At 76.4% G+C, this 52,116-nt stretch carries 51 protein-coding genes, 1 pseudogene and 2 riboswitches; of the genes and pseudogenes, 16 read left to right on the plus strand and 36 right to left on the minus strand.

Features of this window, described 5'->3' with window-relative positions:
• On the minus strand, positions 1–599 hold a 599-nt coding region (locus IE170_RS27100), incomplete at its 3' end, for a hypothetical protein (protein ID WP_189812087.1).
• 353 nt (positions 600–952) lie between these two features.
• Between IE170_RS27100 and IE170_RS27105 the strand changes: the two genes are divergently transcribed.
• On the plus strand, positions 953–2,014 hold the full coding sequence (locus tag IE170_RS27105; protein ID WP_189812088.1) for an AMP-binding protein: 1,062 nt from the start codon (positions 953–955) through the stop codon (positions 2,012–2,014).
• 79 nt (positions 2,015–2,093) lie between these two features.
• On the opposite strand, the gene IE170_RS27110 is transcribed toward IE170_RS27105, so the two are convergent.
• Positions 2,094–2,723, minus strand: a complete 630-nt coding sequence (locus IE170_RS27110; protein ID WP_189812089.1) for a class I SAM-dependent methyltransferase — start codon at positions 2,721–2,723, stop codon at positions 2,094–2,096.
• A gap of 92 nt (positions 2,724–2,815) precedes the next feature.
• Positions 2,816–3,970: a DUF7847 domain-containing protein gene (locus tag IE170_RS27115; RefSeq protein WP_189812090.1), complete on the minus strand. Its 1,155-nt coding sequence runs from the start codon at positions 3,968–3,970 to the stop codon at positions 2,816–2,818.
• 233 nt (positions 3,971–4,203) lie between these two features.
• Between IE170_RS27115 and IE170_RS27120 the strand changes: the two genes are divergently transcribed.
• Entirely contained in the window at positions 4,204–5,433 is a 1,230-nt protein-coding gene (locus IE170_RS27120; protein ID WP_189812091.1) for an FAD-dependent oxidoreductase, read from the plus strand.
• Positions 5,434–5,472: 39 nt separating this feature from the next.
• On the opposite strand, the gene IE170_RS27125 is transcribed toward IE170_RS27120, so the two are convergent.
• The 6 genes from IE170_RS27125 to IE170_RS27150 form a co-directional block, all read right to left on the minus strand.
• Complete coding sequence (locus tag IE170_RS27125) at positions 5,473–6,519, minus strand: DUF6083 domain-containing protein (RefSeq protein ID WP_189812092.1); 1,047 nt, start codon at positions 6,517–6,519, stop codon at positions 5,473–5,475.
• A gap of 97 nt (positions 6,520–6,616) precedes the next feature.
• Positions 6,617–7,060: a DUF2267 domain-containing protein gene (locus IE170_RS27130; protein WP_373299064.1), complete on the minus strand. Its 444-nt coding sequence runs from the start codon at positions 7,058–7,060 to the stop codon at positions 6,617–6,619.
• A gap of 103 nt (positions 7,061–7,163) precedes the next feature.
• Entirely contained in the window at positions 7,164–7,592 is a 429-nt protein-coding gene (locus tag IE170_RS27135; protein ID WP_189812093.1) for an Hsp20/alpha crystallin family protein, read from the minus strand.
• 232 nt (positions 7,593–7,824) lie between these two features.
• Positions 7,825–8,004: a CsbD family protein gene (locus IE170_RS27140; protein ID WP_189812094.1), complete on the minus strand. Its 180-nt coding sequence runs from the start codon at positions 8,002–8,004 to the stop codon at positions 7,825–7,827.
• Between the two features lie 29 nt (positions 8,005–8,033).
• The gene (locus tag IE170_RS27145; protein WP_229885205.1) at positions 8,034–9,710 is read right to left on the minus strand and encodes an ABC-F family ATP-binding cassette domain-containing protein; all 1,677 of its coding nucleotides are present in this window, start codon (positions 9,708–9,710) and stop codon (positions 8,034–8,036) included.
• A 232-nt stretch (positions 9,711–9,942) separates the two neighbouring features.
• Positions 9,943–10,722 (minus strand): hypothetical protein, encoded by a 780-nt coding sequence (locus IE170_RS27150; RefSeq protein ID WP_189812095.1) that lies wholly within the window; start codon positions 10,720–10,722, stop codon positions 9,943–9,945.
• 404 nt (positions 10,723–11,126) lie between these two features.
• On the opposite strand from IE170_RS27150, the gene IE170_RS27155 reads away from it, so the two are divergent.
• Positions 11,127–11,969 carry a ferric reductase-like transmembrane domain-containing protein gene (locus IE170_RS27155; protein ID WP_223856840.1) on the plus strand — a complete coding sequence of 281 codons (843 nt, stop codon included), beginning with the start codon at positions 11,127–11,129 and terminating at the stop codon, positions 11,967–11,969.
• Here IE170_RS27155 and IE170_RS27160 read toward each other — a convergent pair.
• The 7 genes from IE170_RS27160 to IE170_RS27190 form a co-directional block, all read right to left on the minus strand.
• Positions 11,954–12,739 (minus strand): ABC transporter ATP-binding protein, encoded by a 786-nt coding sequence (locus IE170_RS27160; RefSeq protein ID WP_189812096.1) that lies wholly within the window; start codon positions 12,737–12,739, stop codon positions 11,954–11,956. The two genes, IE170_RS27155 and IE170_RS27160, sit on opposite strands and share 16 nt — an antisense overlap.
• Positions 12,736–13,866 carry a FecCD family ABC transporter permease gene (locus IE170_RS27165; protein ID WP_189812097.1) on the minus strand — a complete coding sequence of 377 codons (1,131 nt, stop codon included), beginning with the start codon at positions 13,864–13,866 and terminating at the stop codon, positions 12,736–12,738. The genes IE170_RS27160 and IE170_RS27165 overlap by 4 nt, the downstream gene beginning before the upstream one ends.
• A complete protein-coding gene (locus IE170_RS27170; protein WP_189812183.1) occupies positions 13,863–14,900 on the minus strand; it encodes an ABC transporter substrate-binding protein in 1,038 nt (345 codons plus the stop codon). Before IE170_RS27170 ends, IE170_RS27165 begins: the two co-directional genes overlap by 4 nt.
• Before the next feature lie 42 nt (positions 14,901–14,942).
• Positions 14,943–15,125: riboswitch (cobalamin riboswitch) on the minus strand.
• Between the two features lie 99 nt (positions 15,126–15,224).
• Positions 15,225–15,974 carry a class I SAM-dependent methyltransferase gene (locus IE170_RS27175; RefSeq protein ID WP_189812098.1) on the minus strand — a complete coding sequence of 250 codons (750 nt, stop codon included), beginning with the start codon at positions 15,972–15,974 and terminating at the stop codon, positions 15,225–15,227.
• A gap of 85 nt (positions 15,975–16,059) precedes the next feature.
• The gene (locus IE170_RS27180) at positions 16,060–17,322 is read right to left on the minus strand and encodes an ATP-grasp domain-containing protein (RefSeq protein ID WP_189812099.1); all 1,263 of its coding nucleotides are present in this window, start codon (positions 17,320–17,322) and stop codon (positions 16,060–16,062) included.
• Positions 17,319–18,347, minus strand: a complete 1,029-nt coding sequence (locus IE170_RS27185) for a cysteine synthase family protein (protein ID WP_189812100.1) — start codon at positions 18,345–18,347, stop codon at positions 17,319–17,321. The genes IE170_RS27180 and IE170_RS27185 overlap by 4 nt, the downstream gene beginning before the upstream one ends.
• The gene (locus IE170_RS27190; protein ID WP_189812101.1) at positions 18,344–19,216 is read right to left on the minus strand and encodes a GHMP family kinase ATP-binding protein; all 873 of its coding nucleotides are present in this window, start codon (positions 19,214–19,216) and stop codon (positions 18,344–18,346) included. The genes IE170_RS27185 and IE170_RS27190 overlap by 4 nt, the downstream gene beginning before the upstream one ends.
• A gap of 131 nt (positions 19,217–19,347) precedes the next feature.
• Positions 19,348–19,565: riboswitch (cobalamin riboswitch) on the minus strand.
• A 559-nt stretch (positions 19,566–20,124) separates the two neighbouring features.
• On the opposite strand from IE170_RS27190, the gene IE170_RS27195 reads away from it, so the two are divergent.
• Both IE170_RS27195 and IE170_RS27200 read left to right on the plus strand, forming a co-directional pair.
• On the plus strand, positions 20,125–20,328 hold the full coding sequence (locus tag IE170_RS27195; protein ID WP_189812102.1) for a cold-shock protein: 204 nt from the start codon (positions 20,125–20,127) through the stop codon (positions 20,326–20,328).
• A 77-nt stretch (positions 20,329–20,405) separates the two neighbouring features.
• Positions 20,406–20,630, plus strand: a complete 225-nt coding sequence (locus IE170_RS27200) for a hypothetical protein (protein ID WP_189812103.1) — start codon at positions 20,406–20,408, stop codon at positions 20,628–20,630.
• A 33-nt stretch (positions 20,631–20,663) separates the two neighbouring features.
• Here IE170_RS27200 and IE170_RS27205 read toward each other — a convergent pair whose 3' ends face one another.
• Positions 20,664–22,169 carry an alpha/beta hydrolase gene (locus IE170_RS27205; protein WP_189812104.1) on the minus strand — a complete coding sequence of 502 codons (1,506 nt, stop codon included), beginning with the start codon at positions 22,167–22,169 and terminating at the stop codon, positions 20,664–20,666.
• Between the two features lie 196 nt (positions 22,170–22,365).
• On the opposite strand from IE170_RS27205, the gene IE170_RS27210 reads away from it, so the two are divergent.
• Entirely contained in the window at positions 22,366–22,926 is a 561-nt protein-coding gene (locus IE170_RS27210; RefSeq protein WP_189812105.1) for a hemerythrin domain-containing protein, read from the plus strand.
• On the opposite strand, the gene IE170_RS27215 is transcribed toward IE170_RS27210, so the two are convergent.
• The 5 genes from IE170_RS27215 to IE170_RS27235 form a co-directional block, all read right to left on the minus strand.
• The gene (locus IE170_RS27215) at positions 22,901–23,617 is read right to left on the minus strand and encodes an STAS domain-containing protein (protein WP_189812106.1); all 717 of its coding nucleotides are present in this window, start codon (positions 23,615–23,617) and stop codon (positions 22,901–22,903) included. The genes IE170_RS27210 and IE170_RS27215 overlap by 26 nt on opposite strands.
• A gap of 212 nt (positions 23,618–23,829) precedes the next feature.
• The gene (locus IE170_RS27220; RefSeq protein ID WP_223856833.1) at positions 23,830–26,055 is read right to left on the minus strand and encodes a catalase; all 2,226 of its coding nucleotides are present in this window, start codon (positions 26,053–26,055) and stop codon (positions 23,830–23,832) included.
• A 115-nt stretch (positions 26,056–26,170) separates the two neighbouring features.
• Positions 26,171–27,964, minus strand: a complete 1,794-nt coding sequence (locus IE170_RS27225) for a thiamine pyrophosphate-requiring protein (RefSeq protein ID WP_189812108.1) — start codon at positions 27,962–27,964, stop codon at positions 26,171–26,173.
• Between the two features lie 103 nt (positions 27,965–28,067).
• Complete coding sequence (locus tag IE170_RS27230) at positions 28,068–28,772, minus strand: DUF6766 family protein (protein WP_189812109.1); 705 nt, start codon at positions 28,770–28,772, stop codon at positions 28,068–28,070.
• A gap of 82 nt (positions 28,773–28,854) precedes the next feature.
• Positions 28,855–29,307 carry a hypothetical protein gene (locus tag IE170_RS27235; protein ID WP_223856834.1) on the minus strand — a complete coding sequence of 151 codons (453 nt, stop codon included), beginning with the start codon at positions 29,305–29,307 and terminating at the stop codon, positions 28,855–28,857.
• Positions 29,308–29,626: 319 nt separating this feature from the next.
• Here IE170_RS27235 and IE170_RS27240 point away from each other — a divergent pair, with 319 nt between their 5' ends.
• From IE170_RS27240 to IE170_RS27255, 4 genes are read left to right on the plus strand one after another with little or no spacing between them, the layout of a single operon-like run.
• Complete coding sequence (locus tag IE170_RS27240; RefSeq protein WP_223856835.1) at positions 29,627–30,793, plus strand: polyprenyl synthetase family protein; 1,167 nt, start codon at positions 29,627–29,629, stop codon at positions 30,791–30,793.
• Complete coding sequence (gene crtI, locus IE170_RS27245) at positions 30,790–32,289, plus strand: phytoene desaturase family protein (protein WP_189812110.1); 1,500 nt, start codon at positions 30,790–30,792, stop codon at positions 32,287–32,289. The genes IE170_RS27240 and crtI overlap by 4 nt, the downstream gene beginning before the upstream one ends.
• Positions 32,286–33,275, plus strand: a complete 990-nt coding sequence (locus tag IE170_RS27250; RefSeq protein ID WP_189812111.1) for a phytoene/squalene synthase family protein — start codon at positions 32,286–32,288, stop codon at positions 33,273–33,275. The genes crtI and IE170_RS27250 overlap by 4 nt, the downstream gene beginning before the upstream one ends.
• Positions 33,272–34,288 carry a DUF5914 domain-containing protein gene (locus IE170_RS27255; protein WP_189812112.1) on the plus strand — a complete coding sequence of 339 codons (1,017 nt, stop codon included), beginning with the start codon at positions 33,272–33,274 and terminating at the stop codon, positions 34,286–34,288. The genes IE170_RS27250 and IE170_RS27255 overlap by 4 nt, the downstream gene beginning before the upstream one ends.
• A gap of 17 nt (positions 34,289–34,305) precedes the next feature.
• Here the strand turns inward: IE170_RS27255 and IE170_RS27260 are convergent, their stop codons facing one another.
• From IE170_RS27260 to IE170_RS27275, 4 genes are read right to left on the minus strand one after another with little or no spacing between them, the layout of a single operon-like run.
• Positions 34,306–34,782 carry a hypothetical protein gene (locus tag IE170_RS27260; protein WP_189812113.1) on the minus strand — a complete coding sequence of 159 codons (477 nt, stop codon included), beginning with the start codon at positions 34,780–34,782 and terminating at the stop codon, positions 34,306–34,308.
• A 42-nt stretch (positions 34,783–34,824) separates the two neighbouring features.
• Positions 34,825–36,423: an FAD-dependent oxidoreductase gene (locus IE170_RS27265; RefSeq protein ID WP_223856836.1), complete on the minus strand. Its 1,599-nt coding sequence runs from the start codon at positions 36,421–36,423 to the stop codon at positions 34,825–34,827.
• Entirely contained in the window at positions 36,420–37,166 is a 747-nt protein-coding gene (locus tag IE170_RS27270; protein WP_189812114.1) for a class I SAM-dependent methyltransferase, read from the minus strand. The genes IE170_RS27265 and IE170_RS27270 overlap by 4 nt, the downstream gene beginning before the upstream one ends.
• The gene (locus IE170_RS27275; protein WP_189812115.1) at positions 37,132–38,388 is read right to left on the minus strand and encodes a lycopene cyclase family protein; all 1,257 of its coding nucleotides are present in this window, start codon (positions 38,386–38,388) and stop codon (positions 37,132–37,134) included. The genes IE170_RS27270 and IE170_RS27275 overlap by 35 nt, the downstream gene beginning before the upstream one ends.
• A 267-nt stretch (positions 38,389–38,655) precedes the next feature.
• Here IE170_RS27275 and IE170_RS27280 point away from each other — a divergent pair, with 267 nt between their 5' ends.
• The 3 genes from IE170_RS27280 to IE170_RS27290 all read left to right on the plus strand — a co-directional run bounded on the left by IE170_RS27280 (position 38,656) and on the right by IE170_RS27290 (position 41,799).
• Positions 38,656–39,651: an SDR family NAD(P)-dependent oxidoreductase gene (locus IE170_RS27280; protein ID WP_189812116.1), complete on the plus strand. Its 996-nt coding sequence runs from the start codon at positions 38,656–38,658 to the stop codon at positions 39,649–39,651.
• A 74-nt stretch (positions 39,652–39,725) separates the two neighbouring features.
• On the plus strand, positions 39,726–40,208 hold the full coding sequence (locus tag IE170_RS27285) for an SRPBCC family protein (protein WP_189812117.1): 483 nt from the start codon (positions 39,726–39,728) through the stop codon (positions 40,206–40,208).
• Positions 40,201–41,799, plus strand: a complete 1,599-nt coding sequence (locus IE170_RS27290; protein WP_189812118.1) for a phytoene desaturase family protein — start codon at positions 40,201–40,203, stop codon at positions 41,797–41,799. Before IE170_RS27285 ends, IE170_RS27290 begins: the two co-directional genes overlap by 8 nt.
• Positions 41,800–41,838: 39 nt before the next feature.
• Here the strand turns inward: IE170_RS27290 and IE170_RS27295 are convergent, their stop codons facing one another.
• On the minus strand, positions 41,839–43,389 hold the full coding sequence (locus IE170_RS27295; RefSeq protein WP_189812119.1) for an FAD-dependent oxidoreductase: 1,551 nt from the start codon (positions 43,387–43,389) through the stop codon (positions 41,839–41,841).
• Between the two features lie 90 nt (positions 43,390–43,479).
• Here IE170_RS27295 and IE170_RS27300 point away from each other — a divergent pair, with 90 nt between their 5' ends.
• Complete coding sequence (locus tag IE170_RS27300; protein ID WP_189812120.1) at positions 43,480–44,889, plus strand: M20/M25/M40 family metallo-hydrolase; 1,410 nt, start codon at positions 43,480–43,482, stop codon at positions 44,887–44,889.
• 140 nt (positions 44,890–45,029) lie between these two features.
• Here the strand turns inward: IE170_RS27300 and IE170_RS27305 are convergent, their stop codons facing one another.
• Positions 45,030–46,298: a preATP grasp domain-containing protein gene (locus IE170_RS27305; RefSeq protein WP_189812121.1), complete on the minus strand. Its 1,269-nt coding sequence runs from the start codon at positions 46,296–46,298 to the stop codon at positions 45,030–45,032.
• Between the two features lie 61 nt (positions 46,299–46,359).
• Complete coding sequence (locus tag IE170_RS27310; protein ID WP_189812122.1) at positions 46,360–47,169, minus strand: SDR family NAD(P)-dependent oxidoreductase; 810 nt, start codon at positions 47,167–47,169, stop codon at positions 46,360–46,362.
• A gap of 155 nt (positions 47,170–47,324) precedes the next feature.
• Between IE170_RS27310 and IE170_RS27315 the strand changes: the two genes are divergently transcribed.
• Entirely contained in the window at positions 47,325–47,957 is a 633-nt protein-coding gene (locus IE170_RS27315) for a 2'-5' RNA ligase family protein (RefSeq protein WP_229885211.1), read from the plus strand.
• 11 nt (positions 47,958–47,968) lie between these two features.
• Here IE170_RS27315 and IE170_RS27320 read toward each other — a convergent pair whose 3' ends face one another.
• Positions 47,969–48,541, minus strand: coding sequence for a GNAT family N-acetyltransferase (locus tag IE170_RS27320; protein ID WP_189812124.1), 573 nt, complete (start codon positions 48,539–48,541; stop codon positions 47,969–47,971).
• 125 nt (positions 48,542–48,666) lie between these two features.
• Between IE170_RS27320 and IE170_RS27325 the strand changes: the two genes are divergently transcribed.
• The gene (locus IE170_RS27325; protein WP_189812125.1) at positions 48,667–49,338 is read left to right on the plus strand and encodes a lipoprotein; all 672 of its coding nucleotides are present in this window, start codon (positions 48,667–48,669) and stop codon (positions 49,336–49,338) included.
• 30 nt (positions 49,339–49,368) lie between these two features.
• On the opposite strand, the gene IE170_RS32960 is transcribed toward IE170_RS27325, so the two are convergent.
• The 6 genes and pseudogenes from IE170_RS32960 to IE170_RS27350 form a co-directional block, all read right to left on the minus strand.
• The gene (locus IE170_RS32960) at positions 49,369–49,980 is read right to left on the minus strand and encodes a hypothetical protein (RefSeq protein WP_229885213.1); all 612 of its coding nucleotides are present in this window, start codon (positions 49,978–49,980) and stop codon (positions 49,369–49,371) included.
• A gap of 89 nt (positions 49,981–50,069) precedes the next feature.
• Positions 50,070–50,252 (minus strand): annotated as a pseudogene (locus IE170_RS33520) (protein kinase domain-containing protein); the annotation flags it as partial.
• Positions 50,237–50,413: a hypothetical protein gene (locus tag IE170_RS32965; protein WP_229885214.1), complete on the minus strand. Its 177-nt coding sequence runs from the start codon at positions 50,411–50,413 to the stop codon at positions 50,237–50,239. The pseudogene IE170_RS33520 and the gene IE170_RS32965, both read right to left, overlap by 16 nt.
• An 84-nt stretch (positions 50,414–50,497) precedes the next feature.
• Positions 50,498–50,692: a hypothetical protein gene (locus IE170_RS27340; RefSeq protein ID WP_189812128.1), complete on the minus strand. Its 195-nt coding sequence runs from the start codon at positions 50,690–50,692 to the stop codon at positions 50,498–50,500.
• Positions 50,693–50,698: 6 nt separating this feature from the next.
• A complete protein-coding gene (locus IE170_RS27345) occupies positions 50,699–51,109 on the minus strand; it encodes a DUF7144 family membrane protein (RefSeq protein ID WP_189812129.1) in 411 nt (136 codons plus the stop codon).
• Between the two features lie 91 nt (positions 51,110–51,200).
• Positions 51,201–51,989, minus strand: coding sequence for a ribonuclease BN (locus IE170_RS27350; protein WP_189812130.1), 789 nt, complete (start codon positions 51,987–51,989; stop codon positions 51,201–51,203).
• Between the last annotated feature and the right edge of the window lie 127 nt (positions 51,990–52,116).

Genomic DNA, 52,116 nt, shown 5'->3' on the forward strand with positions numbered 1-52,116 from the left:
ATGCTGCCGCCTCCCTTGCCGCCGGCGCCGCCGAGGCCGCCGAAGATGCCGAAGCCTCCGGAACCGCCCTTGCCGCCCTTGCCGCCCTGGAAGATGCCGAAGCCGCCGCTGCCGCCCTTGCCGCCGTCGCCGCCCTTGAGGACGCCGTCGCCGCCGCCGCCACCGCCGCCGCCGTTGCCGCCGACGGCTCCGGAGCCGCCGTTGCCGCCGTTGCCGCCCTTGCCGCCGATGACGCCTTCGCCACCGCCGCCACCGCCGCCGCCACCGCCGCCGGAGAGGACGCCGTTGCCGCCGTCGCCGCCGTTGCCGCCCGCGCCGCCGACGCCGGTCACGCTGCCGCCGCCGGAGCCGCCGGAGCCGCCCCCGCCGCCGACCAGGCCGCCGCCGCCGGCGCCGCCGTCGCCTCCGGCGCCTCCGGCGGCCGGGAGCGCGGTCGCCACCTGGGCGGGCATCGGGGCGGCCGAGGCGGCGGCCGCGGGCAGGAGCACCCCGCCGGTGACGACCGCGGCCGAGGCGACCAGCGTCGCGAAGCGGATGCTGCGCCGCTTGGGGCGCGTGCTGCTGGTGGGAGTGGTGTTGTTCTGCGTGGTGCGGTTCATGGGAGTCTCCTGCTGCTTGATCCGAACATCGGATGGAATGGGTTTCTCTTCTCGGTGCGGCCCTTGCGGTGATGGGGGTGGGTCCCGGTCTTGCGGGGTTTCCCCTGCTCCGGTGGGGGGCGCACAACCAGTAGGCCCGAGACGGCCCAGCCCGGACACGTTCCGGAAACTCGGGGCTTGACACCGCTGCGATGCCGGGCAAAAATCCCGCCGCCCCCTCGCCCGGCGCCTTCGGCTTCCTGGGGCGTCCACCGAGCCGACGCGGCGGCCTTGCCGGGTAACACCCCCTGGGACGTGGCCCGTTGACGAGTGACCTGCCCGGGTCAGGAGGTCGGCAAGGACGGCGGAAGCGGATGCGGCCGATGCTCGACGGCCTGTTGCGGGACCGGGCTCTGGAGCACGGCCCGGGGACCGCGCTCGTGCACGGCGACACCCGCCTCACGTACGCCGCCCTCGACCGGCCCGCGTCCCGCATGGCCGCCGGGGTGCGGCTGCCCGGCCTGCGGCCCGGCCGGCGGCTCCTCGTCCACCTGCCGAACGTCCCCGAGTACGTGATCATCCTGTTCGCCCTGCTGCGGGCCGGCGCCGTGCCCGTGATCTGCCCGCTCGCGTACCGCGAGCCGCAGGTTGCGCGCGTCGTCCAGGCCGATCAGCCGGGCTACGTCGGCCCCGCCGTCCACCAAGGCTTCGACCACACGGCGACGGCCGCCCGCATCGCTGCCCGGGCGCCCTTCCTGCGCCGCGTCCTCACCCTGGAGGCGGCGCCGGGGCGGCGAACCCGTACGGCGGGGCCGCCACCGACCCGTCGGGATGCCAATGCTTCCCCCCTGGGCGCCGTCGACGCCCCCCGAGCAGGGGCCGCCCGGGCCGCCGGCCCGGTGGCATTCCTGCTGCCCGCCCCCTGCGGCGGCGACGCCGCCGAGCCCCTCCTCGGCAGGCACGCCCACGACGGCTGCGCCGTCCGCCTGCGGGCCGCCGCCGAAGCGGCGGAGCTCTCCGCGGCCGACGTGTACCCGGCCGCGCTGCCCGCAGGCTCCGGCGCGGCTCGCGGCGGCCCGGGGATCCTCGGCAGGCTCTCCGCGGGCGGCACGGCCGTCCTGCCCGACGACCCGGGCCCGGCCGTCTGCCTGTGGGCCGCCGCCCGGGAACGCGTCGCCGTCGCGGCACTGCCGCCGGACACCGCCCGCCGCCGGCTCGGCGCACCCCCGCCGCCCGGACCGGTGCCGGCAGCCTGCGGCTCCTCCGGGCCGGCGGGGGACCCCTGGACCCGGCGGCCGCGGAGTGGCTCGGGCGGGAGCCGCGGTTCCGCCTCCGGCAGATCCCCGACATCCCGGAAGGGCTGCTCGCCCCCTTCCCTGCCCGATGCCTGCCAGGCACCGGCCGGGAGGCCGGTCCCGGGGCGCGTGCATCCTTGACCGCCGGTCCGGCCACGGGCGGGCGGCGGGTCCGCACAGTGCAGGGGGCGGACGCGTGGCGGATCGCCGCGCGGCGCGGTCAGGCGGTGGGGGCGGTGGCCGTGCCCAGGGAGTCCGCGGCCAGGAACTTCGGGCCGCCCTCCTCGTAGAAGACGTCGACCGGCCCGAGTGCGAACCCGGCCGCCGCGACCATCTCCGCCGGGCGGCGGGTCAGGTGGCAGCCGCCGAACAGGCGCTGCTGGAGCGGGTCGAGCCGGCGCTGGCGGCGCCGTACGTGCTCGTCCGCCGCGGGTGCCAGGCCGTGCTCCAGGAAGTGGAGGGTGCCGCCGGGCTTCAGGACGCGCAGCACCTCGCGCAGGGCGGCGCCGGCGTCCGGGATCGTGCACAGCGTCCACGTCGACAGGGCGGAGTCGAAGGTGTCGTCGTCGAAGGGCAGCGACTGCCCGTCCAGGCCCGCCCGCCGCACCGCCACCCGGGAGTTCCCGACGCGTTTGCGGGCCAGCCGCCAGGCGGTGTCCGACGGCTCGACGGCCGCCACCTCGGTCACGGACGGGGGATAGAACGGCACGTTGTGGCCGCTGCCGAAGCCGATCTCCAGTACGCGGCCCGTCAGCCCCTCGCACACGCGGCTGCGCAGCGGCCGCGACGTCTTCATCCCGCACACCGCGTTGACGATGTGCGGCAGTACGTGGCCGGTGTAGAACCCCATGGCAACCTCCGCTCCCGCCCCAGGATGGCACCGCGGCGGGGCCGCCGCCGCCGCGACACGGCGGTGCGGCGGCCGGGCCGCGGCTCCTGCTGCTACCGGCCGTCCTGCGGGTCGTCGTGCTGCGGCTGCGGCTGCGGCTGCGGCTGCGGCGGCTGCGGTGCGGCGGCCGGCGCGGCCGGAGGTGCCGCGCGGCCGGCGAGGAGGGCCTCTGCGAGGCCTTCGCGGCGGATCCGCTGGTCCGCGTACAGCAGGCCCGCGACCAGCTGCATGAAGCCGACCTGGAACAGCTGCCCGGCGATCGCGCCGGCCAGCGTCAGCAGGAAGGCGACGACGAGCAGGGTGATCGCACCCGCCGGGGTGACGCCGTCCTCGGCGAAGGCGGCGGCCGGCACGATCGCGAACGTCCCGATGAGGTTGAACGGCAGCTGGATCGCGTAGCCGATGGCGCCCGCCAGCAGGGCGCCGACGAGCGTGGTGCCGAAGACCCGCCACCAGTCGCCGCGGACCAGAGCGGCCGAGCGGCGCAGCGCGGCGACCGGACCGGCGTCCTCCATGACGACGGCGGCCGGTGCCATCCCGAACCGGACGCTGAGCCAGACGGCCACCGGGAACGCGGCGAGCAGCCCCAGGACGAGGGGCACCAGCAGGGCTCCCGGGCCGGCCTCCGAGGCCGTGGCGACCGCCAGGGGCGCCCACACCGCCAGGACGGCGAACACCGGGAGGCCGGCGACCAGGGAGCCGAGGAACATCGCGCCCGCCACCGCCGGGGCCCGCCGGAACGCGACCCGGCGCACCGCCCCGAACGTCGTGGGACTGCCGGACACCGCCTCCTTCAGGACGGCCAGGCAGGCGGCGGAGATCACGGCCATGCCCAGCATGCCCAGCACGACGAGCGCCACCAGCAGGACGGCGGCGGACACGAGCAGCGGCACCACGTGCTCACGCGCCGGAGTCTCGCCGAACGGCGGGTCGAAGACGGGCTCCAGGTGCGGGTACACGGCGGCCACTGCGGCGGCCACGGCGAGGCCCGTCAGGAGGACGAGCGCCGCCTGGACGAGCAGCGCGACGCCGGCCATCCGCTTCCAGTGGAGGCGGAAGGTGGAGAAAGACCCGGTGACGATGTCCCCGAGGGAGAGCGGCCGCAGGGGTATGACCCCCGGCTGCGGCGGCGGGGGCGGCCCCCAGCCTCCCCAGTGCGGGGCGCCCCCGCCGCCGCCGTGCGCTCCCGGCCAACCGCTCTGCGTCATGCACATGCTCCGTAGCTCGTCCCCGTTGTCAGTGAGGACAACCTATCCCGCAGGTCAGGAGCATGACACGCGGATTCGGGCGGGGGCGGGCGCACCGGCGGCGCGGGCGGCCCGAACGGCGCGGGTGCCGCGGCCGCGCCCGTCCGGCTCCGGCCGCCGCGGCCCCGCGTGCGGTATACGTCCTGTGGGCGTGCGGGATCCGCCCGCGACGCCCTCGGAGGGAGTGGTGGCCCGTGGAGCGGACGACCTGCTGCGTGGTGGGCGGCGGCCCGGCCGGGATGGTGCTGGCCCTGCTGCTGGCCCGGGCCGGGGTGGAGGTGACGGTGCTGGAGAAGCACGGCGACTTCCTCAGGGACTTCCGCGGCGACACCGTGCACCCGACGACGCTGTCCCTGCTGGAGGAGATCGGCCTCGCCGAGCGGTTCGCCCGGCTCCCGCAGCGCCGCGTGACGACCGTCCAGCTGCCTCTCGGACCGGACCGCACGCTCGTCACCGTCGGCAACATCGGGGCGCTGCACGGAAAGTACAACTACATCGCGATGGTGCCGCAGTGGGACCTGCTCGACCTCCTCGCGGACGAGGCCCGCAAGGAGCCGTCGTTCCGCCTGTGGACGGACACGGAGGCGGAGTCCTTCCTCGTCGAGGACGGCCGGGTCACGGGCGTGCGCTACCGCACCGCGGACGGCACGGCCGGTGAACTGCGCGCCCACCTGACGGTGGCCTGCGACGGCCGCGGTTCGCTGGCCCGGTCCCTGCCGGAGCTCGGCCTGCGGGGCTTCCCCTGCCCCATGGACGCCTGGTGGTTCCGGCTGCCCCGCCGCGAGGACGACCCCAGCGGACTCGTCGGCGGGCTGGGGGAGCGGTTCTTCAGCGCGCTCATCGACCGCGGCGACTACTGGCAGTGCGCGGCCCTCATCCCGAAGGGCTCGGATGCCCGGCTGCGCGCCGAGGGCCTGGAGCCGTTCATGGAGCGGTTCACGGGGGCGGTGCCCTGGCTCGCGGACCGGGCGCACGCGGTCGCCTCCTGGGACGACGTCAAACTCCTCGACGTCCGCCTCGACCGGCTGCGCCGCTGGCACCGCCCCGGGCTGCTGTGCATCGGGGACGCCGCCCACGCCATGTCGCCCGTGTTCGGCATCGGCATCAACCTCGCCGTGCAGGACGCCGTGGCCGCGGCCCGGTACCTGGTGGGCCCGCTGCGCGAGCACCGGGTGGGCCTGCACGACGTGCGCCGGGTGCAGCAGCGCCGCTGGCCCACCACCGTGGCCACGCAGGGCCTCCAGCGCGCTGCCCACGCCAAGGTCATCGGGCCGCTGCTGGCCGGCCGGTCCGCGTTCGACGACCCGCAGCGCGCGGCCCGGCTGGCCTCGCTGCTCACCGAGAGCCGGCTGAACCGGCTCCCGGCCTACTTCCTCGCCTACGGGGCCCTGCGCGAGCGGCCCCCGCGGGAGGCGCTCCGCTGAACGGCACGCGCCGGACCCGTGCCGTTCCCCGCCGGGCGGTCAGGGGCTCCGCCGGCGGCGGTGCGTCCGCTCGCGCCGCGCGTGCCGCGGCCGGCACTGCCAGCACAACCAGCCCACCCCGTCCACGAGTTCGTGCTCCGCGACGGCGCCCTCCTTGCCGTTGACGCATCCCCGGCCCGCGCAGCGGGTGCGCGGAACCACCGGCGGCCGGTCGTCGCCGCCGTGCCGCGCCGTCCTCGGCCGGTGGGTGAGGATGTGCCGCTCGTCGCGGAACGGGGAGAAGCGGACCCATTCCGCGGGCACCGCGTCCGGGTCGGTGCTCACGGTGCTGCCGTGCCCCGGGCACCGCTGGTTCTTCCACCGCATCCGCTCGACGTGGTCGAGCCCTTCCAGGACGTACACCCACATCATCCGGCCCGCCCACACGGTCTGCTGCCCGGCGCGGTCGGACGGTACGGGGATCTCGGTCTCCACCCACACGCCCTGGTAGGGGGCGTCCGGGTCGTGGACCGTGGCGTCGCACCGGCCGCCGTCGCCGTCGGAGGCGACGCAGCGGATCCGGTCGATCCCGGCCGGCCCGAGGAGCAGGGCTCCCGCGTACGCGAGGATGTGCCGCTCTCCCGGGTCCGCGGCCCGGGCGGCGCCCCGTTCGCCCCCGCCGGCCTCGTCCGGGGAGACCGGCAGGGGGGCGGTGAAGCGCCCTTCGGCGACCGCCTTGCGCGTGCGCCAGGCCAGCGCCCGGCGGGCTCCGGCCAGCCCGTCGCCGTCCGCGCCGTCGTGTGCGATGCCGGGGCAGACCGCGGGGTGGGCGATCCAGCAGCGGCTGCGGCCCATGTCGCCGGGCCGGGCGATGCCGCCGTCCACGCTCCAGCGCGCCCGCGGCGGCACGGCGCCGGCCGGGAACTCGCGCGGGACGAGCGGGATCCGGCCGCCGTCGTACCGGTCGAAGTACCAGACGTGGTGGCCGCAGAAGGTGCAGGTGTCCGTGTTGGGGCGGCGGAGTGCCTTTGAGGGGCTGTGCGGGTTGAGCCGGAGGCCGGGCAGGCCGCCCGGCGGCTCGTCCCAGGGGGCCGGTGCCGATGTCACGGATCCGTTGTACGCCCGCCGGCCCCGGCGGCGGCTGCCGTCCACTCCGACGGGTGAACCGGCACCGCCGATCGGGTGGGGCGCGGCCGCCGGCCGGTCATGCGGTGCGGCCGACGTTGAGGTCGATCTGGCCGAAGAGGAGGGCGTACCCGGCGGGCAGGCTCCGCAGGATGCGGGCGAGGAGGTCCGGGCCGGCGAGGCGGGCGACGACGGACAGGACGGCGCCGGTGTCCCAGCGGGCGGTGGCAGGGCTGGTGCCGGAGCGGGTGGCGAGGTCCTTGACGAAGCCCCAGCCGGTCAGCTCCTCGTGCGAGGGGGCCTGCGCGGTGAAGGCCAGTGCGGCCTGGAGGGGCAGGCGGGCGGCGAGGTCAGCCCGTTCCCCGCCGGTCAGCCGGCGGCCGAGCGCGGCCAGCACGCGCTCGACGGTTTCGGCGGCGCGCTCGGTGTCGGCGTAGGCACCCTCGTAGCGCACGGCTTCCAGCATCTGATCGTAGGTCATGTCCGGGGCCGGCCGGCGGAGGACTGCGGGCTGGTCGAACACGGTGTCTGCCTTCCTTTCGGGTCGTGGTGGTTGCGGTCCGCAAAAGCCGGCCGGCGGCGCGGGGAGGGCCGGCCGGCGGAGGAGGGGGACGGCGCCGCCGGGTTCAGCTGCTCAGCTGCTTGTGCTCGCCGCCGCCGATCGCGATCTTCCGCGGCTTGGCGCGTTCGGCGATCGGGATGCGCAGGGTGAGGACGCCGGCCTCGTACTCGGCCTCGATGCGTTCGGTGTCGAGGGTGTCCGCCAGCATGATCTGCCGGGTGAAGACACCGAGGGGCCGCTCGGAGAGCTCCATCTGGGCCCGGTCCGACCGCGGTGCGGGCCGCCGCTCGGCCTTGACCGTCAGCATGTTCCGCTCGACGTCGATGTCGATCGCGTCCTTGGCGACGCCCGGGATGTCGAAGGCGACCACGTACGCGTCGCCGTCGCGGTAGGCGTCCATCGGCATCGCTGCCGGCTTCGACCACGTGCCCGGGCCCGCGAGCTGCTGGGCGAGGCGGTCGATCTCACGGAAGGGGTCGGTGCGCATCAGCATGGGGACCTCCTGGTTGCTCGGTAACGGCTGCCAGTGCGCTTCGGCCCCTTTTTTAGCATGTCGTCGAAACGATGACAACACGCTGATTCGCCGAAAGGACGACATCAGTGATGTCAGCGGGTGGGTGACTGACGGGCTGGTGCCGCAGGGGTGGCGAGGGCGCGCCGCGGACGGGCACGCGGCCGGCGGTGTCCGGCGGCCGCGTGCCCGTCCGAGCTGCGCAGTGGCCCGGTCAGTGCCGGTGCCTGAGGGCGTCCTTCCCCTTCTCCTTCGCCAGCCGGGCCTTCCCCCGGAGCTGCAGGGCGCCGCCCTTCATGGTGGTGGACCTGTCACCGAGTGCGTGCCCGACCTTCCGCATGGTCTTGCCGACGACCTGCTCGGTCTTCGCCTTCATCTTCTCGCGGGCGCTCATGCCGGCCCCCTTCTCCTCGGGTCCCGTGCTCATCGCCGGGCCGGCCCGCCGTCCCGGCCGGCTTCCAGGCGGGGCCAGTCCGCGAGGTCCCGGAGCAGCTGCCGGTCGTGCGTGGCGGCGACGACCGCGGCGCCCGTGGTGCGGATCGCCTCGGTGAGCTCTTCGACCAGTGTTGCCGACAGGTGGTTCGTCGGCTCGTCGAGCAGCAGTACGTGCGGCCGCCCGGCCAGTGCCAGAGCGAGGTCGAGGCGCCGCTGCTGCCCCTGCGACAGCCGCCCGGCCGGGGTGCGCGCCGCGTCGGCGTCCAGCAGTCCGAGCGCGGCGAGGGGGACGGCGTCGGCGTCGCGGAGGATCCCGCCCGCCACCAGCCGGCCCACACGGCGCGCGTACAGCTCGCGGGCGGTGAGCCCCGGGTCCGCTCCGTCGGTCTCCTGTGCGACCAGGGCGGTCCGGGTGCCCGCGGCCGTCACCACGCGCCCCCGCGTCGGCTCGACCCCGCCGGCCAGGACGGCCAGCAGCGTCGACTTCCCGGCGCCGTTCGGCCCGGTGACGAGCAGCCGGTCCCCGCCGTCGAGGACGAGGTCGACCGGGCCGGCCAGGCGTCCGGCGACGGCCACGCCGTGCGCCCGCAGCCGCGGCGCCCCCGCCCGGCCGCCGAGCCGCGGCCAGCGCAGCACCGGCGGAGGCGGCGGCACGTCCACGCGGTGCGCGTCGAGCGCCTCCTGCTGCCGGTTCAGGGCCTGGACGACGCCAGGGGCGCGGGACTGGCGCTGGTGCCGGCCCGTGCCCTTGTCCGGGCGCCAGCCGGTGGACAGCCGGTCGCGGGCCCGGGAGACGGCGTCCTGGAGCCTGCGGTGCTCGGCCTGCTGCTCCTCGTGGTCCTCCTCCCACCGCTGCCGTTCCCGGCCGCGGGCCTCCTGCCAGGCGTCGTACCCGCCGGCGTACAGGCGGGGCCTGCCGTCGCGCGTCGGGTCGAGGTCGAGGAACCGGTCGGCGACGTCCCGCAGCAGCGCCCGGTCGTGGGTGACGAGCGCGAGGGCGCCGTCGTGCTCGCGCAGCCTGCGGGTCAGGAAGTCCAGCCCGTCGGCGTCGAGGTGGTTCGTCGGCTCGTCGAGGAGGAGCACGTCGTACCGGGCCCCGAGCAGGCAGGCGAGGCGTACCCGGTAGCGCTGCCCGACCGACAGCGCCGCCAGCGGCCGTTCGCGGTCGGTGCACGCGCCGAGGGCCTCCAGGGCGGTGTCGACGCGGCGTTCGGCGTCCCAGGCGTCGAGCCGGGTCGCCGCGTCGAGCGCGGCGGCGTACCGGTCCTCGGCACCGGGGGCGCCGGCGCCGAGGGCGAGGGCCGCCGCGTCCAGGACCGCGAGCGCGGCGAGGGGCGCGGCCAGCGCCTCGGCGGTCAGCGTCCCGACCGTCTCGCCACTGCGTGCGGTGAGCTCCTGGCGGGCCAGGCCGATCGCGCCGGCGCGGTGCACGGTCCCCGCGTCGGGCGGGAGCAGTCCGGCCAGGACATGCAGCAGAGTGGTCTTGCCGCGGCCGTTCTCGCCGACGACGGCGATCCGCGACCGGGCGGAGACGGTGACCGAGACGCCGTCCAGCACGCGGCGGTGCCCGCGCATGACGGTGACGCCCTCGGCACGGACGTGCGCCCGGCCGTCGGAGCCGGCGGGCAGGGAGAGGGTATGGGGCAGGGGGGTGGGGTGGTTCACGGGATGCTCCGCGGCTCGCGAGGTGGAGCCGGGCAGCGGGCTGCGGCCGCCCGGCGGGAACCGGTACGGCGAGCGCGGGGGTCCGAAGGGATCAGGGCGCCGCCGTCAGCGGGCGGATCGCACCTTCTGGGACCAGATGCCTGAAGCCATGCGGACACGGTAGCAACGTCCTGCACCCGATGCCCACGCGTTTTCCGTCGAGCCGACGGGCCCGGCAGCCGGCGGCCGAGGGTCAGTGCACCCGGCGGCCGAGGGCACCGCGCAGCGTGGTCCCGTACCGGGTGCGCAGCCGGCGCAGCTCCCACGCCGACAGGGCGGTGACCGAGAGCGGCGCGCCCGCGAGGAACGCGAACCAGACGGTCTGCGGGGCGTTGACCGGAGGTCCGTCGAAGGCCTGGAGCACGGACATCACCAGGACGACCACGGGGGAGAGCAGCGGCGGCAGCACCTCGTGGACGTCGGCGGTCCGGAAGGCGTGGTGAACGCACAGCACCGAGGAGGCGAGGAGGAACGGCAGCAGGAAGAGGCTGCCCACCTGGAACAGCAGGCCGAGGACGAAGCCGATGTCGCCGGCGCCGCCGAAGAAGGCGCCGCGCAGGTCGGGGCGGAGCGCGAACCACTGGAGGCCGGCCGCGGCGATCAGGCAGCCCCACGCGGTGAGCGGGCCGCGGAGCCGCCGGCGGTACCGGGAGCGCAGCGTCGGGCGGGCGGCCGCCAGGAAGGCCGCCACGGCGAGCGGGCCCACCACGGCCAGCACCGCCGCACTGATCAGCAGGTCGGTGAGCCTGTCGTCGACGACGGCCTTGGCCTCCTCGCGCAGGGTGAACGCGTAGAACAGCCAGGCGGTGGCGGCGAGTCCGACGCCGGTCCGGGCGAGCGCGACCCGGCGGATCACCGGGTCGGCGAGCCGGTCCGGCCGTCCGGGGCGGTGTACGCGGGCCGCGAGGGCGAAGGGCGCCGCCAGGACGGTCACGCAGCCGTGGCGGCGGTCGCCCGGCCGGCCGGAGGGCATCCCGGGCCCCGTACCCGTCCACCGGCCTGCCCCCGGCCCCGCGTCCGTCCGCTGTCCGTACCCGCCCTGCCGTGCCACGGCCTTCTCCCGCCCCCGCCACCATCAAGATCAACAGCAGCAGACTGTACCTCCCCCTGCCGAACAGCGGCTCGAAAGGACGTGAGACGTACGGGAATCGGAGGCGGCGCGCGGTGACCGGTTTCGCTGCTGTGGGCGGGCGGCCCCGTCCGCAACACTGGTCGCGGAAGACTCGGACACCCCGCAGGCCCCGTGGCGGCCGGCGGGCGGACGGCGGGGAGCGCTGCGTGCGGCCTTCACTCAGGAGCGACGTGCGGGCGGCCGTCCCGGATGCCGCGGCCGCCTTCGGCGTCACGTCCGCCGTGTTCGCCCTCCTGTGGCTCAGGATGCGTTCCGGCACCTCCGCCACCACCGCCGTCATGCCGTTCATGGCCGATCCCGGGACCTTCTGGATGTACCTGCTCAGCCAGGCGTTCGGCTGGTCCGCGCTCCTGTGGTCCTGGGGCACGGTCATGCTCGGGCTGCTGCTGTCCGGGCCCGGACCGGGCCGGCTGCCGGTGCCCCGCCGGGCGCTGGAGCGGTGGCACCGGACGACCAGCCTCACCACCATGGCGCTCATGGCGGCGCACGCGCTGCTGTTCGCCGCCGAACTCGTCCGCTACGAAGCCCGGCTCGGCTGGGCGGCCCGCCTGTGGTCGGCCTTCGCCGACACCTTCGTCCCCGGCTGGTACGACTCGGGGACCGGCCGCACCGCCATCCCGATCGGGCAGGGCGCGCTCTACCTCGCCGTCCCGCTGGGCCTGCTCTTCTATGTGCGGCACCGCTTCGGCCCGACCGCCTGGCGGCGCCTGCACCGCCTGACCGTCGCCGTGTACGCGCTGGGCGTCTGGCACACCCTGCTGTACGGGACGAACGTCTGGTACGGGGAGTGGCCGCGGACGGTGCTCTGGCTGCTGCAACTGCCCGTGGCCGTCCTGCTGGCGGTCCGGCTGCTGCGCCCGGCGCGCCGCGGCGAGCGCCTCGCGCCGTCCGGCCCGGGGCGCCCGGGGCCGGGCCGCACGGCACGGAGGGCGGTGCGGGCAGGGGGGCTGGCCGCGGCCGCCGCGGCGGTGGCCGGGATCCTCGCCGCCGCGGCCACCGGCCACGACGGCGGGCGGGCCCGGCCGCCCGTGCCGCCGGCCGGGCCGCAGCCCGGGCCGACGGCGCCGCACGTTCACGAACCGGGCTGAGCCGGCAGGTAGGTGACCTGCGGCGCGCCCGTCCGCGGGTGGACGGCGACCTCGCCCGCCACCCCGTACACCGCGGCCAGCATCTCCGCGGTGAGCACCTCCGCGGGCGGGCCCGAGGCGGTCACCTCGCCGCCGCACAGCACGTACAGCCGGTCGCAGTGGTAGGCGGCGAGGTTCAGGTCGTGCAGGGCGACGAGCACGGTCGCCGGCAGCCGCCGCAGCAGCCCGAGCACCTCCAACTGGTGCCGGATGTCCAGGTGGTTGGTCGGCTCGTCCATGACCAGCAGGGACGGCTGCTGGGTCAGCGCCCGCGCGATGAGCACGCGTTGCCGCTCGCCCCCCGACAACTGCGTGAACGGGCGTTCCGCCAGCCCGACGGCGTCCACCGCCTCCAGCGACCGGGCGATCAGGCGGGCGTCATCGGCGGTGTCCCCGTCCAGCAGCCGCTTGTGCGGGGTGCGGCCCATGGCGACCACCTCCCGCACCGTCATGTCGAAGTCGCCCCCCGGCTCCTGGACGACCGCGGCGGTGGTGCGGGCCAGTTCCCGCACCGGCAGCGCCCAGGCGTCGGCCCCGTCCACCAGGACCTGCCCGGACTGCGGGCGCAGCACCCGGTAGACGGCGCGCAGCAGGCTCGACTTGCCGCTGCCGTTCGGCCCGACCAGGCCGACCACCTCGCCGGGCCGGGCCGTGAGGGACACCTCCCGTACCAGCCGGTGGGCGCCGGCGGTGAGGGTGAGCCGCTCGACGGCCAGATCGGTCGCGCTCACGCCGCCCCCCGGTCGCCCCGGCGGCGGGCGTCCCGCCGCATCAGCCACAGGAAGAACGGGCCCCCGCACAGGGCCGTCAGCACCCCGACGGGGATCTCCATCGGCGCCGCGACGGTACGGGCGGCGATGTCCGCCCACACCAGGAACACCGCCCCGGCCAGCGCCGCCGTCGGCAGGACCCTGCGGTGGTCGCTGCCGACGAACAGCCGCACCGTGTGCGGCAGGATCAGCCCGACGAACCCGATCGGGCCGGCGGCCGCCACCAGCACGCCGGTGACCAGCGAGAGCAGGACGAACATGCGGGCCCGGAAGCGGGCCACGTCCAGCCCCATGGTGGTCGCCGACTCCTCGCCGGCCAGCAGCAGGTTCAGCGGCCTGGCCTGGACGAGGAGCACGGCGGTGCCGAGCAGCAGGGCGGCGGCCGGCAGCCACAGGGTGCCCCACTGCACGCCGCCGAGCCCGCCGAGCGTCCAGGCGAGCACGGTACGGGCCTCGTTGCCGCGGTCGGCGGTCAGCAGCAGCAGGTCCAGCAGCGCGGTGAGCACCGAAGCGAAGGCCACGCCTGAGAGCACCAGCCGCAGCGGTGTGATCCGGCCGCCTGAGCGCGCCGTGGTGTAGACGAGCAGCAGCGTCACCAGAGCGCCGGCGAAGGCGGCCACCGACAGCGACACCGCCCCGAACAGGCTGAACCCGAACACGATGACGGCGACGGCGCCGAGGGAGGCCCCGGAGGACACGCCCAGCAGGTACGGCTCGGCCAGCGGGTTCCGTACGAGGGCCTGCAGCGCGGTGCCCACCACCGCCAGCCCGGCCCCGGTGACGGCGCCGAGCAGGACGCGCGGCGCGCGCACGTCCAGCACGATGTGTTCGCGGGCCCGCGACCACGTCGGCGCGGACCAGTCCGCGCCGAGGGCGCGGCCGACGATGCCCCAGACCTCGCCGGGCGGCACGTGCACCGAGCCGATGGCGAGCCCGGCGGTCAGGGACAGCAGCAGCAGGACGGCCAGGCCCGCGAGGACGAGCGGGAACCGGACCCGTCCGGTGCGCACTGCCGGGGCGCGGCCGCCCTCCCCGGCCCGGCCGGGCGGGGCTTGCTCCCGCGGCCGGGCCGCGGCGGCGGGCGTCACCGGAAGCGCTCGGGGTGCAGGCCGCGGGCCAGGTCCTCGACCGCGTACGGCGGGCGCACGCCGACGAGGGTGGCGGTCAGCGGCACCACCACGAAGCGCTTGTTCCGGATCGCGGGCACGTCGGCGAGGGCGGGCTGGGAGAGCAGGAAGTCCTTCTTCTGCTGCAGGCTGCCGGCACCGGCGTAGTCGTAGATGGCGATGACCTCGGGCCTGCGCTCGACGACCTGCTCCCAGGAGGCGTCGCCGAAGACCTCGTCGAGGTCGGCGAAGACGTTGCGCCCGCCGGCCAGCTTGATGATCTCGGTGCCGAGGCTTTTGCCGCCGGCGGTGAACGCCGCCTTGTCGCCGCTGTCGTAGACGAACACGGGCACGGCCGGGGCGCCCTCCACGGCCTTGCCGGTCTTCTCGACGCGGGCCCGCAGGTCCGCGACGAGGGCCTCGGCCCGGTCCCTCACGCCGAAGATGCCGCCGATGGTGCGGATCTCCTCGTAGGCGTCCTCCATGGACACCTGCTTCTTCCCGCAGTATTCGCGGTTGAGGTAGGTGTCGATGCCGGCGTCCGCGAACGCCTTGCGGGACCGGCCCTCCTTCTCGGCGAAGGCGCTGCCGTAGCCGCCGTAGACGAAGTCGGGCTCGGCGTTGACGACGGTCTCGAAGGAGGGCTCCTTCTGCGCGAGCTGCTTGACTGCCTTGAAGTCCTGCTCGTACTGGGGCAGGACCGGCGAGTCGGGGAAGGCGGTGCCCACCATGCGGTCCTTCAGGCCGAGCGCCAGCATCAGCTCGGCCGGGTGCTGGTGGATGGTGACCGCCCGGGCGGGCGGCCTGTCGTAGGTGGTGCGGGTGCCGCAGTTTTCGACGGTGAGCGGGAAGCCCGCCGCCGGCGCGGCCGCGGGCTTGCCGTCCTCCCCGGCCGGATCGGTGCCGCCGCCGCAGCCGGCGGCCAGCACCGAGACCAGGGCGGCGGCTGCGGCCGCGCGCAGGGCGCGGCGGCTCGACGGGCGGGGGGACGGGGGGAACTGCAGGGAGCCGGGCATGCCGACGTACACGTAGAGCCTCCTGGGGAGTCCGCGCTCCTCGGATCGGGCCCGCGACAGGCCAGTTTCCTGACTCCCGGATCGGCGTTCCCCCCGCCTTCCCACGCCGTGCGCGCAGTGGCTTCTCGAGGGGTCCGCTCCCCGGTCACAGTGGCGGGACCGTGCCGGATTCGCACCGGCTTCCTGTCTCCCGTCGCGGCGATGACCTGGCGATATTACATTCCGGTCACTTGGGCGTGAAAGGGCGCACGCCCCGGGGCTCGCGCCCTGGGCGTGCGCCCCCTGGTCGCCGCCCGTGTCCGTCCCGGGGCCCGTCCGGCCCGGTCAGAGCGGCCGGTACGCCCGTACGATGAGCCGGTCCGCGGCCTCGTCGTACGGGCGGCCGTCGAAGCCCCCGAACACCTCCACCCGTTCGAACCCCGCAGCCTCGGCCATCGCGCGCAACTCCACCGCGCTGTACACGAACCACACCAGGCTCGCCCGGGTCACGCGCTCGCCCCGCACCAGCACCCAGTCGCTGCGCAGCCGCGCCCAGTCGTCCAGCACGCCGTCCGTCTGGACCAGCAGGTCGCCGCCCCGCCGGACGACCTTCGGCGGCACCACCCGGGGTGCCAGGAGCTCCTTCCCGGCCACGTCCAGCAGCAGGCTGCCGCCCGGCCTCAGGCAGTCGTGCATGGTGCGCAGCGCCCGCGCGTTGTCGGCCGGGTCCTCGAAGTAGCCGAAGGACGTGAACATGTTGAGGACCGCGTCGAAGGCGCCCGGGGCCTCGTACTCCCGCACGTCGGCCCGTACGTACTCCGGCTGCACGCCCGCTTCGGCGGAGAGCTTCCGGGCCCGCTCCAGCATGGCCGGGCTGCGGTCCACGCCGGTCGTGCGGTGGCCGAGGCGGGCCAGCGGGACGGTGAACACCCCCGGCCCGCAGCACAGGTCGAGGACCCGCGCGCCCGGCGGGAAGGAGAGCAGGGGAGAGGTCGCCAGCAGTGCCTCGGCCTGCGAGAAGCGCTCCGGCGGGAACAGGAACTCGTAGAACTCGCTCCAGAAGTCGTCGTCCTGGAATCCACCCGTGTCGGCCATGGCGTGACGGTCTTCCTTCCTCGTGGGCGGGGTTCCCCGCCGGGGTTCGGGCGAACGGCGGAAAGCGCCGGGGAACGCCGGCCGGTCAGGCACCGCCGCCGCCCGCCGCGTCCTGCCGCCCGTCCGCGAACGGCCGGGTCACGACGCGCACGGTGTTGGCCGCGGCGACCGCGCAGTGCGTCGCGAGTTCCGCCGTCGGCGCCTCGGCGCAGACGATGCCGGCGTAGCCGCGGCTGTCGCCGAGGTGTTCGAGCCGGTCGCCCGGCCGTTTGACCGGGTACCACGCCGGCGCGCCGGGCAGGCCGGCCAGCCGCTCCAGCCCGTCGACACCCGCGAACACCCCGGGCTGCGCCGGGTAGGCCAGGACGAAGGCGAGAGCAGGGCCCGCCGGCGTCCCGAGGCCGGCGTCCATGAGCCGCGGCCGTCGGCCGAGCGCGGCCTCGACCAGGGCCTCGTACACGTTGGCGCCGAGGGCCCGGCACAGCGCCTCGCCGACGAGAGCACCGCCGATCCGCGGGTTGACCTCCACCACCTCGGGCCCCTCGGCCGTCAGCGCGAACTCCACGTGCGCGAACCGGTCGGTGTAGCCGAGGGCCGCGAGCACCTTCCCGACCAGGTCCTCCAACTGCCGGCTCTGCGCCGGGGGGAAGGCGACGGGGAAGGCGGTCACCTCCTCCCGGAAGTACGGCTCGGGGGACATCAGCCGGCTGGAGACGCCCAGGAGCCTGGTGCGGCCCGCCCAGGTGAGGGTTTCCGCACTGTAGACCGGCCCGGGGAAGAACGGTTCGGCGAACAGCCGCCCCGTCAGCGGGCGGTCCGCCGCCTCGCGGAGCGCCGCGTCCAGCCCCGGCTCGTCGCGGACCAGCCAGACGTTCCGGCTGCCGGTGCCCGCCGTGTCCTTGAGGATCGCGGGCAGTCCGGTCTCCTTCAGCACGGCCGACCGCAGCCCGTCCGCGTCCGGGGCCTCCGCGGCGGGTGCCCGCGTCAGTCCCGCTCGGTGCAGCAGGGTCCGTACGCGGGCCTTGTCGCGGGTGAGCCGCAGCACTTCGGGCGGCGCGCCGGGCAGGCCGAAGCGGGCCGTCAGTTCGGCGCCGGCCAGGGTCCACGTGTCCGTCGAGCTGATCAGCCCGCGCAGCCCCGGCAGCCGGTGCAGCTCGGCGGAAACGGCAGCGGTGTCGAAGGTGTCCACGGAGACGACGTCCAGCGCGCCGGGCTCCAACCGGCCCAGTTCGTGGGCGTACCAGCCGGCGTCCCGGGTGAGCAGCACGAGCCGCTCGCCGAGCGACTCGGCAGCCCGCACCAGGTGCCCCAGGCCGAAGGTGAGCGATTCCAGGCAGGCCACGGTCATGCCGCACGCCCCGTCCGCCCGCCGGGGGACTGCCTGCGGTCCCACGCCATCGTCGACCAGGGCATGGCCATCTCCTCCGGGGAACCGACCTCTAACGGTTTCAGGCAGGCGGGGTCGAGGGCCTCGGCGTGCCGGGCGTGCACGCGGTCCACGTACCGGTGCCCGGTGTCGGCCCCGACCACGAGGTGCAGGTCGTCCGGGTGGCGGCGCGCCTCGTGGACGGCGGCCAGATAGGCGGCGCCCGTGGACAGGCCCGCGAAGACGGCGTGTTCGCGCATCAGCGCCACCGTCCCGGCCATGGCGTGCGCGAAGTCCATCCAGTGCACGGTGTCGTACAGGCCGTGGCGGACGTTGGCGAAGTCGATCGAGGAGCCGATCCCCGCGATGATGGCATCCGGGTCGTGGTGGTCCTGGCTGCCGAAGGTCACGCTGCCGAAGGGCTGGACTCCCACCAGCCGCACGGCCGGATCGCGCCGCCGCAGCTGCTCCACCAGCCCGCCCGTCGAGGCGCCGGACCCGACCCCGCCGACGACGGCCAGCCGCCCCCGGCGGGCCGGGAGCGACTCCGCCACGAGGTCGGCGACCTCCCGGTAGCCCAGATAGTGGATGTCGTCGTGGTACTGCCGCATCCAGTGGACGTCCGGGCGCTCGGCGAGGATCTCCCGGACCCGGCGTACGCGCAGCTCCTGGTCCAGCCCGAGGTCCCGCGACGGCGCCACCTGCTCGACCGTGGCCCCCAGGATCTCCAACTGGGCGCGGGTGGTGGCGTCCACGGTCGTCGAGGCGACGATGTGGCAGCGCATGCCGTGGCGGTGGCACGCCAGGGCCAGGGCGTGGGCGTAGATGCCGCTGGAGCTGTCGACGAGGGTCTGCCCCGGCCGCACCCTGCCCTCCTCCAGCAGGCGGGCGACGGCGGCGAGCGCCGAGTAGACCTTCATGGACTCGAAGCGGATCAGGACGGCGCCCTCCGTCAGGGCGACGAGGGCGGGGGCCTTGAGGGCGTCCGCGATGTGGGGGTGAATCACCCGTATCCTCCTTGGGTGAAGGCGCAGCGGTGTCCGAGGGAGCGGAAGAAGGCGGAGAGCTCCTCGCGGGCGGGGAAGCCGATCCGGCGGGTGAAGAGGTAGCCGATCAGCGATCCGGTGTGGGCGACGAAGAGGCCGTCCGCCCCGAACTCCTCCCGGTGCGCGAGGACCGCGTCGAAGGAACGTTTCGGCAGAGCCTCCTGCGACAGGACGGCGCTGGTGGTCGACGCCCGGGCCACGGCCGCCGGGTCCCCGGCGGCGAAGCCCTTGAGGAGCTCGTCCAGGGACCGCCCGTACTCCTGCGCGCGCCTCCGGTACTGCCGCAGCAGCAGCGGCGTCACCGCCGAGGTGTCCACGGTGCCGGGCTCGACGGCGTACGCGGTGTGGAAGCCGATGCCGGTGCCGAGCCTGCGCACCAGCCGGTGGCGGGCGCTCAGGTACAGCGCGAACTCGTCGAGGAAGACGCTGTCCGACCGCTCGATCGCCGACAGGACGCCCGCAGCAGCCCGGGGGTCGAAGGGCAGCGAGAACACCCGGCACAGGCAGCGCAGCACGGCCACGATGTCCGCCGTCGAACTCGCCATCCCCACGCCCGCCGGCAGGTCGGTGTGCACGGTCCAGCGGCCCGCCGGCAGGCGCAGCCCGTACCGCTCGGCGAACAGGAGGGCCGCGCGGGCCGCCTTCGGGCCGAGCTGCGGCGCCCCGGGCACCGGCTCCGCCCCGGGGGTGAAGTACACGCGGGAGTACCGGGCCACGGGGAACGACACGAGGGCGATGTCCGGGTCGGGGGAGGGGCGCAGCGGGCCCTGCCAGAGTTCGCCGAGCGTTCCGTGGCACACGCCGGCGAACGTCCCGTCGGCCCTGGTCACGAACGGCTCCCTCCTCGTCGCCCGGCCCCGGGGAGGCGGGCGCGAAGAGGAGGGCCGCGCCGCACCGCGTGCGCGCCTGCCCGCTCGTCCCGCCGACCCGGCCCTCGAGGTCACCGTGAACAGCGCGTGCGTGCCGCACGCGCGCAGTGGCAGGTCTTCGGACTCGTGGGCGCGGGCCCGCAGGCCCTCTCCTACCGGCCGCCGCTTCCCGTGCCCCGTACGGAGCCCAGTGCCGATGACGGCTTTCGTTCCCACACACCGCTGCGGGTCAGTCCCGGAATCGCACCGGGTTCCCTCTTGCGACGCGCCACCGCAGCGGTGACGCGAACCGACTGCCCGACCAGCGTAGGCAGGCCCCGCGGGCCGCGACAGGGCGCCCGCGGGCGGCTGGCGCGATGTACGCCGTTCCCGTGCGGGGCGCCCGGGGACGGGGAGCGCGGGGCCGGTGCCGCAGCGCGCGCCCGCCCGCAGCGCCCGACCAGCACCGCCCCGGCCCGGCGGGCGCGGCGCCTCCGCGGCCCGGCCCGAGGGGTGCGGAATCCGCCCCGGCGGGGGAAGTTGTCCGGAACACCCCTGTCGCGGCCGGCGGGTCGGGACGGCTCCACGCCGCGGGGGCACCCACCGGTCCTGGGAGGCGGCGGCCCGGGGCGCCGGCGGTGCGGGTCCGGCCGCCACCGCTACCAGCGGCACCCCGATCGCGGCAAGCCGCTGCGCGAACTCCTCGTCGGGCGGCGTGCACACCCGCATCCCGGCCTCCGGCCCCTCGGACGGCGCGCGCTCCGCGCGAAAAGACGCCCGGAGCGTGTGACCTGTCGGTGTGGCAGCCGCGTTGCGGGCGCCGTGCGCGGTAGGTCTGGGGTCGCCGCCCGGAGCAGGGCGGCCGCCCGCAGTTCGCAGCAGGAGGCAAGATGGCCAAGGGCACGGTCAAGTGGTTCAGCGCGGAGAAGGGGTTCGGGTTCATCGCCCAGGACGGGGGAGGACCGGACGTCTTCGCCCACTACTCGGGGATCGCCGGAAGCGGCTACCGCGAGCTCATGGAGGGCGAGCAGGTCAGCTTCGACATCACCCAGTCGGACCGGGGCCTGCAGGCGGAGAACATCATCCGCCACTGACGGCCCGCCAGGCACCGGTCGGCCGACCTTCCAGGTCACAGCACTAGGAGGGTCGTTCCGTGGGTAGGGGGCCTGCCGTGGACAGCGAGCACCGTGCCCTGCAAGCGGCCCGCCTCATCGAGGAGATCCTCCAGGCGGCGCACCGCGGCGACGACCGCCGCATCGACACCCTCCTCGCCCGCCTGGCCCAGGTCGGCAAGATCCGGGACCTCTTCGCCCTGCGCGAGCGGCTCTACGGGCTCCGGCCCGGTCTGCCGCCCGCCCGGCCCCCGGCGGCCCGCGGCGCGCTCCCCGCGCGCTGAGCCGCCGGGGCGCCGGGCCGGCCGGCGCGCCGCTCAGGGGGCGCAGACCGTGTCGCGGGCGGGGAGCGTGCCGTCCCGCAGGTAGTCGTTCGCCGCCTGCCGGGCGCACGGACCGTGCGGCGACCCGAGGACGCCGTGCGTGCGGACGGGGACGGTCACCAGGCGGGAGCCGCGCATCCTGCGGTGCATGCCCAGCCCGCCCTCGTACGTGGTGCGGGTGTCGCCGGCGGCCTGGAGCTGGAGCGAGGGCACGTCGTTGCCGATCTCCGGGAACTCCTCGCGCGGCCGCTCCCGCCAGAAGGCGCACGGCACCGGGCCGTTCACGAGCGGCCCGAACACCGGCTGCGCGGCGCGCGACCGCTCGACGGCGCGCCGGTACCAGTCGGGATCGCGCGGAGTCGTGACGTCGCCGCAGACGGTCGCCGTGGCGGCCGAGAGGTCGACGTCGGCCCCCGTGGCGCTCGGCCGCAGCAGGGCCGTCAGCACGGCGCGCAGGTCCTCGGAGGCCTCGACGGGCCGTCCCGAGGCCGCGTCGAGGAGTTGGCGCACCGCGCCGGCGTACAGCGCGTTGTCGGCCTCGTCCATGCCGTACGCGTGGAGGACGAGCGGCAGCACGTGGTCGTCGACGTGGAACCCGGCGACGGGGATCGGCCGCTCCGCCGCCTTCCGCACGAGGCCCTCGACGGTCGCCCGGACGGCCGCCGCGGTGGAGCCGAGACCGTGGCCGGGGTGCTGAGCGGCCCAGGCGGCGAACTCGTCGAGGGCCCGCTCGGCGGCCGGGCCCATGGCCTGCTGCGTCCGCATCCAGTACGCGGCGGGGTCGGGCGCGCTGTCCAGCACCAGCCGGTCGACGCGCCCGGGGAACATCTGCGCGTACACCGCGCCGAGGACGGCGCCGTACGACTGGCCGAAGAACGAAGTCCTCCGCTCGCCCAGCACGCTGCGGACCAGGTCCATGTCGCGGGCGGTGTTGCGGGTCGAGACGTGCGGCAGCACGTCCGCGTGCTCCTTCCAGCACGCGTCCGCGTCGGCCTTCGCCATCCGCACGGCCTCCTCGAAGCCCGCCCGGTCCGCGCCCGCGGACCGCAGCCACGTCCCGCGCTCCAGCCCGCAGTCCAGCGGACTGCTCGCGCCGAGGCCGCGGGTGTCCATTCCGATGACGTCGTACGCCGCCGCGGTCTCGGGCGCCATCCAGGCCCGCACGTCGGCCGGCACGGCGAGGCCCCGCGTGCCCGGGCCGCCCGGGTTGGTCTGCAGGATGCCGCGGCGCTTCGCCGGGTCGGCGGCCCGGATCCGGGAGACCGCCAACCGGATCGTGCGGCCGCGGGGGCGGGCGTAGTCCAGCGGCACGGTGACCGCGGTGCACTCCAGGCCCTCCGGTGCCGGGTCGAGCCCCGGGCAGGCGGTCCAGGTGAGCGACTGGCCGCGGAACCGGTCCAGGCCGTCGGCGGCGGCCGCCGAGGCGTCCGGCGCGGTGCCGGGTGCCAGTCCGGCGGCCAGGGACAGGGTGAGGGCGGCGACGGCCGCGGGGCGCTTCATGGCGCTCACGCTAGGGACGGGACGGGCCGCCGATCCATGGGGCGCGGCCCCCGGGCCGGGCTGCGGCCGGCCCCCCGTCGCCGGTGGGGCGAACCCCCGCCGCCGGTGGGGTGAACCCCCGCATGGGGCTCCGGCGGCGGGGCAGGCGGCGGAGGAGTCCGGACACCCGGTCCGGACCCCGTCCGGGAGGCAGACCATGGGACACGGTGGAGACGTGGTGCGGGAGCTCACCGCCGACCACGACGAGGTGAAGGAGTTCTTCGGCCGGCTGGAGACCGCCGCGGACGGCGGGGAGCGGCGACGGATCGCCGACCAGCTGACCATCGAACTCGTCCGGCACTCGGTCGCGGAGGAGCAGTACCTCTACCCGGCCGTGCGCGAGCACCTCGACGGCGGCGACCTCATCGCCGACAAGGAGATCGCCGACCACACCCGCGTCGAGGAGATGCTGAAAGAGCTGGAGTCGATGGACCCGGACGAGGCGCGGTTCACCAGCTGCGTGGCCGCCCTGCGGACGGAGGTCCTCGCGCACATCCGGGACGAGGAGGAGAACCTCTTCCCGACCCTGCGCCACAACTGCTCCCAGGAGGCGCTCGACGAGCTCGGCGACCGCATCCGCCGGGCGAAGAAGACCGCGCCGACCCGCCCGCACCCGGGCAGCCCCTCCACGCCCCCGGCGAACAAGCTCCTCGCGCCGGGCATGGGCATGGTGGACCGCGTCCGGGACTTCGTCACCGGCCGGGGGAAGTCGGACTGACCCGCGGCGCAGTGAGCGCGCCGTCCAGTCGGGCGGCGGACTCCACGCAGCCGACGGCGCGGGGGTGCCGGACGACCGGGTCCGTGAGCCGGCGGGGGCCCACGACGACCAGGAGCCGGCCCCGGGCGGCCGGGGAGCGGCCCAGGTCGGCGAGGGCCGCTGCGGCGGGCGGGGTCATCGCCTCCATGCCGTCCAGCCCGATCACGTAGCGGGGCGTTCCCGGATCGGCGGCGGCCAGGGCCGCGCGGAGGGCGGGGCCCTGGCCGCCGCCGACGCATCCGTGCACGAGCGCGAGCCCGAAGCCGGCCGGGAAGCACGGCAGAGTCGGGTCGGGACGGCGCCCGGTGCCGGCGACGGCCGGCAGCTGCAATACCGCCGGTGCGGCGGCCGCGACCGTCAGCGGGCGGCCGGTTTCGGCGGCGCGGCGCTCGGTCGCGAGCAGCACCTCCAGGCCCGAGGGGTCCCGGAACGAGGCCCGGGCCACGTCGAGGGCGAGGCCGCCGGGGCAGGCGTCCAGGGCGGCGAGGACGATGCGGCGCAGCTCGCCGGCGCATTCGCCGTTGATCTCCCCCGAGATGCGGACGGTCGCGTTCTGTGCACCGTTGCGGGTGACGGCAACCTCAAGAGGGCCGCTCGCGCCGGGCCCTTGGGGCGGTTCGGCGGGGAGCGGGGGATCTGTGGAGGCGGTCATGGGAGCTCCCGGAGAACCCAAACCACCTGGACAGCCCGCTGCTGGAATTGTCGACAAAGGGCCTTGCGTGTCCAGTTGACGGCCCGTGGGGGCCTGCCCGCCGCTTGCCCGCCCTGCCCCGCCCCGCCCCGCCGCGGGCCGGGCCCGGAGGGTGCACCGCGGCCCGCCTCCGGCCGACACGCGCAGCCGGAGGCGGGCCGGGGCAGGGGCCCTCAGCCGGCGTCGAAGCGCCGCCACACGCGGTGCTCGGGCAGCATCCGGGCCAGCCGGTCGAACGCCTCCGCGCCGTCCGACCCGAGGGCGACGCCCTCCGCGCCGCCCGGCACGCCCGCGGCCTCCAGAAGCCGGTCCGCGCCGCCCCAGCCGCCCAGCGCCTTGCCGTGCCGGTACGCCTCGCCCAGAAGCAGCACCATGCGCGGGTCGGCGCCGTCGGCCTGCGGCAGCGCCGCCTTCGCGTCGCGGCCCCCGGCCGCGTCCGCCGCCGGGGCCGGGACGCCGGCGAAGAGCAGGGCGTCGTACTCCACGGAGCGGGCCGTGGCGAAGGTGCGCTGGACGGTCAGTTCGTCTCCGTCGGAGCCGACCTTCCCGCCGGACGGCCCGATGACCAGCGGCAGCATCCCCGCCGCGACGGCGGCGTCGCGGACGGCCCGCACCTGCGAGAGGTCCCCCGTCCCGTCGGTGACGATCCCGATCGTGCGGCCGTCGACCGGCCACCCGCCGCCGACCTGGGACAGTGCAGGGCTGGGCTCCGGGTCGGCGAGCGGAACGGTGGCCTCCGGCGCCGGCAGGCCCAGCCCCTCGGCGACCCGCGCGCACAGCACCGGGTCGATGTTGGCCAGCACGCCCAGCTGCCGCTCCTTGACGGCCTGCTCATAGCACTTGCCCAGCTCGAAGGTGTACGCGGCGATGATGTGCTCGCGCTCCGGCTCCGACATGCTCAGCCAGAACTGCCTCGGCTGCGTGAAGTGGTCCGCGTACGACAGCGGCGCCTCGCGGACCTTGCTCGCGGCCGGGACGGTGACGGGCGTCTCCACGTACGCCCCCGTGTCCGCGCCCGCGAGGAACGGGCAGCCGCCGTCCAGGCTGTTGGGGTGGTACGGCGCCACCCCGGTGTGCACGGCGGTCTGGTGCATGCCGTCGCGCAGCATGTCGTTGACGGCCGTGTGCGGGCGGTTGATCGGGAGCTGCGCGAAGTTCGGGCCGCCCAGCCGGGTGATCTGTGTGTCGAGGTAGGAGAAGAGGCGCCCGGCGAGCAGCGGGTCGTCCGTGACGTCGATGCCCGGCACGAGGTGGCCGACGTGGAAGGCGACCTGCTCGGTCTCCGCGAAGAAGTTCTTCGTGTTGGCCGTCAGCGTCAGCAGACCGATCGGCTGCACCGGCGACAGCTCCTCCGGGACGATCTTGGTGGAATCCAGCAGGTCGATTCCCTCGAACGTCTGCTCCGGCGTGTCGGGGAAGACCTGCACACCCAGCTCCCACTGGGGGAACGCACCCGCCTCGATCGCGTCGAAGAGGTCCCGGCGGTGGAAGTCCGGGTCCACGCCGCCGAGCAGCTGCGCCTCCTCCCACACCAGGGAGTGCACGCCCAGCTTCGGCTTCCAGTGGAACTTCACCAGGGCCGTCCCGCCCGAGGCGTTGACCATCCGGAAGGTGTGGACGCCGAACCCCTCCATCATCCGGTACGAGCGGGGGATGCCGCGGTCCGACATGTTCCACAGCGTGTGGTGGGCGGCCTCGGTGTGCAGGGAGACGAAGTCCCAGAACGTGTCGTGGGCGCTCTGCGCCTGCGGGATCTCCCGGTCCGGGTGCGGCTTCCCGGCGTGGATGACGTCCGGGAACTTGACCGCGTCCTGGATGAAGAACACCGGGATGTTGTTGCCGACGAGGTCGAAGGTGCCCTCGTCGGTGTAGAACTTCGTCGCGAAACCGCGGGTGTCGCGGACGGTGTCCGCCGACCCGCGGGAGCCCAGCACCGTGGAGAAGCGCACGAAGACGGGCGTCTCGACGTCCTTGGCGAGGAAGCCGGCCTTGCAGATCTCCGTGGCCGTGCCGTAGCCCAGGAAGACGCCGTGGGCGCCCGCGCCGCGGGCGTGCACCACCCGCTCGGGGATCCGCTCGTGGTCGAAGTGCATGATCTTCTCGCGCAGGTGGTGGTCCTGCAGCAGGACCGGGCCGCGCGGCCCCGCCTTCAGCGAGTGGTCCGTGTCGTACAGGCGGGTCCCCTGCGCGGTGGTCAGCCAGGGCCCGCCCTGGGCCCGCCGGTCCTGCGCGGCACCGGTGGGCTGCCCGGTCGGGCCGACCGTCTCGGGCCCCGCCTGGGCGGGCTTCGGCGGCAGCGGGCCGCCCGGCTCGGTCGGCTCGGGCACCTGCGGCGGGACCGGCCCCGGCCTGCCGGGCACGGGGCCGCCGGCGGCGTTCACGGGGTTCTTCTCAGCCATGGAGTGCTCCAGACGTCGCGGTGGCATCGGACGGCCGCCGGGGAGGGCCCCGGCGGCCCGGGTCCCCGGCGCCTGCCCCGGCACACCGCCTCGATGCATCCCGAGGCCGGCGGACCTACCGGCGGGCCCCGCCGCCCGGCAGGAACTCCCTGACCTTCGCCTTCAGACCCTGCCGGACGACGGCGCCGCGGTCGCTGTCACCGCGCAGCACCGCCTCGGCGGCCGCGGTGATCTGGTCCCACGTCGCGTGCGGCGGGATCGGCGGCACGGCCGGATCGGTGCGGAAGTCGAGGACGTACGGCCGGTCCGCGGCCAGCGCCCGGCGCCAGGCCGGCACCACGTCCTCCGGGTCCTCCACCCGCTCGCCGGCGAGCCCGAACAGGGCGGCCGCCTCCGCGTACGGCACGTCCGGGATGCTCTGCGAGGCCTCGAACTGCGGGGCACCCTGCAGGGCCCGCATCTCCCACGTCACCTGGTTGAGGTCGCCGTTGTTCAGCACCGCGACGACCAGGCGCGGGTCGGACCACTCGCGGTGGTACTTCGCGGCGGTGATCAGCTCCGCCATCCCGTTCATCTGCATCGCCCCGTCGCCGACGAGCGCGATGGCCGGCCGGTCGGGGCAGGCGAACTTCGCGCCGATCGCGTACGGCACCCCCGGGCCCATCGTGGCGAGCGTCCCCGACAGGGAGCCGCGCATCCCGTCGCGCAGCCGCAGGTGCCGGGCGTACCAGTTCGCGGCCGACCCGGAGTCCGCGGTGACGATCGCCCCGTCGGGCAGCAGCCCGTCCAGCGCGTGCACCACGTACTCCGGGTTGAGCGGGTCGGCCGACACCTCGGCCCGCCCCTCCATGACCTTCCACCAGCGCGCCGTGCCCTTCTCGATCGCGGACCGCCAGGCGCGGTTGCCGCGGCGGCGGCGCAGCAGCGGCAGCAGCCGCCGCAAGGTCTCCGCGGCGTCCCCGACGACGTTCAGCTCGAAGGGGTAGCGCAGGCCCACCATGCCCGGCTCGATGTCGATCTGCACCCCGCGGGCCTGCCCGAACTCCGGCAGGAACTGCGTGTACGGGAAACTGGAGCCCACCACCAGCAGCGTGTCGCAGTCCCGCATCATCTCGTACGACGGGCGCGTGCCCAGCAGGCCGATCGCCCCCGTGACGTACGGCAGGGTGTCCGGCAGGGCGTCCTTGCCGAGCAGCGCCTTGGCGACGCCCGCGCCGAGCACTTCGGCGACCTGCTCGACCTCCGCCCGGGCCCCCCGCGCGCCCTGCCCGATGAGGATCGCCGGCCGCTCGCCGGCATTGAGGATCTCCGCCGCCCGCGCCAGGTCCTCGTCCGCGGGGACGGGCGCGTAGCGGCCCATGCCCAGGCTGGAGGGCACCTGCTTGAACTCGTGTGCCGGAGGCTCGTAGTCGAGGTCCTGCACGTCGGCCGGGACGATGACCGCCGTCGGCGCGCGCCGGGACGCCGCGATCCGCATCGCCCGGTCCAGGACGCCCGGCAGCTGCTGCGGCACGTTGACCGTCTCGCAGTAGTCGGAGGCGACGTCCTTGTACAGGGCCGCCAGGTCCACCTCCTGCTGGTACGAGCCGCCCATCGCGGTGCGGTCGGTCTGCCCCACCACGGCCACCACCGGGACGTGGTCGAGCTTCGCGTCGTACAGGCCGTTCAACAGGTGGATCGCGCCCGGGCCGGAGGTGGCGACGCACACGCCCGTCCGACCGGAGAACTTGGCGTACCCGACGGCCTGCATCGCCGACATCTCCTCGTGCCGGGACTGCACGAACCGCGGCCTGTCCTCCGCGCGGCCCCAGGCGGCCAGGAGGCCGTTGATGCCGTCCCCCGGATAGCCGAATACGTACTCGACACCCCACTCCCGCAGGCGCTGCAACAACTGGTCGGCGACCTTCATCGGGCTGCTCCCTCCACGTCAGGTCCGACGGCCCGTCCGCCGCGCCTGCCCCCGGGCGCCCGCCCTACACGGGCCGGCCGGCCGCCCGCCGCCGTCAGGGCCGTCATCCCTCGACGCCGGTCGCGCCGTGCGACGAGCCCACCGGCTTCGACTCCGGCGAGCCGCGCTGGCGCAGGAAGACCGAGAGGATGACCATGGCCGCCACCGCCAGCAGCTCCGACTGCCAGTTCTGCAGCGTCCTGTTCCAGAAGTCCGGGGAGAGCACGTACGCCCCCCAGCCGACCGGATCCTGCAGCCGGCGCAGCTGCTGCTCGTCGTAGGCGGACATGCCCGCGATCGACTGGGCCGCCCACGACAGCAGGAACAGCCCGCCCATGACCAGGCCCAGCGAGCGCGAGTACAACCCCTGCCGCCAGTCCTTCGTACCGGCCCAGCGCGGCGAGTCCGCCCGCGCGTGGTCGCCCGCGCGCTGGTCGCGGTCCGACTCGGTGCCGATCTTGTGGAGCTCCTTCGACTCGGGGGAGCCCCGCTGTACCAGCCACACCGTGCCGAAGACGAACAGGAAGAACTGCAGGAACTCCGACTGCCAGTTCTCGCTGACGTCCACGGCGAAGTCCGAGGACATCAGGTACTCGCCCAGCCCGGTCCGCTGGAGCCCGGCCGCGGCGAGATCCTCGTTGAACTGCGCGTGCCCGGCCAGCGCCTGGAGGAAGAGGACGACGAGGAACGCCGAACCGAACGCCAGCGTCAGGCTGTTGTCCCGCCAGAAACTCCCGCCCTCCCGGCCCCGGGCGCCGTCCCCGCTCACCGGTGCATCGCCCCGATCGCGATGAAGTACCCCAGCCCGCCGACGACCACGACCAGACAGGCGACGAACAGACCCCGCATCCTCAACCGCCCTTCACTTCGCACGCGTACGGCTGCTCCCCGCGCGGGGTGCAGCCCGCGGCGACCACCCGCCACCCGTCGGCGAACTGCGACAGGAACAGCCGGTCCCGGCCCGCCCGGACCAGCGCCTGCCGCCCGTACACCCGGGGCCCGCCGACCGAGGCCGACACCGGCAGGTCCGCGTCCTCCAGGGCCTTCGGGCAGGGCTGCCGGTCGTCCTGCTCCAACTGCTCCAGGGTCTCCGGGGCCAGCAGACGGCACGCCGCCGCGTAGTCGCCGGAGGCCAGCGCCCGCTCGAAGGCCCGCCCGGCGCCCGTCGCCCCGGCCTGCCGCCCCCCGGCCGCACCGCAGCCCGCCAGCAGCACCGCCAGCAGCCCGGCCAGCGCGCCGGCGCGTGCGCCGCGTACGGCCGTCCGCCGCCGGGCCGCGGGCCCTCGCGTCCTCTGTGTCTCCACGCACGCCTCCCCGGCACAGGGCGGGCGGCCCCGGAACAGCGCCCACCGCGGGTTCCCCCTACCCGCCGGGCGCCCGCACCCGCCGCCTTCCGCGAGCGCTGTCACCCGCCCGGCCCAGCACGGTGCCCCCCTCCGCCGCAGTGCCCGCATCGACACGGCCGGACGGGCCCGCGCCTGCGGGCGTGCCGGAGGTGCGGGTGGTTGACTGGCCCGGGCCCGGCACCGCCCGGCTGGAACGCCGCGCCGATCGTGCATCCGTACGGCCCGTTCCACCGGAAGAGGCGGTGTGCAGGTGGTCGCAACGTCCGGAAGGGGGCCCATGGCCGGCATGCAGGCGGAGGCGCGCGGCAGCCGCACCGCGGACGGGGGCGCGCCCGGCGGCCCCGTGACGGAGGCCGACGCGGCCGCGGCCGGCGCCGTCGAGGAGGCTCTGCGCGCGCACGTCGCCGAACGACTCGCCGAAGCGCACGCCACCGACCCGGCGTTCGCCGAGGACGTCGCCGGGAGCGTACGCGACCTCGTCCTGCGCGGCGGCAAGCGGCTGCGGGCCCGCCTGCTGTGGTGGGGGTGGCGCGCCTGCGGCGGGCCCGCCGCAGGCCCCGGCGCCGACCGTGCCCGCGACCTGGCCGCCGCCCTCGAACTGCTCCAGGTGTGCGCCGTCGTCCACGACGACGTCATGGACCACTCGCCCGTCCGCCGCGGAGGCCCCTCCGCCCACGCCGGCTTCGCCCTGCACCACACCCGCTCCGGCCTGCGCGGCTCCGCCGACGCCTACGGCACCGCCGCCGCCATCCTCGTCGGCGACCTCGCCCTCGCCTGGGCCGACGACCTCGCCGCCGCCACCGCGCTGGCCGTCCCCGACGGCCCCCGGATCCAGCGCGAATGGCGGGCCCTGCGCGCCGAGATGGCCGCCGGCCAGTACCTCGACCTGCGGGCGGCCGCCACCGGCGCCACCGGGCTCGACGAGGCCGTCCGGATCGCCCGCCTCAAGAGCGCCCTCTACACCGTCGAGCGCCCCCTCGCGCTCGGGGCGGCGCTCGCCGGCGCCCCCGAGCGGACCACCTCCGTCCTGCGCTCCGCGGGCCGCTGCGCCGGCCTCGCCTTCCAACTCCGCGACGACCTCCTCGGCGTGTACGGGGACCCCCGCGACACCGGCAAACCCGCCGAGGACCTCTGCGCCGGCAAACTGACCTACCTGCGGGCCCTCGCCGTCCGGCTGGCCGCCCGCTCCAACGACACCGCCGCCCTGCACGCCCTCACCGCGGACTCCGGCCCGCAGGCCGGCGCCGCCGCGGCCCGCGAGGCCCTCGAACGCACCGGCGCCCGCGAGCTCGTCGAGGCCAGGATCGCCCGCCTCGTCCGCAGCGGGGAGCGCCGCCTCGCCGAACTCCGCGCCGAACCGGACGCCGTCGCCGCCCTCGCCGGACTGCTCGCCCAGGCCGCCGGAGTCGACACGGCGGCCGCCGCCGCGGGAGGCCGCCGATGAGGACCGTCCCCGGCCGTACGGACCACGTCGTCGTGGTCGGAGCCGGCCTGTCCGGCCTGTCCGCCGCGCTCCACCTGCTCGGCGGCGGCCGCCGCGTCACCGTCGTCGAACGCGAGGACGGACCCGGCGGCCGCGCCGGCCGCACCCGCCTCGGCGGCTACCTCCTCGACACCGGCCCCACCGTCCTGACCATGCCCCACCTCGCCGACGAGGCGTTCGCCGCCGTCGGCGACTCGCTCGCCGCCCGTGTCGAGCTGACCCCGCTCCACCCCGCCTACCGCGCCCGGTTCGCCGACGGCACCGCCCTCGACGTCCACACCGACGCCGACGCCATGGAGCAGGAGGTCCGCGCCTTCGCCGGAGCCCGCGAGGCCGCCGGCTACCGCAGCCTGCGCGCCTGGCTGACCTCCCTGTACCGCGCCCAGATGCGGCGCTTCATCGACACCAACTTCGACTCCCCGCTCCAGCTCCTCCACCCCGACCTGGCCCGGCTCGCCGCCCTGCGCGGCTTCGGCCGGCTCGACGCACAGATCGGCCGCCACCTGTCCGACCCCCGGCTGCGCCGCGTCTTCTCCTTCCAGTCGCTGTACGCGGGCGTACCGCCCGCCCGGGCCCTCGCCGCCTACGCCGTCATCGCCTACATGGACACCGTGGCCGGCGTGTACTTCCCCCGCGGCGGCATGCACGCCCTGCCGGCCGCCATGGCCGACGCCGCACGCGCGGCCGGCGCCGAATTCCGCTACGGCACCGGAGCGGCGGGCCTGCGCACCACCGCCGGCCGGGTCACCGCGGTACGGCTCGCCGACGGCGGGGAGATCCCCTGCGACGCCGTCGTCCTCACCCCCGACCTGCCCGTCGCCTACCGCCTGCTGGGCCGCAGCCCCCGCCGCCCGCTCCGCCTGCGGCACGCCCCCTCCGCGGTCGTCCTCCACGCCGGCAGCCGCCGCACCTGGCCCGGGCTCGGCCACCACACCATCTCCTTCGGCGCCGCCTGGAAGCGCACCTTCGACGAGATCACCCGGACCGGCCGCCTCATGAGCGACCCCTCGCTCCTCATCACCCGCCCCACCGCCCACGACCCCGCCCTCGCCCCGCCGGACCGCCACCTGCACTACGTGCTCGCGCCCTGCCCGAACACCGCGACCGGCCCCTCCGCCGCCGCATGGCGGGACCTCGGCCCCCGCTACCGCGACAGCCTCGTACGCGAGCTGGAACGCCGCGGCCTGGACGGCTTCGACGCCGCCACCGAGGAGGAACTGCTGGTCACCCCGGCCGACTGGACCGCCCTCGGGCACGCCGCCGGCACGCCGTTCTCCGCCGCCCACACCTTCGCCCAGACCGGCCCGTTCCGCCCCGCCAACCTGGTCAGCGGCGTCGAGAACGCCGTCCTGGCCGGATGCGGCACCACCCCCGGCGTCGGCGTCCCCACCGTCCTGATCAGCGGCAAGCTCGCCGCCCAGCGCATCCTCGGACCCGGGCGGGGGCGCCGCCCGTGACCCGGCGCGAACTCGACGCCGCCGGCATCGCCGACCCGCAGCTGCGGGCCGCCTACCGGCACTGCCGCCGGCTCAACGCCCGGCACGGGCGCACGTACTTCCTCGCGACCCGGCTGTTGCCCGTGCCCCGCCGCCCCGCCGTGCACGCCCTCTACGGCTTCGCGCGCTGGGCGGACGACATCGTCGACGACCTGGCCTGCCGGGCCGAGCCGCACGTCCGCGACGCCCGGCTCGCCCGGCTCGCGGACGCCCTCGACGACGGCCTGCGCACCGGCCGCAGCAGCGAGCCCGTCGTGCGCGCGCTCGCCCACACCGCCGACCGGTACGCGATCCCCGCCGGGCACTTCACCGACTTCATGGCCTCCATGCGCGACGACCTCACCGTCACCGACTACCCCACCTACGCCGACCTGCGCCGGTACATGCACGGCTCGGCCGCCGTCATCGGACTCCAGATGCTGCCCGTGCTCGGCACCGTCGCCCCGCGCGAGGAGGCGGCCCCGCACGCCGCCGCGCTGGGCGTCGCCTTCCAACTCACCAACTTCATCCGGGACGTCGGCGAGGACCTCGACCGCGGCCGGGTCTACCTGCCGGCCGACCTCCTCGCCGCACACGGCGCGGACCGCGCCCTCCTGGAGTGGAGCCGGGCCACCGGCCGGCCCGACCCGCGGATCCGCGCCGCCCTCCGGGCCGCGGCGGCCCTCACGCGCGGCGTCTACCGGGAGGCGGAACCGGGCATCGCCATGCTCGACCCGCGCTCCCGCCCCTGCATCCGGACCGCGTACCGGCTGTACGGCGCCATCCTGGACGCCGTCGCGGCCGACGGCTACGCCGTCGTCCACCGCAGGGCGGTCGTACCGCGGCGGCAGCGGGCCCGCGAGGCGGCGGCCGGACTCGCCGGGGTCGTCGCGGCGCGGCTGCGCGCCCGCCGGGCGCCCGCGCCCCGGGAGGCGGCCGCCGCAAGGGGAGAGGGAGGGACGGCATGACCGACACAGGAGGAGCACGGCGCGGGCGCCGAGGGCTGCCGCTGCGGGCAGGCCGGCGCGTGCCATGGGAACGGCAGGCCCCCACCTGGCGCGAAGCCAGGCCGGCGCTCATCGCCGACGCCCTCAAACGGGCGGCGGCGATGCCGTCGGGCAACTGGTACGTCCTCGGCGCCTCGCGGGCCGTCGGCGCCGGCGGCCGGCCGTTCGGCCGGACCATCGCCGGAACGGAGGTCGTGGCCTGGCGCGACGCCTCCGGCGCGCTGCGGGCCGGACCGGGCGCCTGCCCGCACCTGGGGGCCCCGCTGCGCGACAGCCGCGTCGTGTGCGGCGTGCTCGTCTGCCACTGGCACGGACTCGCCCTGCGGGGCGGCGAGCCGTTCGCCGGCTGGGAGCCGCTGCCGGTGCACGACGACGGCGTCCTCGCCTGGGTCCGCCTCGACGAGGCGGGCGGGGAGCCGCCGCTGGACCGGCCGGTCGTCCCGCCCCGGCCTGAAGGCGGCGCGGTCGACGCCGTGTTCGAGACGGTGGGCCGGTGCGAGCCCGAAGACGTCGTGGCGAACCGGCTGGACCCCTGGCACGGCTCCTGGTTCCACCCGTACTCCTTCACCGACCTCACCGTCGTGGGGATCCCGGACGGGCGCGCGGAGAAGGACGCCTTCACCGTCGACGTCTCCTTCAAGGTCGCCGGCCGGCTGGTCGTCCCCGTACGGGCCGAGTTCACCGCGCCCGAGCCGCGGACCGTCGTCATGCACATCACCGAGGGCGAGGGCGTGTCGTCGGTGGTGGAGACGCATGCGACCCCGCTGGGGACCGGCGCGGACGGCCGGCCCCGCACGGCGGTGGTCGAAGCGGTGGTCGCCGCCTCGGACCGCCGCGGCTTCGCCGCCGCCAGAGCCCTCGCACCGGCTCTGCGCCCCCTGATCCGCTGGGCCGCGGGCCGCCTCTGGCGCGACGACCTCGCCTACGCCGAACGCCGCTACCACCTCCGCGCCACGGGCCGCTTCCCCGGCTGACCCTCCGGGCGTGCGGGTCAGGGCCGGGCTGCGAGGCTGCGCGCTATTGCCGTGACCTCGGCGTCGACCTCGTCCACGGGTCCTCCGCTGCACCCGAGGAGTGCGTACTGCTCGTCGAGCTCGGCAAGCCGCTGCAGGAGGGGCAGTTCGTGTTTCCCGCGCTTGTGGCTCCAGAACGTGAGTTTCCAGGGCGCCAGCCCGCCCGCGAGCACCCGGCGCGCGAGGGCGCGGGCGGCGGGCTCCACCCCCTCCGGGCTTCCGAACGGGTAGAAGACGAGGCCGAGGCCGTCGAGTGCCGGAGGAAGCAGGTCGAGGACGTCGTAGTACGCCTCGGTGCGCGTGCACGCGGCGAGGATGCGCAGGCCGGGGGCGTCGAGCCCGGCGACGAGCGCGTCACAGGCGGCATCGACCACATCGCTCGCAGGGACCTCCCCCACGCTCCACAGGGCGGCACTGTCCTGCAGGGCGACGGCTGCCGCTTCGGTCGACATCATGGGCCCATGATCACCCGCAAGGCGTGTTCCGGTCGAACGAGTTCACCGGGGCCGCTGATCGGCGGTCAGGGACGCCAGGGTGCGCAGGAGCGGGGAGCGGCCCCGGCGGGGGACCGTCCAGAGGGGGTGGCCGCGGACGCCCCAGCTCTGCAGGAGGGTGTTCGCCGCCTGGATGCCCGTCGTCGCCGCGCGTTCCATCAGGGCCACGGGCAGGTTGCTGCGGACCAGGTCGCCCGCCGTCACCACGGCCGGGTGCGGGGTGCGGACGCCGGGGCGGGCGGCGTAGCCGCCGACGGGGAACAGGGGGCAGTCCTCGTGCCATTCGTGGCGGGAGTCCACGACACGGGCCGCGGCCGTCTCCGGGTAGACCTCGTGCAGCCGGTCCAGCAGGCCGCGCTCCACGGCGGCGCGGTCGCGGGCCGCCGGCCCGTCCACGGCGTACGCGTGGAGCTCCACGACGCTGCCGCCGGTGCGCCCGGCCCACCGGGAGGCCTCGCCCTCCCAGCGGTCGAGGACGCTGACGTTGTCCAGCCCGCCGTACCCGCTCGTGCCGAGGAACCCCGGCCGGTCCCGGCGCACGGGCCGGTCCAGCCACAGCCGCGACACGAGGAACGGCGGCGCGGTGCGCTGTGCGGCGATCCCTGCCCGCCACGCCGCGTCCCCGAGGCCGGGGGAGCCGGCCACCAGCGACCGCAGGCCCGGGACGTCCAGGGCGAGGACGACCGCGTCGTGGCGGGCGCCGGCGCCGCCGCACTCGATGCCGAGCGTCCCGTCGGCGTGCGGGACCACCGCGTCGACGGGCGCACCGGTGCGGACCTCCGCGCCGAGGCGGTCGAGGTAGCGGCCGAGCGGCTCCCACAGCGCCTGCGGGAACGGCTCGTCGGGCAGGTCGAACAGCAGCCCCTCGGATGAGCCGAGGAAGTAGATGTGGAACATCAGCAGCAGCTCGGCCGCCGACAGTTCCCCCGGATCGGCGAAGAAGCTGCGCGAGAACACCTCGAAGGCCAGGTGGTGGGCGGCCTCCGGGAAGTTGACGGCGGCGAGGAAGTCGCGGGCGCTGACCCCGTCGAACCGCTCGTACACCTGCGGCACCCGGACGTCGAGCAGCGGCAGCGCCGCCCGCGGGTTGAGCGCGGCCAGGTCGCGCCAGCCGAACGTCGGGCTGAGCGCGACGAAACCGAGGGCGCTCCACGGCGGCGTACGGGGGACCCGGGCGAAGCTGTCGGTCAGCCCGCCCCGGTGGCGCAGCGGGTAGTCGGGCACGGGCCTGAGCACGGAGAGGGCCGGGTCGGCGCGGCGCAGCAGGCCGCGCAGGTTGTAGTACTGGCGGAAGAACGCGTGGAACCCGCGGCTCATCGTGACCGTCGAGCCGTCGGAGAGCCGCGTGGGCCAGCCGGCGAGCCGCCCGCCCAGCTCCGGCCGGCGCTCGTACAGCGTGACGCGCACGCCGCGTTCCGCGAGGGCGGTGGCGGCGGCGAGGCCGGCGATGCCCCCGCCGACCACCGCGGCGCGCGGGGCCTGCGACCCGGTGAAGCGGGGTCTGCCGGGCGGCGGCAGCAGGATCTCGGCGCGGCGGTCCCGGCCGCGGCGGGGCGCGGGGGGCATGCCGGGGGAGGGGCGTGCGTCCGTCGTGGCGCTCATGCGGTGGCCCCCTTCGGGGCGGGCGCGGGACGGCTGGCGAGGAACGTGTGGACGATGCCGGTCTGCCACCCGGGCACCGGCAGCACCCGTACGCCCGTGAACCCGGCCGCTGCCATCCGCTCCGCGAACCGCGGGGCCGTGTCGAACGCCCTTACGCTGCCGTGCAGGTGGCGGTACAGGCCCCCGTTGCCCGTGAGCGTGCCGGCCGGGACGACGACCGCCCGGCACACCGCGGACCACAGCGCCCGGTGCACGGCCGACCCGCTGAGGCTGTAGTCGTGCACCGCGAGCCTGCCGCCGTCGCGCAGCAGCGCCCGTACGGCGGCCAGTACGGCGTCGGGGTCGGACACGTTCCGGAAGAGGTAGCCGGCGAACACCGCGTCGAACGGGCCGGTGACCCCGGCGTCGGCGAGCCGCTCCACCGGGGCGTGCACGAAGCGCACCCCCGCCGGCCAGGGCTTGGCCGCGGCCCGCCGCAGCATCCCGGCGGAGGCGTCGACGGCGGTGATCCGGGCGTACGGGGCGGCGCGCAGCAGCGCCGCGGTGGAGGCGCCGGTCCCGCAGCCGGCGTCCAGGAGGTGCAGGCCGGCCCCGCCGGCGGGCAGCCGGAGCCGGCGGGCGGAGCGCCGGAGGTCGGCGCGGTAGCCGGCGTTCAGGCCGGTGAGCCGGTCGTACGTGCCGGACGCCCGGTCGAAGGCGCGGGCGAGGTCAGCGTCCCGCAGCAGGGTCGTCGTCTGGTTCATCGGGCCTCGTTTCACGGGGAGCGGCGTGCGCGGCGTTGCGGGGCAGGAAGGGCAGTTCGGCGACGGTGCGGAGCATGGGCGCGACGGGCGTGGCGCAGCCGACGAGGAGGTCCTCCCACAGGGCCGTCGTCCCGTCGAGGAAGCGCAGCACCCGTTCGGCGGGCACCTTGCGGAAGAGGTCGGTGAAGAAGCGGGGGCCGTCGATCCGGCCGGTGTCCAGGGCGCGGAGGACGACGGCGTCCATCGCGAGGGCCCGGCGGCGGTGCGGCGCGGGCAGCCGGGGGGCCCGTCCGTCGCGCAGGTCGGCGGCGACGGCCCGCGTCTGCCGCTGCACCGCGGAGAAGGTGTAGCCGGTCGAGGGCCGGGTGGCGCCGCCGGCCGCGCCGATGAGGTGGACGTGGGCCCCGGCCCGGCGCGGGTGGCGCGCGTCCGTCATCGGAATCACCCCCGACTCCGCGGCCCGCACCTCGAACGGCCCCAGCCGCAGCACGTCACGCGTGTAGTGCTCCAGGGCGGCGGTGTAGGCGTCGCGGGCGAGCGGGGCGCGGGAGAACTCGGTGTACTCGACGAGCGCCTCCGACGGCCCGAGCGGCAGCACGTATCCGAAGGCGAGCCCGTGGGCCGGCTGCGGGACCCGGAAGTCCATCAGCTCGACGACGTCCGGGTCGAACGCGGGCCGGGCGGTGCGCACGAACCAGCCGCGGAAGTGCTGGAGCAGCACCGTCCGGGCCGGCGGGAGCGCGGGCAGCGGACGCGAGTCGAACAGGTGCCGGCCGCGGACGGCGATGCGGCGGCCGTCGGCACCGGTGCACACGGCCTCCGCACCCCAGGGGGTGTCGCGTACCGTCTCGGCGGTCGCCGCCACGAGCCGGACACCGGGCAGGCCGGCCAGCCGGGAGCGCACGGACGCCTCGAACGCCTCCGACCGCAGCATCCGGTAGCGCAGCGCCCCCAGTTCGCCGTCGACGACACCGCCGTCGCGGCCCCGGACCCGCAGCCGCGCCCAGGACGCTGCCTCGGCCTCCGGGTGGTCGGCCGGGCCGGCCTGCCAGAAGCACCAGGTGCGGTCGCCGGGGCGCAGTGCGCGCCGCGGCGTCTCCACGACGGCGACGGAAAGCTCCCGCCGGGCGCCCGGCAGGGTGAGTGCGTGGGCGAGCGACAGACCCGCCGCCCCACCGCCGACGACCACCACGTCGACGTCGACCTCCGGCCCGCGCCCCACGCCCCGCCTCCTCCCGCCCTCATGCCCTCATGCCCTCATGCCCTCGGCCCCACTTCGCCGCGCACCGGCGCGGCGGATGCACCCCGCCCCCGCCGGCAGCCGGCCGGCCCGGACAGGCCGCGGCAGCGGGGCGCCGGGGCGCACCGCACTTGTACCGTGCCGGACCGCTGCCGCAGCGCACGCCACGCGGCACCGGCCGGCGCGGATGGCCGGCGGCGCGCGGGGCAGGCGACGGGTGTCGGGCCCGGCGTACCGGAGGTGGTGCAGATGGCTGGCGGAAGGACGTCCCTGCGGGGGCGGGTCGTCGTCGTCACCGGGGGTTCCAGCGGCATCGGGCGGGCCACCGCGCTGGCCTGTGCCCGGCGGGGGGCGTGCGTCGTGGTGGCCGCCCGCAGTGCCGAGCAGGTGGAGGAGGTCGCCGAGTCGTGCCGCCGCCGCGGCGGGCCCGCGCTCGCCGTGCCCGTCGACGTGGCCGACGAGCGTGCCGTCGCCGGTCTCGCCCGGGCCGCCGTGGAGCGGTTCGGGCGGATCGACGTGTGGGTGAACGCCGCCGCGGTCGGAATCCTGGGCCGCTTCGACCAGGTACCGGTGGCGGACGTGCGCCGGCTGCTGGACGTCAACGCCGTCGGCGCCCTGAACGGCGCCCGCGCGGCCGTCCCCGTCATGCGCCGCCAGGGCGGCGGCGTCCTCGTCGACGTCGCCTCCCTCCTCGGCGCGCCGGTCGCGGCCCCCTACATGGGCGCCTACGCCATGTCCAAGGCCGCGCTGACCACCTTCGACGACGTGCTCCGCCGCGAGCTGGCCCTGCGGGGCGACCACCGGATCGCCGTCTGCACCGTCCTGCCGACGGGCGTCGACACCCCGTTCTTCCAGAGCGCCGCCAACCACAGCGGCCGCGCCCTGCGATCCCTGCCGCCCGTCGCCACCCCCGAGCGCGTGGCCCGCGCCGTCGTGCGCGCGGTGCGCAGGCCGCGCGACCGGGTGCTGGTCGGCCCGTACGCCCGCTCGATGGCCGCCGCCCATGCGCTGGTCCCCGGCCTGCTGCGGCGGGGCATCGCCTGGCGCACCGACCGGGCCTACCTGGCGCGCACCAGGCCGCGGCTCCCGCAGCCGGGGAACCTGCACACGCCGACCGGCGCCCGCGCCGCCCTGCACGGCGGGCGCCACGGCGGCGCCCGCACCGCCGCGCGCCGGGCGGCCGCGGCCGCCGCCGCGGTGCTCGCCGTGCGCGCCGCCCTGAGCGGCCGCCGCGCCCCGAGGTGAGCACGCGGCGCCGTGTGGGCCCGCCCCCGCGGGGTAGGCGCGACGGCCACCCGCCTTCAGGAAAGGGGAGAGCCATGGCAGTCCAGCACCGGCTGGTGCAGTGCCCGCCCGACCGCGTCTGGGACGTCCTGTGCGACGGCGACCGGTACGCGGAGTGGGTCGTCGGCACGTACGACTCCCGGCAGGAGGACGACCGCTGGCCGCAGGAGGGATCCGCCCTCCGCTACCGGCTGAAGATCGGCCCGTGGACGTTCGACGGCCACACCGTCGTCCGCATCCACGAGCCGCCCCGGCGCCTCGAACTGGAGGCCAAGGCGGGCCCGCACGCCAGCGCCCGGATCGCCATCGAACTGGTGCCGTGGGGCGGCGAGACCCTCGTCGTCCTCGACGAGCACCCCTTGCGCGGCCGGGGCTGGACCTTCCACCACGCCGCCATCGACGCCGTCTCCCAGATCCGCCACCGCAGCATGCTCTCCCGCCTGGCCCGAACCTGCGAGGAGCACCCCGGGGCTGCCGCGGCGGGGGACACCGAGGCGGGGGCCGGGGCCCGTGCCTGACCCCGACGCGGTCGTCATCGGCGCCGGCCCCAACGGGCTCGTCGCCGCCAACCTCCTGGCCGACGCCGGCTGGCGGGTCGTCGTCTGCGAGGCCGCGCCCGAACCGGGCGGCGCCGTCCGCAGCGACCGGGGCCTGGACCCCTCGTACGTCCACGACCTGTTCAGCGCCTTCTATCCGCTCGCCGCCGCCTCCCCGGTCATCCGCCGCCTGCACCTGGAGCGGCACGGGCTGCGCTGGAGCCGTGCGCCCGCCGCCGTCGCCCATCCCTTCCCCGACGACCGGTGCGCCGTCCTCGGCGGCCGGGTGGAGGAGACCGCGGCGTCCCTGGAGCGCTTCGCCCCCGGCGACGGCGCCGCCTGGGAACGCATGTGCGCCATGTGGGACCTGGTCCGGGACGACCTCCTCGACTGCCTCTTCACCCCCTTCCCCCCGGCCCGCGCCGGCCTCCGCCTCGCCGCCCGCCTCCGCTACACCCGGGCCCTGCACCTGGCGCGCACCATGCTGCTGCCGGCCCGCCGGTTCGGCGAGGAGGAGTTCGACGGCGAGGGCGGCCGCCTCCTCATCGCGGGGAACGCGCTGCACGCCGACCTCGGCCCCGAATCGGCCCTCGGCGGCGGCTTCGGATGGCTGATGTGCATGCTCGGCCAGACGTACGGGTTCCCCGTGCCGCAAGGCGGCGCGCAGGCCCTCACCGGCGCCCTGGTGGGCCGGCTGGCGGCCCGCGGCGGGGTCCTGCACTGCGGGCGGGCCGTCACCGAGGTGCTCGTGCACCGCGGGCGGGCCGCCGCCGTCCGCACCGCCGACGGCACCTGCATCCGCGCCCGGCGGGCCGTCCTGGCGGACGTACCCGCGCCCCTCCTGTACGAGCGGCTGCTCGCGCCCGAGCACGTCCCCGACCGGATCCGCGCCGCGCTCCGGCGCTTCCAGTGGGACTTCGGCACCGTCAAGGTCGACTGGGCGCTCTCGCGGCCGATCCCCTGGCGGGCGGAGGGCCCGGCCACCGCCGGCACCGTCCACCTGGCCGACGGCCTGGACGAGCTGACCCTGTGGTCCGCGCAGATCGCCATGCACCGGGTGCCGAGCGACCCGTTCACCGTCCTCGGCCAGATGACGACGGCGGACGCCCGCCGCTCGCCCGCGGGCACGGAGTCGGCGTGGGCGTACACGCACGTCCCGCAGTCGGTCACCGGCGACGCGGGCGGCGACGGCATCACCGGCCGGTGGGACGAGCGCGAGAAGGAGGCGTTCGCCCGGCGGATCGAGGACCAGGTGGAGCGCTACGCGCCGGGCTTCCGCGACGCGGTCCGCGGCCGCCGGATCCTCGCCCCGCCCGACCTGGAGCGCCTCAACCCCGCCCTCGTCGGCGGCTCGGTCAACCAGGGCACGACCAGCCTGCACCAGCAGCTGGTGTTCCGGCCGCTCCCCGGCACCGGACGCCCCACCACCCCGGTCCGCGGCCTCTACCTGGCCTCGGCGACCGCGCACCCGGGCGGCGGCGTGCACGGCGCGCCCGGCGCCAACGCCGCCCGCACCGCCCTCCGCACTCCCCGCCCCCTGCGCACGCCCCGCCGACGGCCGCGCACCCCCTGACATACGGCAGGGGGCGCGCGGCCCGGCGTCGGGCCGGTGTCACAGGGTGTCGGGGTCCTTCCGCTCCAGCGGCTCCAGCGCCGGCCCCTGGAGCACCGTCCCGTCGACCGCGAAGCGGGAGCCGTGGCAGGGGCACTCCCAGGTGCGCTCGGCGTTGTTGAAGCCGACCAGGCAGCCCATGTGGGTGCACACCGCCGACACGGCGTGCAGCCGGCCCCCGTCGTCCCGGTGGACGGCGTACGGCCGGCCGCCGGACCGCACGACGGTGCCCTCGCCGGGCGCCAGCTCGGCGACGGGGCCGCGGCTGCCCTCGCCGAGGCTCCGCAGCCTGTCCTGCACCAGGTGCCGTCCCACCTCCCACTGCGCCTTCAGGTAGGCGGGGGCCTCGCGGACCACCGGGCCGATCCGGCCGGGATCGTAGAGCCCCGCCCACGGTTCGGGCGCGCCGGCGACGATCGAGGCGATGAGCCGTCCGGCGAGGACGCCGCCGGTCATGCCCCAGCCGCCGAAGCCGGTGGCCACGTACACCCGCTCGCCCGCCGCGGGCAGCGGCCCGATCAGCGGCACCGTGTCGGTCGGTGTGTTGTCCTGCGCCGCCCAGCGGTGGGTGACCTCCAGGCCGGGGAAGCGGTCCGCCGCCCAGGACGCGAGCCGCCGGTAGCGCTCGCCGACGTCCGCCTCCGAGCCCGGGGTGAAGGCCTCGCCGGTGACGATGAGCAGCCGCTCGCCGTCCCGGCCGGACGGCGCCGTCCGCACGGAGCGGGTGCCGCCCTCCCGGGTGATGTACATCCCCTGCGGGTCCGCTCCGGCGGGCACGGTGCCCGCGACGACGAGGTCGCGGTGCTGGTCGAGCCGGGTGGCCAGCAGCGCGTGGTCGAACAGCGGGTGGTGCGCGGCGACGACGACCGTGTCGGCGGTGACGGTCGCCCCCGAATCCGTGGCCAGGTGGTGCGGCGTCCCCCTGCCGAGCCCGGTGACCCGGGTGTTCTCGAAGATGCGGCCGCCGTGCGCCGCCAGGTCCTCGGCCAGCCCCCGCAGGTACGCGAGAGGGTGGAACTGGGCCTGCCCGGCGGCCCGCACCGCCCCCGCCACCGGGTACGGCAGCCCGGTCTCCGTCACGAACGACACGTCCAGGCCGGCCGCGCGGGCCGCATCCGCCTCGGCCCGCAGCTCCGCCACGCCCTCCTCCTCCGTGCAGTAGGTGTACGCGGCACGGTCTTCGAGGGAGCAGTCGATGCCCAGCGCGGCGGCCGTCTCCCGTACGTGCGCCAAGGCGGCGCTGTGGGACCGGGCGTACAGGGCGGCGGCCTCTTCGCCGCGGCTGTCCAGCAGCTTCCCGTAGACCGACGGGTGCAGGGCGGTGAGCTTGCCGGTGGTGTGCCCCGTCACCCCGCCTGCGGTCCGCAGCGCCTCCAGCACCACCACGCGGTGCCCGGTGCGGGCCAGCTCCCATGCCGTGCTCAGCCCGGCGATGCCGCTGCCGATGACGGCCACGTCCGTCTCCACCCTCCCCTCGAGGGCGGGGCGCGGCGGCAGCGGCGCGGTCTGCGTCCAGTACGAGGCCCATTCCGGAGCGGAGTCAGCGTTCATGCGCGGCGGCTGCCCCGGAACGGCCGCCGCAATCACCCCCGTCCCCGCCGGCCGGGGGTTGCACCGGGCGCGGGTGGGCAGCCGCCGACCATGAGCACCACGGAACCCGCGGACGCCGCGGCGGCCGGCCCGGCCGGGGACGGCCCGCCCGGACCGGCTGACCTGGAGGCCCTCGCCGCCTGGGTGGCCGTCCCGTCCGTGTCGTCGGACCCCGGCCGCGCCGGGGACGTACGCCGGTCCGCGCGCCTCCTGGCCGAGGAGATGCGCCGGGCGGGCGCGCCCCGGGCGGAGGTCTGGGAGACGCCCGGCCTGCCCGCCGTCTTCGGGCGCTGGCCGGCAGCCGACCGGCGGGCGCCCCGCCTGCTCGTCTACAGCCACCACGACGTCCACGCCGCCGACCCCGCCGAGTGGCGCACCACGCGGCCGTTCACGCCGCTGCTCCGCGACGGGCGCCTCCACGGGCGCGGGGCGTCCGACGCGAAGGGCCAGGTCATGGCCCACCTGTGGGCGCTCCGCGCGCACACGGCCGGCCGGTCCGCCCCGGCCGTGTCGGTGGCGTACCTGGTGGAGGGCGAGGAGGAGGTCGGCTCCGGGCACATGGCCGACCTGCTGTCCGAACACGCCGACGACCTCGCCGCCGACGTCGTGATGGTCTCGGACACCATGCTGTGGTCCCCGACCGTGCCGGCGGTCTGCGCCGCCGTCCGCGGATCGGTCACCGCCACCCTCACCGTCCGCGGCGCCGACCGCGACCTGCACAGCGGGGCGGTCTCCGGCGCCGCCGCCAACGCGCCCGTCGAGCTGTGCCGCCTGCTCGCACAGCTCCGGGACGACTCCGGCCGGGTCGCCCTGCCCGGCTTCCACGACGACGTCGCCGCCCCCGGCCCGGCCCTGCGCGCCTCCCTCGACGCCCTGCCCTTCGACCCCGGCGACTGGCTCGCCCGCACCGGCACCTTCACCGCCGACGGCGAGGACGGCTTCGCCGTGCCCGAGCGCCTGTGGACCCGGCCCGCCTTCGAGGTCGCCCGCCTCACCGCCGGCCGCACCGACACGCCGGCGCTCGGCCTCATCCCGGCCGAGGCCTCCGCCGACCTGCTGTTCCGGCTCGTCCCCGACCAGCGCGCCGACCGCGTCGAGGACCTGCTCCGCAGCTGGCTGGCCGACCGGCGGCGGCCCGGCTACCGCTACGACCTGGAGATCGCCGACACCAACTCAGACCCCTACCGCACCCCCGAGGACCATCCGGCGCTCGCCGTCCTCGACCGCGCCGTCGGCCGCGCCTACGGGGCCCCCGCCCTTCGCGTCGGCAACGGCGGCGCGGCCCCGGCCGCCCAACTCGCGCGCGCCTGCGACGCCCCTGTGCTCTTCTTCGGTACCGGACTGCCCGGCGACGGCTGGCACGGCCGCGACGAGCACGCCGACGTCCGCGCCCTCCGGCTCGGCGTCCGGGCTCTGAGAGCCTTCCTCGAGGAACTTCCGTCCGCGCTGCGGCGCACCTGAGGCCGCACCGGCCGCAGGGCCCGTCCGCCGGATCGCGGCCGGGGCCGCGGCGTCCGACACGGCACCTCGCCGCGTTCACGGGCCGCCCCAGGCGCCGCGGCCCTCCGACCCTGATCCGCCGGACAGGCCCGGGCCGCCCGTCACGCCGCGGGCGCCCAGGCGGCGTGCAGCCGCTCCTCGTACCCCAGCGCCCCGGCGAGGTCCGCGGCGAGCACCGCATAGCGCCAGGCGGACCCCTCCGCCGGCGCCCCCGCGTACAGCACGACCCCCTCGCAGCGTGCCGGGTCGTACGCGAGCCCCTCCGCCCGGAGCCGGGCCGCCGCCGCACCGAAGCGGAGGCCGGGCTCCGCCCGCACCCGGCCCGTCGCCCAGGCCCGCTTCCCGCACCCGCCCGCCGCGGCGAGGCGCGCCGCCATCGCCTGCGGCGTCGTCGTCGCGGTCCGCCGGACGTTGCTCTCCCCGGCGTACGGCACGCCGTCCGCCGACACCATCGCGTCCAGGCCGAACGGCCCGGCGTACCCGCGCTCGGCGAGGTAGCGGCCCAGCGCCCCGCCCCACTCCTCCAGCACCGCCGCCAGGCCGGCGGACGCCTCCGGCAGCGGCGCCGCATAGCCCGCGAACGCGCCCTCCACGGTGCGCATCTCACCCGTGAACAGGGTGCGCGGCCCGTCCGGGCCGGTCTCCATCTGGACGCTCACCGAGCGGGCCGCGTCGATCCGCTCCTCGACGACCCACAGCCCCCGCTCCCCGCCGACCGCGGCCAGGCCGCGCGCCGCCCACGGCACGGCCGCCGCGGACAGGAAGAGCATGCCGTGGCCGCCGGCCGACCGGTCGGGCTTGACGACCACCTCCCCGTGCGCCCGCAGCATCTCCGCCACCGCCGCGGCCACCCCGGCGCGCCGGCACACCCGGCCGTCCGGCATCCGCATCCCCAGCTCGCGGCCCGCCTCCCGGAACCCGGCCTTCGTGTTGAGCAGCCTCGTCACCTCGAGCGCCGCCTCGGCGTCGTCCGCCGTCGCGTACGGGTGCACTGGCACCCCCAGCCCGCGCGCCAGGGCCACCGCGGAGGCGTCAAGCGCGGTCGGCAGGACCGCCGCCGGCGGCCGCGCGCCCGCCGCCCCGCGGACCGCCGCGACGGCCGGATGCGGCCCGGACCGCGCGGCCGCCGCCCCGAAGGCCCCCGGATCGGCGACCACGCCCAGCGACGCCCGGGGGACGCCCGTCAGGGCGCAGGCGTACGCGAGGAACTCCTCGCCGATCTCCACCGGGGACACCAGCACGTCCCCGGGACGAAGCAGCCACACCTCGCGCGGGGCCTGCTCCGCCCAGGCGCGCAGCGCCCCGCCCTCGGCCAGGTCGACCGCCAGGTCGGAGACGAGGTTCGCGTAGTGCACCAAGGGGCCGGTCACCGCGCGCCGCCCGCCGGACACGGCCCCGGCCGAGGACTCCGCGGCGCGGCGGGGGCCGCCCTCACGAGTCCTGCCCGGCGGAGCCGGGCTCGGCCATCCGGCGGTGCATCTGCGCCTTGACGGAGTCGGGCAGCACCTTGTTGGCGAGGGCCTGCGCCTTGGTCTTCGCGGAGCCGGCGACGACCTTGTCCTTGCCCGCGAAGAGCGCGTCCAGGCCCTGCCGGGCCACCTGGGCGGCGTCGTCGTCGTCCTTGTCCTGCCGGCCGACCGCCGTGTCCTCCATGCCGGCGCGGCGGAAGAAATCGGTCTCGGTCGGGCCCGGCATCAGCGAGGTCAGGGTGACGCCCGTGTCGGCGAGTTCGTTCTGGAGCGCCTCGGTGAAGGACTGCAGGAACGACTTCGAGGCGTTGTACACGGCCTGGAACGAGCCGGGCATCGTGGCGGCGATGGACGAGGTCACCAGGACGCGGCCCCCGCCGCGGGCCTCCATGTCCCGCAGGGCCCGCTTGGCGAGGTGCACCGTCGACCGCACGTTGAGGTCGATGATCTCCAACTCGTCCGCGAGGTCGTTGCCGGTGAAGGCGCCGCCCTGCCCGACCCCCGCGTTCAGGACGACGACGTCCAGCGGGCGGCCGGAGGCGGTGGCCCTCTCGTAGAGCCCGTCGGTCTGTTCGGGGGAGCGCAGGTCGGCCACGACCGCCTCCACCTCCGTGCCCGCCGCGCGGACCTCCCGAGCCGCCTCCAGGAGCCGGGACTCGTCCTCGGCGTTGACGACGAGGTCGTAGCCCCGCTCGGCGAGCTGCCTGGCGAGTTCGAGGCCGATGCCGCTCGACGCGCCCGTGACGAGGGCGAAATGCCTGGCGTCGGTCATCCGGAACACCGCCTCTGCATCCGTGGGACTGTTTGCTCCGCGTTTGCCCCGCAATGCCGGGCCGATGCCGCGCTGGCGGCCGAATCAGGCATGCGCCCGGCCGTCGCGGACGGGGGCGGGCTGCGGGGCCGGGCGGCACGGGCCATGATGGCGGCGTGCCCGTCCACCGGAGCCCCGTCCCCCGGCGCCCCGTCCCGGCGGCCGCACCCGGCCGCCTCACCTCCGCGCCCACCCCGCGCACCGCCGTGGCGTGGCTGCCCCCGGCCGCCCTCTGGCCGGCCATCCAGGCCGTTCGCGCGGAGCACGACCCGCAGATCCGCCGCTGGCCGCCGCACGTGAACCTGCTCTTCGGCTTCGTCCCCGAGGAGGACTTCCCCGCGGCCCTGCCGCTGCTCGCCGCCGCAGCCGCCGACTGCGAGCCGTTCGACGCCCGGCTCTCCGGAGTCCGCTCTTTCCGGCACCGCGCGTACTCCACCGTGTGGCTCGACCCGGCCGCGGCCGGCACAGCGCCCTGGACCCGGCTCCGGGCCGCACTGGCGGAGCCGTTCCCCGCCTGCGCGGACCGCTTCCCCCGCTTCACCCCGCACCTGTCGCTCGGCCGCACCCGCTCCCCGCAGTCACTGGCCGCCGAGTGCGCCGCCCGGATCGGTGTGCTCCACGCCCGCGTGGACGGCATCGCGGTGCTCTCCCGCCGCGGCGACGGCCCGATGCGGACGCGCGCCGTGATCGCCCTCGGCACCGGCCCCGGTCACGCCGCGCCTGGGCCGGGAGGTCCCGGCCGGCGGTGACCGGCCCGCCGTCAGCGCAGGTCGAACCGCATCAGCACGCGCGGATGTCCGGCCAGGACGGAGGAGGTGTCCGCGCGGTGCACGAACCCGGCACGCTCGAAGTTCTTCCGCAGGCCGGCGTACGCCATCGTCAGATCGACCTTGGCACCGCCACTGTCCAGAGGGTACGCCTCGACGACCGGAGCGCCCTGCGTACGCGCGAACTCCACCGCCCCCGCGATCAGCGCGTGCGAGACTCCCTGCCCGCGGTGCCCGGGCCGCACGCGGATGCACCACAGGGACCACACGGGCAGGTCGTCGACGCGCGGGATGGTGCGGCTGCGCGCGAAGGCGGTGTCCGAGCGCGGCGCCACGGCGGCCCAGCCCACGGGGATGCCGCCGTCGTACGCGAGCACCCCCGGCGGCGGCCCCTTCCGGCAGAGGTCGGACATGTATGCGCCGCGGGCCGGACCGCGGAGCTCGTTGTTCAGCTTGGACGGGATCCGATAGCTCAGGCACCAGCAGACGTTGGCGCCGGGCGACTTCGGACCGAGCAGCGCCTTCACGTCCTCGAACACGGACGCAGGGCGGACATCGATGGCCATGTCCCCACCCTGCCACGCCGGTCGGCGCCCGGCACAGGCGGTAAGAGGCCGCGTACCGCGGGCTGTTAGGTTGGCCGTCCGCCCCGGACGTCCGTCCGGGGACCACGGCGGGGGAGACGCGGGCAGTGCGAGGCACAGGGGTGAAGGCGGTCGGAGCGGCCGTCCTGTTGGCGGGGCTGGCGGCCTGCGGGCCCGCGGAGTCGAAGGGCGCCACCGGGGCGGGGGCTTCGGAGGCCTCCGCGGCGGGGACACCCGCGCCGACCGCAGGCGCCGCCTCCGCGGCCCCGCCGGCGGGGTCCGTCGGAACGGCCGGCAGCCCGTGCACGCTGCCCGTCGCCTTCGACCTGGCGCGGGACTGGAAGCCGAAGGCCGTCACGCACGCCGATGACGAGGAGTTCGCCGCACTGTTCAAGCAGGGTGGAACGACCCTGGCATGCGAGATCGACGCCAAGCCGGCCGGGCACCTCGGCTTCCTGCGCGTCTGGGTCGCCGACGCCCCCGCCGCGGCCGGCGACGCCCGCCGCGTGCTGGAGGCCTTCATGACCGGGGAGAAGGCCAAGGGCGCACCCGCCTACGCCGACCTGCGGGCCGGCACCGGCGACGGCAGCCTGCCGGCGGTCGAGGCCCGGTACGAGACGGCGCCGCTCGACGAGCCGAAGAAGGAGCGCGCGGTGGCGGTGGTCACCCCCGGCGGCAAAGCCGTCGTGCTCCAGCTGGGCGGTTTCGACACCGCGGAGCACGACGCGATGCTGCCCGCCTACCGGCAGACCCTCCAGTCCCTCCGGCCGACCGGCTGACCCGCCCCTGCCCGCGCCCGCGAGGCGGCCTCAGGACCGCCTGCTTCCCGGGACCTTCCACCCCAGCAGCCAGGCGCCGACGCTGATGACCAGCATGTTGACGCCGATCTGCGAGGGCAGCGTGCCGAACCCCGTCTGCCGCCGGCCGAGGGCCGGCCGGAGCCCGTGGAACAGCAGGACGTCGGCCGCGAAGACGGCCGGCAGGACCACGGCCGGGTGCAGGCGGGGCCGCGGCAGGGCCTGGCCGAGCGCCACCAGGGCGATGACGGCAGGCCCGGCCGGGCCCAGCCCGTGGGGGAGGTCCGCCAGGCGGTTCCACGGCGGCGTGCCCGTCAGCAGGATCAGCGCGAAGCACCCCGCCAAGCGGACGAGACGGCCCCGCGCCGCGGGGCCCGGCCCCGTACGGCCGCCGTGGCGCCCGGCGCCGGCTCCGCGCGGCCGGGCCGCGGCGCCGGCACGGCCGGGGCGCTGCCGCCCCGGCCGAACGGCCCGACGCCCCGGGGCGCCGCCGGCCGCGGCCTCCAGCGCCGCGAGTGCCTCCTCCGCCGTCGCCCGCTGCTCCGGGTCCTTCGTCGGCAGCGCCCCGAGCGGCGGCGCCGGCGCGCCGGCCCGGACCGGCGGGCGCGGCTCCTCCGCCGCCACCGCGATGCACAGCGCGCTGAACGTCTCGGCCGCGAACGGTGCTTGCCCTCGACGGCCGTGTACAGCATCGCCCCGAGGGCCCACAGGTCGTTCGCCGGAGCTGCCGGCCGCCCGAGCAGCTGCTCGGGCGCCATGGAGGCGGGGGTGCCGGGCACGGCGCCGGTGCGGGTGAGCGCGGTGGTGGCGTCGGCCGCGTGCGCGATGCCGAAGTCCGTGATGACGCCCCGGTCCTCCGCGAGCAGCACGTTGTCCGGCTTCAGGTCGCGGTGCACGATGCCGGCGTCGTGGGCGCGGCGCAGCGCCTGGAGGACCGCCCGCCGGTCGCGGCCGCCCGGGCGACCGGCAGCGGCCCGTCCGCCTTCAGGACCGCGCCGAGGGAGCGGCCGCGCCCGTACTCCGTCACGATCACCGGCGCCCCCGCATGCTCGACCACGTCGTGCACGGTGACGTTGCCCGGGTGGTCGAGGCGGGCGCCGGCCCGGGCCTCGCGCAGGACGCGCCGTACGAGCAGGTCCCGCTAGGCCCCGTCCACGCCCGGCGGGAGCAGGAGCTCCTTCACCGCGGCCTCCCGGCCCGGCGTCTCGTCCGGCCCCCGCCACACACGGCCCATGCCGCCCTGCCCGATCACGTCGAGCAGCCGGTACCGGCCCCCGATCAGCACCCCGCCCCCCACGCTCGCGGGGCCACCCTGGTCGTCGGCTGTGCTCGGCACCGCCCCTCACGGGGTGTCCGGGGTCCTCACCACGCACAGGGCCCAGATGACGGCGCTGTACATGGCGATGGCCACGAGCGACCAGAGCGGGTAGTACGGCAGGGACAGGAAGTTGACGACGACGAGGATGCCCGCGAGGACGACCCCGCCGATCCGCGCCCACCGCGACGGCTTCATCAGTCCGAGGCCGACGGCGACCGCGAGCAGGCCGAAGATGAGGTGCAGCCATCCCCAGGCCGTCAGGTCGAACTTGAACATGTAGTTGGGCGTGCTGACGAACACTTCGTTCCGGGCGATGGCCATCAGGCCGCGGAAGAAGTCGAGGATGCCGAAGACGATCAGCATCACGGACGCGAAGACGACCAGACCGCTCGCGAAGGGGTGGTACCCCTCCCGGCCCGTCTGCGTGGTTGTCATGGCTTCGACTCCGATCGTGGGCGTTCCCCGAGGTCCCGGCACCCGTGGGAGGTGCCGGATCCGACTGTGCGGTACGGGCGGCCCGGGCGGATCACCCGCGGGAGGTGAGGCGCGCGTACCAGGCGGACGCAGCCGCCCACTGCCCCAGGGCCAGCCCGGCGACCGCCACCACGAACGCCGCGATCAGCCAGGAAAGCAGGGTGAAGACCGGGCCGAGCATGCCGAACTCCTCGTACCCGCGTCTCATCGCGACCGGCATCAGGAGTCCCGCCGCGTACGCGAAGAGGACCATCCCCGTCCCTGTGAGCACCGCTCCCGGCAGGAGCGGGATCCAACCGATCCGCGCACACAGCATCAGGTGCTGCGTCCACCACCACAGCAGGACGGACACCACCAGCGACAGCAGGAAGCCGGGCGCCGGCCCCAGGCCGAAGCCGCGGCGCAGCGGCGCCTGCACGAACAGGACCACCAGCCACACCGCGAGCCAGGCGAGCCAGCGCCACGCCACGCTGAGGATGCTCGCCTTCGGCAGCCGCCAGCACCGTTCGCACACGGCCTGCAGGGCCCGGCTCACGGCGGTCGCCGAGAGCAGCGCCACGACGATCCCGGCGGCTCCCGACGCGTCCCGCACCGAACCGCTCGCGTTGTACGCGGTGCGCACCTCCTGGAGGGTGTCGCCGCTGATGCCGAGGACCGCGCTCAGCGACTCGGACATCAGCTCCTTCATCGGCGGCGGTGCGAACGCCGCCACCACGAGGAGGAGCGGGATCGCGGCCAGGAAGGTCTGGGCGGCCAGCCGGAACGCGCTGTCCAGCGGGTTCACCTCCATGAGGCGGCCGGTGAACTGCCGCAGCCGGGCCCGCGCCGCGGCCGGCCTCATCCCGGGCGCAGGCCGGACCCGTGCCCCGTCCCGACGTGTCCGCCCGGGCCGCGGCGCGAGTCACCCGTGGCCGCCGCGAGGATGCCCAGGACGACCAGGAGGAGGACGACGATGCCGAACACGAGGG

The organism is Streptomyces toxytricini, assembly GCF_014649915.1.
Lineage (GTDB): Bacteria > Actinomycetota > Actinomycetes > Streptomycetales > Streptomycetaceae > Streptomyces > Streptomyces toxytricini.

What these genes read in the sequence shown, in the direction of transcription:
- IE170_RS27225 (WP_189812108.1), bottom strand. Translation starts at nt 27,964, where the DNA reads ATGAAGGTCGCCGACCAGTTGTTGCAGCGCCTGCGGGAGTGGGGTGTC.
- IE170_RS27215 (WP_189812106.1), bottom strand. Translation starts at nt 23,617, where the DNA reads ATGACCGCCTCCACAGATCCCCCGCTCCCCGCCGAACCGCCCCAAGGG.
- IE170_RS27220 (WP_223856833.1), bottom strand. Translation starts at nt 26,055, where the DNA reads ATGGCTGAGAAGAACCCCGTGAACGCCGCCGGCGGCCCCGTGCCCGGC.
- IE170_RS27195 (WP_189812102.1), top strand. Translation starts at nt 20,125, where the DNA reads ATGGCCAAGGGCACGGTCAAGTGGTTCAGCGCGGAGAAGGGGTTCGGG.
- IE170_RS27320 (WP_189812124.1), bottom strand. Translation starts at nt 48,541, where the DNA reads ATGGCCATCGATGTCCGCCCTGCGTCCGTGTTCGAGGACGTGAAGGCG.
- IE170_RS27105 (WP_189812088.1), top strand. Translation starts at nt 953, where the DNA reads ATGCGGCCGATGCTCGACGGCCTGTTGCGGGACCGGGCTCTGGAGCAC.
- IE170_RS27140 (WP_189812094.1), bottom strand. Translation starts at nt 8,004, where the DNA reads ATGAGCGCCCGCGAGAAGATGAAGGCGAAGACCGAGCAGGTCGTCGGC.
- IE170_RS27205 (WP_189812104.1), bottom strand. Translation starts at nt 22,169, where the DNA reads ATGAAGCGCCCCGCGGCCGTCGCCGCCCTCACCCTGTCCCTGGCCGCC.
- crtI (WP_189812110.1), top strand. Translation starts at nt 30,790, where the DNA reads ATGAGGACCGTCCCCGGCCGTACGGACCACGTCGTCGTGGTCGGAGCC.
- IE170_RS27280 (WP_189812116.1), top strand. Translation starts at nt 38,656, where the DNA reads ATGGCTGGCGGAAGGACGTCCCTGCGGGGGCGGGTCGTCGTCGTCACC.
- IE170_RS27255 (WP_189812112.1), top strand. Translation starts at nt 33,272, where the DNA reads ATGACCGACACAGGAGGAGCACGGCGCGGGCGCCGAGGGCTGCCGCTG.
- IE170_RS27350 (WP_189812130.1), bottom strand. Translation starts at nt 51,989, where the DNA reads ATGAGGCCGGCCGCGGCGCGGGCCCGGCTGCGGCAGTTCACCGGCCGC.
- IE170_RS27155 (WP_223856840.1), top strand. Translation starts at nt 11,127, where the DNA reads ATGCGTTCCGGCACCTCCGCCACCACCGCCGTCATGCCGTTCATGGCC.
- IE170_RS27240 (WP_223856835.1), top strand. Translation starts at nt 29,627, where the DNA reads ATGGCCGGCATGCAGGCGGAGGCGCGCGGCAGCCGCACCGCGGACGGG.
- IE170_RS27345 (WP_189812129.1), bottom strand. Translation starts at nt 51,109, where the DNA reads ATGACAACCACGCAGACGGGCCGGGAGGGGTACCACCCCTTCGCGAGC.
- IE170_RS27135 (WP_189812093.1), bottom strand. Translation starts at nt 7,592, where the DNA reads ATGCTGATGCGCACCGACCCCTTCCGTGAGATCGACCGCCTCGCCCAG.
- IE170_RS27295 (WP_189812119.1), bottom strand. Translation starts at nt 43,389, where the DNA reads ATGAACGCTGACTCCGCTCCGGAATGGGCCTCGTACTGGACGCAGACC.
- IE170_RS27260 (WP_189812113.1), bottom strand. Translation starts at nt 34,782, where the DNA reads ATGATGTCGACCGAAGCGGCAGCCGTCGCCCTGCAGGACAGTGCCGCC.
- IE170_RS27270 (WP_189812114.1), bottom strand. Translation starts at nt 37,166, where the DNA reads ATGAACCAGACGACGACCCTGCTGCGGGACGCTGACCTCGCCCGCGCC.
- IE170_RS27285 (WP_189812117.1), top strand. Translation starts at nt 39,726, where the DNA reads ATGGCAGTCCAGCACCGGCTGGTGCAGTGCCCGCCCGACCGCGTCTGG.
- IE170_RS27180 (WP_189812099.1), bottom strand. Translation starts at nt 17,322, where the DNA reads ATGACCGTGGCCTGCCTGGAATCGCTCACCTTCGGCCTGGGGCACCTG.
- IE170_RS27175 (WP_189812098.1), bottom strand. Translation starts at nt 15,974, where the DNA reads ATGGCCGACACGGGTGGATTCCAGGACGACGACTTCTGGAGCGAGTTC.
- IE170_RS27265 (WP_223856836.1), bottom strand. Translation starts at nt 36,423, where the DNA reads ATGAGCGCCACGACGGACGCACGCCCCTCCCCCGGCATGCCCCCCGCG.
- IE170_RS27210 (WP_189812105.1), top strand. Translation starts at nt 22,366, where the DNA reads ATGGGACACGGTGGAGACGTGGTGCGGGAGCTCACCGCCGACCACGAC.
- IE170_RS27115 (WP_189812090.1), bottom strand. Translation starts at nt 3,970, where the DNA reads ATGACGCAGAGCGGTTGGCCGGGAGCGCACGGCGGCGGCGGGGGCGCC.
- IE170_RS27170 (WP_189812183.1), bottom strand. Translation starts at nt 14,900, where the DNA reads ATGCCCGGCTCCCTGCAGTTCCCCCCGTCCCCCCGCCCGTCGAGCCGC.
- IE170_RS27310 (WP_189812122.1), bottom strand. Translation starts at nt 47,169, where the DNA reads ATGACCGACGCCAGGCATTTCGCCCTCGTCACGGGCGCGTCGAGCGGC.
- IE170_RS27110 (WP_189812089.1), bottom strand. Translation starts at nt 2,723, where the DNA reads ATGGGGTTCTACACCGGCCACGTACTGCCGCACATCGTCAACGCGGTG.
- IE170_RS27300 (WP_189812120.1), top strand. Translation starts at nt 43,480, where the DNA reads ATGAGCACCACGGAACCCGCGGACGCCGCGGCGGCCGGCCCGGCCGGG.
- IE170_RS27150 (WP_189812095.1), bottom strand. Translation starts at nt 10,722, where the DNA reads ATGCCCTCCGGCCGGCCGGGCGACCGCCGCCACGGCTGCGTGACCGTC.